The organism is Candidatus Poribacteria bacterium, from assembly GCA_021295715.1.
Taxonomy (GTDB): domain Bacteria; phylum Poribacteria; class WGA-4E; order WGA-4E; family WGA-3G; genus WGA-3G.
Map to the genome: position 1 here is coordinate 11,201 of JAGWBV010000007.1, position 52,251 is coordinate 63,451.

At 47.5% G+C, this 52,251-nt stretch carries 47 protein-coding genes and 2 pseudogenes; 27 read left to right on the top strand and 22 right to left on the bottom strand.

What is annotated here, in order from left to right; all coding sequences use genetic code 11:
* The 7 genes and pseudogenes from J4G07_03710 to J4G07_03740 all read left to right on the top strand — a co-directional run.
* Positions 1-249 (top strand): hypothetical protein (locus J4G07_03710; protein ID MCE2413090.1); only part of this gene is annotated, 249 nt, incomplete at its 5' end.
* A gap of 175 nt (positions 250-424) precedes the next feature.
* A pseudogene (locus J4G07_03715) lies at positions 425-1,004 on the top strand (hypothetical protein).
* 310 nt (positions 1,005-1,314) lie between these two features.
* Positions 1,315-1,884, top strand: coding sequence for a bifunctional pyr operon transcriptional regulator/uracil phosphoribosyltransferase PyrR (pyrR, locus tag J4G07_03720; protein ID MCE2413091.1), 570 nt, complete (start codon positions 1,315-1,317; stop codon positions 1,882-1,884).
* Positions 1,881-3,133 (top strand): annotated as a pseudogene (locus J4G07_03725) (dihydroorotase). The gene pyrR and the pseudogene J4G07_03725 overlap by 4 nt, the downstream one beginning before the upstream one ends.
* A gap of 142 nt (positions 3,134-3,275) precedes the next feature.
* Positions 3,276-4,361: a glutamine-hydrolyzing carbamoyl-phosphate synthase small subunit gene (carA, locus tag J4G07_03730; protein MCE2413092.1), complete on the top strand. Its 1,086-nt coding sequence runs from the start codon at positions 3,276-3,278 to the stop codon at positions 4,359-4,361.
* A 92-nt stretch (positions 4,362-4,453) separates the two neighbouring features.
* Positions 4,454-7,708 carry a carbamoyl-phosphate synthase large subunit gene (gene carB, locus J4G07_03735; protein ID MCE2413093.1) on the top strand — a complete coding sequence of 1,085 codons (3,255 nt, stop codon included), beginning with the start codon at positions 4,454-4,456 and terminating at the stop codon, positions 7,706-7,708.
* 121 nt (positions 7,709-7,829) lie between these two features.
* Positions 7,830-8,597, top strand: a complete 768-nt coding sequence (locus tag J4G07_03740) for a DNA helicase UvrBC (protein ID MCE2413094.1) — start codon at positions 7,830-7,832, stop codon at positions 8,595-8,597.
* A gap of 60 nt (positions 8,598-8,657) precedes the next feature.
* Here J4G07_03740 and J4G07_03745 read toward each other — a convergent pair whose 3' ends face one another.
* Positions 8,658-9,305, bottom strand: a complete 648-nt coding sequence (locus J4G07_03745; GenBank protein MCE2413095.1) for a hypothetical protein — start codon at positions 9,303-9,305, stop codon at positions 8,658-8,660.
* Positions 9,306-9,476: 171 nt separating this feature from the next.
* Here J4G07_03745 and J4G07_03750 point away from each other — a divergent pair, with 171 nt between their 5' ends.
* The gene (locus J4G07_03750; GenBank protein MCE2413096.1) at positions 9,477-10,901 is read left to right on the top strand and encodes a sigma-54-dependent Fis family transcriptional regulator; all 1,425 of its coding nucleotides are present in this window, start codon (positions 9,477-9,479) and stop codon (positions 10,899-10,901) included.
* 74 nt (positions 10,902-10,975) lie between these two features.
* Here J4G07_03750 and nagB read toward each other — a convergent pair whose 3' ends face one another.
* The 5 genes from nagB to J4G07_03775 all read right to left on the bottom strand — a co-directional run bounded on the left by nagB (position 10,976) and on the right by J4G07_03775 (position 15,932).
* Positions 10,976-11,767, bottom strand: coding sequence for a glucosamine-6-phosphate deaminase (nagB, locus tag J4G07_03755; GenBank protein ID MCE2413097.1), 792 nt, complete (start codon positions 11,765-11,767; stop codon positions 10,976-10,978).
* Positions 11,768-11,815: 48 nt separating this feature from the next.
* Complete coding sequence (locus J4G07_03760) at positions 11,816-12,604, bottom strand: sugar phosphate isomerase/epimerase (protein ID MCE2413098.1); 789 nt, start codon at positions 12,602-12,604, stop codon at positions 11,816-11,818.
* Positions 12,601-13,944, bottom strand: a complete 1,344-nt coding sequence (locus J4G07_03765) for a tetratricopeptide repeat protein (protein MCE2413099.1) — start codon at positions 13,942-13,944, stop codon at positions 12,601-12,603. The genes J4G07_03760 and J4G07_03765 overlap by 4 nt, the downstream gene beginning before the upstream one ends.
* A 96-nt stretch (positions 13,945-14,040) precedes the next feature.
* Positions 14,041-14,835: a LamG domain-containing protein gene (locus J4G07_03770; GenBank protein MCE2413100.1), complete on the bottom strand. Its 795-nt coding sequence runs from the start codon at positions 14,833-14,835 to the stop codon at positions 14,041-14,043.
* Between the two features lie 305 nt (positions 14,836-15,140).
* Positions 15,141-15,932 carry a LamG domain-containing protein gene (locus tag J4G07_03775; GenBank protein ID MCE2413101.1) on the bottom strand — a complete coding sequence of 264 codons (792 nt, stop codon included), beginning with the start codon at positions 15,930-15,932 and terminating at the stop codon, positions 15,141-15,143.
* Between the two features lie 363 nt (positions 15,933-16,295).
* Between J4G07_03775 and J4G07_03780 the strand changes: the two genes are divergently transcribed.
* The 4 genes from J4G07_03780 (at position 16,296) to J4G07_03795 (ending at position 19,926) form a co-directional block, all read left to right on the top strand.
* The gene (locus J4G07_03780) at positions 16,296-16,865 is read left to right on the top strand and encodes an NAD(P)H-dependent oxidoreductase (GenBank protein ID MCE2413102.1); all 570 of its coding nucleotides are present in this window, start codon (positions 16,296-16,298) and stop codon (positions 16,863-16,865) included.
* 49 nt (positions 16,866-16,914) lie between these two features.
* Positions 16,915-17,649: a ribonuclease HIII gene (locus tag J4G07_03785; protein ID MCE2413103.1), complete on the top strand. Its 735-nt coding sequence runs from the start codon at positions 16,915-16,917 to the stop codon at positions 17,647-17,649.
* An 89-nt stretch (positions 17,650-17,738) separates the two neighbouring features.
* On the top strand, positions 17,739-18,896 hold the full coding sequence (thiI, locus tag J4G07_03790) for a tRNA 4-thiouridine(8) synthase ThiI (protein MCE2413104.1): 1,158 nt from the start codon (positions 17,739-17,741) through the stop codon (positions 18,894-18,896).
* A gap of 4 nt (positions 18,897-18,900) precedes the next feature.
* The gene (locus tag J4G07_03795; GenBank protein ID MCE2413105.1) at positions 18,901-19,926 is read left to right on the top strand and encodes a glycosyltransferase family 9 protein; all 1,026 of its coding nucleotides are present in this window, start codon (positions 18,901-18,903) and stop codon (positions 19,924-19,926) included.
* Here J4G07_03795 and J4G07_03800 read toward each other — a convergent pair.
* The 3 genes from J4G07_03800 to J4G07_03810 all read right to left on the bottom strand — a co-directional run bounded on the left by J4G07_03800 (position 19,897) and on the right by J4G07_03810 (position 23,356).
* On the bottom strand, positions 19,897-20,949 hold the full coding sequence (locus J4G07_03800; GenBank protein ID MCE2413106.1) for a dipeptidase: 1,053 nt from the start codon (positions 20,947-20,949) through the stop codon (positions 19,897-19,899). The two genes, J4G07_03795 and J4G07_03800, sit on opposite strands and share 30 nt — an antisense overlap.
* A 30-nt stretch (positions 20,950-20,979) precedes the next feature.
* Positions 20,980-22,041: an iron-containing alcohol dehydrogenase gene (locus J4G07_03805; protein ID MCE2413107.1), complete on the bottom strand. Its 1,062-nt coding sequence runs from the start codon at positions 22,039-22,041 to the stop codon at positions 20,980-20,982.
* 154 nt (positions 22,042-22,195) lie between these two features.
* Positions 22,196-23,356: a PD40 domain-containing protein gene (locus tag J4G07_03810; GenBank protein ID MCE2413108.1), complete on the bottom strand. Its 1,161-nt coding sequence runs from the start codon at positions 23,354-23,356 to the stop codon at positions 22,196-22,198.
* Between the two features lie 390 nt (positions 23,357-23,746).
* Between J4G07_03810 and J4G07_03815 the strand changes: the two genes are divergently transcribed.
* The gene (locus J4G07_03815) at positions 23,747-24,481 is read left to right on the top strand and encodes a Stp1/IreP family PP2C-type Ser/Thr phosphatase (protein ID MCE2413109.1); all 735 of its coding nucleotides are present in this window, start codon (positions 23,747-23,749) and stop codon (positions 24,479-24,481) included.
* A gap of 67 nt (positions 24,482-24,548) precedes the next feature.
* Here J4G07_03815 and rsfS read toward each other — a convergent pair whose 3' ends face one another.
* The 7 genes from rsfS to J4G07_03850 form a co-directional block, all read right to left on the bottom strand.
* A complete protein-coding gene (rsfS, locus tag J4G07_03820; protein MCE2413110.1) occupies positions 24,549-25,004 on the bottom strand; it encodes a ribosome silencing factor in 456 nt (151 codons plus the stop codon).
* 59 nt (positions 25,005-25,063) lie between these two features.
* Positions 25,064-25,666: a bis(5'-nucleosyl)-tetraphosphatase (symmetrical) YqeK gene (yqeK, locus tag J4G07_03825; protein ID MCE2413111.1), complete on the bottom strand. Its 603-nt coding sequence runs from the start codon at positions 25,664-25,666 to the stop codon at positions 25,064-25,066.
* Positions 25,667-25,817: 151 nt separating this feature from the next.
* Entirely contained in the window at positions 25,818-26,042 is a 225-nt protein-coding gene (gene yacG, locus J4G07_03830) for a DNA gyrase inhibitor YacG (protein MCE2413112.1), read from the bottom strand.
* 117 nt (positions 26,043-26,159) lie between these two features.
* Positions 26,160-26,759 carry a nicotinate-nucleotide adenylyltransferase gene (nadD, locus tag J4G07_03835; protein ID MCE2413113.1) on the bottom strand — a complete coding sequence of 200 codons (600 nt, stop codon included), beginning with the start codon at positions 26,757-26,759 and terminating at the stop codon, positions 26,160-26,162.
* A gap of 108 nt (positions 26,760-26,867) precedes the next feature.
* Positions 26,868-27,635, bottom strand: a complete 768-nt coding sequence (locus J4G07_03840; protein MCE2413114.1) for an SIS domain-containing protein — start codon at positions 27,633-27,635, stop codon at positions 26,868-26,870.
* 465 nt (positions 27,636-28,100) lie between these two features.
* Positions 28,101-28,298, bottom strand: coding sequence for a hypothetical protein (locus J4G07_03845; protein MCE2413115.1), 198 nt, complete (start codon positions 28,296-28,298; stop codon positions 28,101-28,103).
* 140 nt (positions 28,299-28,438) lie between these two features.
* On the bottom strand, positions 28,439-29,452 hold the full coding sequence (locus J4G07_03850) for a mandelate racemase/muconate lactonizing enzyme family protein (GenBank protein MCE2413116.1): 1,014 nt from the start codon (positions 29,450-29,452) through the stop codon (positions 28,439-28,441).
* Positions 29,453-29,765: 313 nt separating this feature from the next.
* Here J4G07_03850 and J4G07_03855 point away from each other — a divergent pair, with 313 nt between their 5' ends.
* The 5 genes from J4G07_03855 to J4G07_03875 all read left to right on the top strand — a co-directional run bounded on the left by J4G07_03855 (position 29,766) and on the right by J4G07_03875 (position 35,458).
* Positions 29,766-30,716: an aldo/keto reductase gene (locus J4G07_03855; protein ID MCE2413117.1), complete on the top strand. Its 951-nt coding sequence runs from the start codon at positions 29,766-29,768 to the stop codon at positions 30,714-30,716.
* A 140-nt stretch (positions 30,717-30,856) separates the two neighbouring features.
* The gene (locus tag J4G07_03860) at positions 30,857-31,759 is read left to right on the top strand and encodes a hypothetical protein (protein MCE2413118.1); all 903 of its coding nucleotides are present in this window, start codon (positions 30,857-30,859) and stop codon (positions 31,757-31,759) included.
* A 65-nt stretch (positions 31,760-31,824) separates the two neighbouring features.
* Positions 31,825-33,960: an ABC transporter substrate-binding protein gene (locus J4G07_03865; GenBank protein MCE2413119.1), complete on the top strand. Its 2,136-nt coding sequence runs from the start codon at positions 31,825-31,827 to the stop codon at positions 33,958-33,960.
* A gap of 27 nt (positions 33,961-33,987) precedes the next feature.
* Positions 33,988-34,980: an ABC transporter permease gene (locus J4G07_03870; protein ID MCE2413120.1), complete on the top strand. Its 993-nt coding sequence runs from the start codon at positions 33,988-33,990 to the stop codon at positions 34,978-34,980.
* 82 nt (positions 34,981-35,062) lie between these two features.
* Positions 35,063-35,458 carry a hypothetical protein gene (locus J4G07_03875; GenBank protein ID MCE2413121.1) on the top strand — a complete coding sequence of 132 codons (396 nt, stop codon included), beginning with the start codon at positions 35,063-35,065 and terminating at the stop codon, positions 35,456-35,458.
* Positions 35,459-35,513: 55 nt separating this feature from the next.
* Here the strand turns inward: J4G07_03875 and J4G07_03880 are convergent, their stop codons facing one another.
* Complete coding sequence (locus J4G07_03880) at positions 35,514-35,819, bottom strand: cupin domain-containing protein (GenBank protein MCE2413122.1); 306 nt, start codon at positions 35,817-35,819, stop codon at positions 35,514-35,516.
* Between the two features lie 212 nt (positions 35,820-36,031).
* Here J4G07_03880 and J4G07_03885 point away from each other — a divergent pair, with 212 nt between their 5' ends.
* From J4G07_03885 to J4G07_03910, 6 genes are all read left to right on the top strand, one after another.
* Complete coding sequence (locus J4G07_03885) at positions 36,032-37,036, top strand: mannonate dehydratase (GenBank protein ID MCE2413123.1); 1,005 nt, start codon at positions 36,032-36,034, stop codon at positions 37,034-37,036.
* Between the two features lie 74 nt (positions 37,037-37,110).
* Positions 37,111-37,893: a LamG domain-containing protein gene (locus J4G07_03890; protein ID MCE2413124.1), complete on the top strand. Its 783-nt coding sequence runs from the start codon at positions 37,111-37,113 to the stop codon at positions 37,891-37,893.
* Positions 37,894-38,029: 136 nt separating this feature from the next.
* Entirely contained in the window at positions 38,030-38,812 is a 783-nt protein-coding gene (locus J4G07_03895; GenBank protein MCE2413125.1) for a LamG domain-containing protein, read from the top strand.
* 196 nt (positions 38,813-39,008) lie between these two features.
* A complete protein-coding gene (locus J4G07_03900; GenBank protein ID MCE2413126.1) occupies positions 39,009-40,289 on the top strand; it encodes a sulfatase-like hydrolase/transferase in 1,281 nt (426 codons plus the stop codon).
* 417 nt (positions 40,290-40,706) lie between these two features.
* Positions 40,707-41,552, top strand: coding sequence for an ankyrin repeat domain-containing protein (locus tag J4G07_03905; GenBank protein ID MCE2413127.1), 846 nt, complete (start codon positions 40,707-40,709; stop codon positions 41,550-41,552).
* A gap of 42 nt (positions 41,553-41,594) precedes the next feature.
* On the top strand, positions 41,595-43,961 hold the full coding sequence (locus J4G07_03910) for a glycoside hydrolase family 95 protein (protein ID MCE2413128.1): 2,367 nt from the start codon (positions 41,595-41,597) through the stop codon (positions 43,959-43,961).
* Here the strand turns inward: J4G07_03910 and J4G07_03915 are convergent.
* The 5 genes from J4G07_03915 to rfbB form a co-directional block, all read right to left on the bottom strand.
* Positions 43,958-44,881, bottom strand: coding sequence for a site-specific DNA-methyltransferase (locus J4G07_03915; GenBank protein MCE2413129.1), 924 nt, complete (start codon positions 44,879-44,881; stop codon positions 43,958-43,960). The two genes, J4G07_03910 and J4G07_03915, sit on opposite strands and share 4 nt — an antisense overlap.
* Positions 44,882-44,998: 117 nt before the next feature.
* Complete coding sequence (locus tag J4G07_03920) at positions 44,999-46,240, bottom strand: GNAT family N-acetyltransferase (GenBank protein ID MCE2413130.1); 1,242 nt, start codon at positions 46,238-46,240, stop codon at positions 44,999-45,001.
* A 172-nt stretch (positions 46,241-46,412) separates the two neighbouring features.
* Complete coding sequence (locus J4G07_03925) at positions 46,413-47,462, bottom strand: zinc-binding dehydrogenase (GenBank protein MCE2413131.1); 1,050 nt, start codon at positions 47,460-47,462, stop codon at positions 46,413-46,415.
* Between the two features lie 63 nt (positions 47,463-47,525).
* Positions 47,526-48,491 carry a phytanoyl-CoA dioxygenase family protein gene (locus J4G07_03930; GenBank protein ID MCE2413132.1) on the bottom strand — a complete coding sequence of 322 codons (966 nt, stop codon included), beginning with the start codon at positions 48,489-48,491 and terminating at the stop codon, positions 47,526-47,528.
* A gap of 5 nt (positions 48,492-48,496) precedes the next feature.
* Entirely contained in the window at positions 48,497-49,534 is a 1,038-nt protein-coding gene (gene rfbB / locus J4G07_03935; GenBank protein MCE2413133.1) for a dTDP-glucose 4,6-dehydratase, read from the bottom strand.
* Positions 49,535-49,809: 275 nt separating this feature from the next.
* Here rfbB and J4G07_03940 point away from each other — a divergent pair, with 275 nt between their 5' ends.
* From J4G07_03940 to J4G07_03950, 3 genes are all read left to right on the top strand, one after another.
* Positions 49,810-50,748: an aldo/keto reductase gene (locus tag J4G07_03940; GenBank protein MCE2413134.1), complete on the top strand. Its 939-nt coding sequence runs from the start codon at positions 49,810-49,812 to the stop codon at positions 50,746-50,748.
* 10 nt (positions 50,749-50,758) lie between these two features.
* Positions 50,759-51,091 (top strand): MTH1187 family thiamine-binding protein, encoded by a 333-nt coding sequence (locus tag J4G07_03945; GenBank protein MCE2413135.1) that lies wholly within the window; start codon positions 50,759-50,761, stop codon positions 51,089-51,091.
* Positions 51,092-51,180: 89 nt separating this feature from the next.
* The gene (locus tag J4G07_03950) at positions 51,181-51,873 is read left to right on the top strand and encodes a hypothetical protein (GenBank protein ID MCE2413136.1); all 693 of its coding nucleotides are present in this window, start codon (positions 51,181-51,183) and stop codon (positions 51,871-51,873) included.
* The last annotated feature ends 378 nt before the right edge of the window (positions 51,874-52,251 follow it).

Below are 52,251 nucleotides of genomic sequence, written 5' to 3' on the forward strand. Positions count from 1 at the left end.
AATCCGGGTGGACAAAACCTCTGGCGGTGGACGCTCGGTGAATTTCTGAACGACCAAAGCGGTTTCCTTCACATCCAATCCGATGTTTTTGGTGGTAACAGCGGCGGACCAGTACTTAACAAACAAGGTGTTTTGCTGGGGATTATCGCAAGAAGTGACAGGCACATGAATGCCTTGGCGATTCCAGTGAAAGACATAAACCGGTTACTGTCTGAATCGCGGTTAGAACATTCAAGGTCCCATAGATAGAATTATAGTAAAGTCCATAATTACTTGGACATTACAAGGCGAGGATACAATCCTCGCCAGCGGTGGTGTGGGGAACTTTGTTCATTGAGCACCTATTCACATATTTTGGGATGTTACTATAAACACACAAGAGCGAGATCTGTGATACTAACTTTTAGGAAAGAGGTACTAACAGATGGCATATAGCAATTTTACATTAGAAATGGTGCGAACAGCGTTTCAATTAGAGATAGTTGAGTCCGCAGGCATTTTTTCTGAAAACGACATTAGCACGAAATGTACCGTTAGCGATCACCATCAACACAGAAAAAGCAAAATCAGAACTGATTATCGCCGATATTCTCGTTGAACTCCGAGAACAGCTGGAACGTCGTATCAGTCTCTTTTCTGGCATTGATTTCAGCATTGATGACGAAAACGGATTGACTGGGGTTTGTGATTTTTTGGTGAGTTTGTCGCCTGTGCAATCTTTTTTAGAGGCACCCGTCATCATCCTCGTCGAGGCAAAGAAAGATGACCTAACTGTAGGTCTTGGACAGTGTGTTGCCGAGATGCTCGCAGCACAACGCTTTAATACTGAAAAAGGCAATAACATCCCTTATATCTATGGGGCTACCACTTCGGGGATAGATTGGCGATTCCTCAAATTGGAAGGGCAAAGACTCCACATTGATATGGTAATTTACCCGATCGCACAGTGCGACAAAATCCTCGGCATCCTCTCAAGCATGGTAGGAGGTTCTGACAATAGGTAAGCCCTAAACAATAAAAAAGTTTGCAATTGAAACACAAATGTGTTATACTATAATAGGAAGTAGGGTGTTAATGTCAAGAACCTTTTTAATCCAATCCAGAGAGGTTGAAAAAAGGATGAAAAAATACAATTTGAATCGGAATCATAATGTAGACTGTCCATCGGCAGCGGTTGGATGATGCCTTTCTCGTCACATCAGACGGGAGGGGCTTTTTTTATTGAGAGAACACAAGCGACAAACTTTACCTATCAACTCGACTCCGTTCCAAGAGATTCAAGCACGAGTTGATGGATAAACGGGGCAAAAATAAATGACTTCTTTAGATACCTTGGGGCGTGAAAAAGCACAAGTCATGAACACCGAAGAAATTCGGCGTGCCTTGCTCAGGATCGCCCACGAGATTTTAGAGCACAATCATAAACACATTGACGATCTCGTACTTGTCGGTGTCAAAAGTCGGGGGGACATTCTTGCGCACCGTATTGCTGAAAACCTTGAGCGAATCGAAAACATTGAAGTCGATGTGGGTGCGATTGATGTGACGCTATACCGTGATGATATCAATCTTCATGAGACGCAAATTCAAGTCAACAGCACTGAACTTCCGTTTGATATTACTGGGAAATGGGTCATTTTGGTGGATGAGGTGCTTTATACGGGACGTACCGTTCGTGCGGCAATGGATGCGCTGATGGATTTCGGTCGTCCAGCTGCGATCCAATTGGCGACCCTCATTGATAGAGGGCACCGCGAATTGCCAATTGCCTCCAATTATGTCGGCAAAAATGTTCCGACCTCCCGAAAAGAGTTCGTCAGAGTGCAACTCGCCGAAGAGAGCGGCGTTGATTCGGCAGTGATTTATGAGAAGGACGAGGAATGAGCGACGCATTTATCACCAACGGGCGTATCATCGACCCTGCTAACAACATTGATGAAGTTGGTAATCTTTCCATCGTTAACGGCAAAATTGAGGCGGTCGGTGGCGGAGAAAAACGAACAGAATCCCCGTCAGCCAATGTGTATGACGCAACAGGGCTGATTGTTACACCCGGATTGATCGATATGCACGTCCATCTCCGTGAACCCGGGCGACTGGGACGGCTGCGGCTGCAGCGGGTGGATTCACATCGGTTGCTTGTATGGCGAACACGTCTCCTGTTATAGACACGCCCGAAAAGATCGAACAGATCTATGACACCACACGCGAGACAGCAGAGACAAACGTGTACCCTTTTGGAAGTATTACCAAAAATCTCGCGGGTGATGAACTCACAGATATGCGTGGAATGCGTGCCGCTGGTGCAATTGGTTTCAGCGATGATGGCATTACTGTCATGAACGCCGCCCTTATGCGCGACGCACTCGCGTTGAGCGCGGAACTCGGTTTCCCAATTATGGTTCACTGCGAAGAGCACAACCTGAACGCGGGAGCTGTCATGAATTTAGTCATCGGAAGTCCAAACGCTGCGGAGGACATCATCGTCGCGCGTGACATCATGTTAGCAGAGATGACAGGTGGACACCTTCATGTTCTCCATGTCAGTACGGCAGGGGCAGTTGAGTTGGTGCGCCAAGGAAAACGTCGAGGTGTCCATGTGACTGCCGAGGCATGTCCACATCACTGGATCCTCACCGATAGGGAAATAGAAAAGCAAGGGACGAATGCGAAGATGCATCCACCCCTGCGTACACAGACCGATATTGACGCTGTTATTGAGGGTTTACGCGATGGCACAATTGACGCAATCGCGACGGATCACGCGCCGCATGCACCAGAAGAAAAGGCGCGAGGCATGCTTGAGGCACCGAATGGAATTATCGGTCTGGAGACCTGTGTGCCACTTGTGTTTACATCTCTCGTTGACCCGGGGCACCTCACAATGACTGAAGCAATTGCGAAAATGACTTCTATTCCAGCAAATATACTCGGTATCAATCGTGGAACACTTTCTATTGGTGCAGTCGGAGATGTGACAGCGATTAATCCAGACTTCGTCAATCAGGTTGACGTGACAAAATCTCGTTCAAAAAGTCGGAACACTCCTTTTGAAGGTTGGGAACTTAAGGGCTGGCATGCTATTACACTCAGAGAAGGCAGCAGAATAGGAGTACGCCCCAACTCAGAATAAAAAAGCGAGTCGCCTGCAACATACGCAGAAATCCGCAGAAACGCCCAAGCAAAAACCCCAAGCAAAAACATGCAGGCGGATATATGGAGAGGACAGCTTCTCACGCAACCCGCCTGAACGAACCGCAAGGAAAATTAAAAATATGAAAGCGATTCTCGCATTAGCGGACGGGACAGTCTTTGAAGGCGAGCAGTTTGGCGCGACAGGCGAAACCATCGGCGAAGTCGTCTTTAATACCAGTATGACGGGCTATCAGGAAGTTTTGACCGATCCTTCCTACAAAGGACAGATCGTAACGATGACATATCCATTGATAGGCAACTACGGTTGCAACGAAGCAGACGTAGAATCTATCGGTCCACAGGTAGAAGGGTTTGTCGTTCGTGAATACAGTGCATACTATAGTAATTGGCGCTCAAAATGGAGTTTGGATTCTTATCTCGCTGAACACGACGTTATTGGCATCCAAGGCATTGATACTCGCGCACTCACCCGCCGCCTCCGTGTTCACGGGGTAATGAACGGATGTCTCTCCACAGAGGATGTGAATCCTGAGAGTCTTATCGCGAAAGCCAAAGCGTGGCACGGTTTGGTAGGCTGGGACTTGGTGCAACGGGTGACGTGTCCGAGTTCGTATGCGTGGCGACAACCTGAAGAAAACAACTCCCATCCCAAATATCGCGTCATTGCCCTCGATTTCGGCATCAAATATAACATTTTGCGCCAACTGACCGAACACGGTTGTGAGGTTCAAGTCGTGCCAGCAAAAACATCCGCTGAAGAGATCCTCGCAGCGGAACCGGATGGTATATTTCTCTCAAATGGACCGGGGGATCCAATGCCAGTTGACTATGCGATCCAGACCATTCAAACACTCATAGGCAAAAAGCCGCTTTTCGGTATCTGCTTAGGACATCAGTTGCTGGGGCTCGCGCTGGGTGGAAAGACATTTAAATTGAAATTCGGACACCGGGGTGTGAACCAACCTGTCAAACATTTTGAGACGGACCGAGTCGAAATTACCTCACAAAATCATGGATTCTGCGTTGATATCGATTCACTACCGAACAGTGTTGACGTTACACATATCAATCTGAATGATGACACACTTGAGGGAATACAACACCGGGAATATCCCATTTTTTCTGTACAATATCATCCGGAAGCATCACCGGGTCCACACGATGCAAGTTATCTTTTCTCGCGTTTTACTGAAATGATGGAATAGCCATTAGCCATCAGCCGTCAGCCGTCAGCAAGAAGACTCTGGGTCATCAGAAACCTCTTTGCTGATAACTGAAAACCGACAGCGAATAAAAAATGCCAAAACGAACAGACATAGATAAAATCTTAATTATTGGATCCGGTGCGATTATCATCGGACAGGCTTGTGAGTTTGATTACTCCGGAACGCAGGCGTGTAAGGCACTCAAAGAAGAAGGGTACGAAATTACGCTTGTCAATAGCAATCCTGCGACTATCATGACAGATCCGGATTTTGCCGATCAGACCTATATTGAGCCGATTACAGCGGACACAGTGGAGCTTATAATTGCCAAGGAACGTCCGCAAGCATTGCTGCCAACACTCGGTGGGCAAACAGCTTTGAACGTGTCTGTTGAACTTGCCGAATCTGGTGTGTTAGACGAATATGAGGTTGAGCTGATTGGTGCGAAATTGCCTGCTATCCAAAAAGCGGAGGATCGCGCGCTCTTTAAAGAGGCGATGACAAAAATCGGATTGGCAGTTCCGAAGAGCGGTATCGCCCACTCGGTACAAGAAGCACTCGCGCTCGTTCAAGAGATCGGATTCCCAGCGATCATCCGTCCTGCGTTTACGCTTGGTGGCACAGGTGGCGGTATCGCTTACAACATCGAAGAATACGAGAAAATGGTTGCGTCGGGGCTTGCCCTGAGTCCAATCAATGAACTACTCATTGAAGAGTCTGTCATCGGATGGAAAGAATTCGAATTGGAAGTTATGCGCGATGGTGCGGACAATGTCGTCATAATATGCTCAATTGAAAATGTCGATGCCATGGGAGTCCACACCGGCGATAGCATCACTGTGGCACCTATCCAAACATTGACAGATAAAGAATATCAACTGATGCGGGATTCAGCGATCAAGATTATTCGAGAGATTGGTGTGGATACAGGCGGCTCCAATATCCAATTTGCTGTTGATCCAAAGACTGGCAAACAGGTCGTCATTGAGATGAACCCTCGCGTTTCCCGGAGTTCCGCCCTTGCGTCAAAAGCCACTGGATTTCCAATTGCGAAAATCGCAGCGAAACTCGCTGTCGGCTATAATTTAGATGAGATTCCCAACGACATTACAGCTGAGACGCCCGCATGCTTTGAGCCGACTATTGATTACGTGGTCGTCAAAATTCCGAGATGGGCTTTTGAAAAGTTTCAAGGGACCGATGAAACACTCACAACACAGATGAAATCTGTCGGCGAAGCGATGGCTATCGGAAGAACCTTTAAAGAGGCATTACAAAAAGGATTGCGTTCGTTGGAGACCGGATGGCACGGTTTAGATAACCATCCACTTGAGGCGTTACCACTTTCTGAACTACCGAGCAAGTTAAGCATTCCGAACGTCAAACGAATTTTTTATATTAAAGCGGCTCTCGCACGTGGGATGAGCATTGAGGAAATTCACGCTTACACACACATCGACCCATTTTTTCTCTACAATATGAAGGAAATCGTTGATTTTGAAAACGCTTTGTCTGAACCTGATGCCCGACACTATATAGACCAGCATTTACAAAATCCTGATACCGATGGTGAGGTTCCCAAAAAACTTTTACAACAAGCAAAACAGTTCGGATTTTCAGATCGACAGTTGGGGGACATTTACGGTGTTTCTGAAGAAACCATCCGAGAATGTCGGAAAGGTCTCGGCGTTCATGCAACTTTCAAAACTGTTGACACTTGTGCCGCGGAGTTTGAAGCAGAAACGCCTTACTATTATTCGACCTGTTCGAGTGAAGATGAGGTGCGTCCGTCTGATAAACCTAAAATCATGATACTCGGTGGCGGTCCGAATCGTATTGGTCAGGGGATCGAATTCGACTACTGTTGTGTCCATGCCGCCCTCGCACTCAAAGCCGATGGTTATGAAACCATCATGGTAAACAGTAATCCAGAGACTGTTAGTACCGATTATGATACCTCCGATCGGCTTTACTTTGAACCGTTAACCTGTGAAGACGTTCTCAATATTTATCACAAAGAGAAGCCATCTGGTGTGATTGTTCAATTCGGTGGGCAAACCCCGTTGAACCTTGCGATTGCGCTCAAAGCTGCAGGTGTACCGATTATCGGTACGAGTCCTGAAGATATAGCCCGTTCCGAGGACCGGCGCCTTTTCAAAGCGGTTTTAGACGACATCGGGTTAATGCAACCGCCTAACGGAACAGCGACATCGAGTGAGGAAGCTGCCCCTATAGCTGCGGCACTCGGCTATCCTGTTATCGTTCGTCCGTCGTATGTTTTAGGCGGACGCGCCATGCAGATCGTTTACGATGAAGAACTCCTGCACGAATACATGCACTCCGCTGTTCAAGCTTCACCTGAACATCCTGTACTCATAGATAAATACCTTGAAGAAGCGATTGAAGTGGATGTTGATGCAATATCTGATGGAAACCTTACCGTTATCGGTGGTATCATGGAGCACATTGAGGAGGCTGGCATCCATTCAGGGGACAGTGACTGCGTGCTGCCACCTTATACGCTCGTGGATGAACAGATTGAAAATCTCAAGACCTTCACCTACGCCTTGGCAAAAGCCCTAAATGTCCGTGGTTTGATGAACGTCCAATACGCGATAAAGAACGATGAGATTTATGTGCTTGAGGTGAATCCGCGGGCATCCAGAACCATTCCATTCGTGAGTAAAGCCATTGGTGTGCCGCTAGCAAAGCTCGCAGCACGTGCGATGGCTGGCAAGTCCCTCACTGAACTTGGGTTTACAAACGAAATTGAACCCGCGTATTTCAGTGTCAAGGCTCCGGTATTTCCTTTTAACCGCTTTCCGGGTTCAAACACGCGCTTGGGTCCTGAGATGAAATCGACTGGGGAGGTCATGGGAATTGATACCGATGTTTCCCGCGCCTTTGCGAAGGCACAAAAGGCGTGTGGTTATACTTTACCACTCGGTGGTAAGGTCTTCATCAGTGTGAAAAACAAAGATAAGCGTGCCATTATTTTCATCGCCAAAAAACTTACGGACATGGGTTTCGAGCTTATCGCTACGCACGGAACCGCAAAGGTCCTCCTTCGCAATGGAATGGAGTCAGAGCTGGTCTTCAGTATCGGTAAAGGGAGACCGACGATTCATGATTACATCAAAAATCATGCGGTAGATCTTATCATCAACACACCGACCGGGGACTTACATCGTCCTAATGAACTCCTAATTCGCGAAATGGCGATAGCACACGATATCCCGATCTTCTCAACCATACCCGGAGCGGCTGCGGCTGTTAACGCCATTGACGCGTTGCAGCGCGGAGATATTACAGTCACGCCACTTCAAGATTATTTTCAGTTGCTTTAATAGTTTTCAGCTCTCTATTCTCAGTTTTCAGTTAAAAGGTCTCCGTTGATACAAACTATCCCTTTTACTGACGACTGACGACTGATAACTGGCGACTTTTAAAAAAAGGATAGATATATAAATGGCGAATGAATCTATACAGAGAAACACCCGGTGGGTTCAAACTTTCGACCGAATACTTGAGTCGCTAAACCTTGATGCAGAGCGTCCTGTGAGTGTTCTGCAGATTGAAGATGGTAGGGAAGTCGTCGTTGTACAACCCAATGCTTTCACTATCTCGCGAATTTATGCGACTGGTCGTCCTGATGGTATGCGTCCACACGGTGTAGATTCCTATTACGATTACTTCTTCGCGAGGTTGCGAGAGTATGAAGAACAGCACGGAACCCGTGAGGGGTTTCAATTGGAGTCGGAGGAATGGGAAATCCTTTTTGAGGAATCTTTTCATCGTTATACCCGTTACCTTCTATTCGCAGGTATCAAACGGTGGGAAGATGTCCAACGCGATACCGCTACGAATCTGGCAGTAACAAATTTGGCACGCGAATGTGCTCCATCCGAAACTGCTTGGCGGAGTTACCAGTATAAGGGATATATGCTCATGATGCACAGCATCGCTAAGGCAGAATTGAGCCTGCAAGAGGACGATACAGCGACAGCATTGCAACAGATTGACGCTGGAATACAACAGATTGGGGAGTTCTGTGGCGAATGTTTACGCGAGGAACACGGTGAGGCAGAAAATATTACCCGTGAACGTTATCTCAGCAACCTTATAGAATTTCGATCCGATCTGGAGACACTGGATTCAGACGCTACCGAAGCAGAAAGCGATGAAGAAGATATCTTGGCAGAGTTGGAGAGATTGCTAAACGAGGATGAGGAATAGGGTAAGGTTCTATTAGGACACTATTGTTCAGGGGCTGTTGTTTTAAAACTTTATCGTCCACTACGTCTCGTCTTCATGTGGTGCTTGTATCAGGATACCTCCAAAGAACAGGAACGCGATGCCTCGGATGAGCACATGCAATTGTATCCCGAAGTCCAAAAGAACACCGACTGGAAAAGCGATCACTGAAACAAAGAACAGATAACCAGCAACCGGATTTCCCCACGAATGGAGCGCGGAGCCGTAGCAGATTGCAAGAAGTGCACAGAGGAATGCTCCGGTCATAAAGAGAGCTTCCCCCCACTCTGCCCACAATGCGTAGAATGAGGTGCTAATTGCAGCGGTCGTTGATTCGCTGGCAAGTTCGGATAGCAAGTTTAAAGGAGCAGTTTGTGAACAATGGGCTATCAATTCTATGGTAAGCCAAGGGATGGCGAAGCAGGCTCCGAGAATACTACGTGAACCAGCGTCTGAAGAAAGTAAACCATACCCAGCTAATAGCATTGGCACAAGTAAAATGGTCGAAACGACCCCTATTCCGTGATAAACCCCAATTTTTCCTATGAGTTCCAGTTGTTCTGCTGATGGGAGTGAAGAAAGAGTCGATAAACCAAAAATAAACCAAATACTTGAGGCAAGCATGAGAAAACCACTCAAGCCGCCAGTAAGCCCACCGAGTCTATACAGTGAGCTGAGCTTTTTGTCCATTCATTCCTCCGAAAAAGTGCAATAAAATTCTTCGTATCAAATGCTATAATTCTATCGTATATTATGATTTTAATAGTTTACTCGAATTCAAAATTTTAAACAAACTATTTTTTTGAGGAATAAAAATAACTTGAGTGGAAAATCGGGAATATTTTAAAAGGTGCTCCGACCATGAACACGGAAAAAACGGTGCTTATCGTAGATGCCGACAGGACGGAACGGGAACTTGTTTGTGAAACACTTGCAGGTCAAGGGTTGCGTCTCGTCGTTACAGGGAATATGTATCAAGCGTTTCATCATATTGAGCACCTAAGGGTAGACATTCTCATCGCACAATTGAGAGCGGAACGGATTGATGGATTGTCACTGCTCGATGCCGCAGCACAGCACCAACCTGATGTTGGTGTGATTTTTATCACAGCGTCTAACATTCTGGAAACCGACATTGGTATCAAAGCGATGCTGGCATATAAAGATTCCTTTTTTCTACCGAAACCGGTTAATCCTGTCCATCTGGCGGCACTTTTGCAGAGGACTCTTGAAAACCAACGTCTCGCTTTCGAAAATCGGCAATTACAATCACAAATAGATGAGAAAGAAGGGTTACGTCGTCTCACAGGGAAGTCGTCTCAGATCACAAAAATTCGCGACATGATTACGCAGATCGCGCCGACAAAAGCGACTGTGATGATATACGGTGCGCGGGGGACAGGCAAAGAATTGGTTGCCCGTGCGATTCATCATCGAAGTTTACGACGCGGTTCTCTGATTGCCTTCAATTGTGCAACGCTAAACGAAAACCTAGCAGAATCTGAACTCTTTGGTCACGAACGTGGCGCGTTTAGTGGCGCGTATGATCAACGCATCGGGAGATTTGAACTTGCACATGGGGGCACCCTATTCCTTGACGAGGTCTCGCAACTCAGCCCATCCAATCAAGCACGCCTTTTGCGTGTCCTCGAAGAACGTGAATTTGAACGGGTCGGTGGTGACAAGACGATTCAGGTCGATGTCCGTGTTGTGTGCGCCACGAACCACGATTTAGAAGCCGCTTCCAGTAGGCGAGAATTTCTCCCAGATCTCTATGATCGGCTTAACGTAGTGCCTATCTACCTCCCAACACTTCAGGAACGCGTTGAAGATGTTCCGCTGCTCGTTAAGGATTTCCTTGAAGAGTTCAGCAAACAGAATGGTAAGTCTCCAATAACGATCGCACCGGAGGCGGTTAGAACATTGATGAAATACGATTGGCCCGGGAATGTTCGCGAATTGAAAAACTGTATTGAAGGTATGGTTGTTATGTCCAATCAATCAACAATCCAGCAGATTCACCTGCCTGAACGTATTCTCAAAGCAACGGGAACAGAGTTTTCAAATTTACTTTCGGTGCCTGATGTCTGGCAAATTGGTGCGAATAACGGTGGGCAACTTTTAAATGTAGAGGTCGGTATGTCCCTTGATGAGATTAATCGGGAGGTACTGCGCGCTACCCTCGAATCCGTAGACAATAACAAGGCAAAAGCGGCAAAAATTCTCAAAGTAAGCCGACGGACAATCCAACGGAAAGCAAAAGAGTACGGTCTCTCCAACGAATAAGAATTGTCACAGTGCCCTATTTTCCGTCCGCTTATCTGGAGTCTTCAAGCGCATCAATTTAACGCAGCGGACATTCAGTATCCTTCGGACAAGAGTTCCTGCTTGTTTGCATAAACCTGTTTATAATAATCTATGCGTTTGAGTTGCGAAGCCGCTTCTTCGTCAATGATGACAACCGTTCGAGGATGCATTTGCAACACCGATGCTGGCACTTCCGCTGTGATAGATCCCTCTACGGCGTGAGCAATCGCTCCCGCTTTCGATTCGCCGTTTGCCAGCAGCAGACACTGTTTCGCTTCCATGATCGTGCCTACCCCCATTGTAATCGCCATTTTTGGCACTGCATCGACGGCTCCTCCGAAATGCGGTGCGTTAGCCTCAAGCGTACTCTGCGTCAAAGTCTTGATGCGAGTCCGAGACCCCAGAGATGAACTCGGTTCATTGAAACCGATGTGCCCATCTTTTCCAATTCCAAGCACTTGGATGTCGATGCCACCCGCGTTTACAATTGCTGCTTCGTACTGCTCACAAAATTCCTCGTGTGCTACAGCCGTGCTCTGTGGGATATGGCGATTCCCAGCAGGGATATTAACAGCATTAAAAAAATGGGTCTCCATGAAGGTGTGGTAACTATACGGATGGCTCGGTGGAATTCCGACGTACTCATCTAAGTTAAAAGTCGTCACGGCTGAAAAATCGAGTCCTTCCGTTTTGTGCATTCGTGCCAAGGCTTTATAAAGCCCAACGGGTGTGCTACCTGTAGCGAGTCCCAAAACGAGGTTCGGCTTTTTTAGGAGTGCGCTTCGGATAATTTCCGCCGAAACCGCTATAAGCTGCGTATAAGTCGGTTGAATAATAACTTCCATTTATTTCGTGAATACTTTCCAATTACGTGAGTATTTTTGGGTTTCGTGTTAAACATTTCCAGCGATGATCCTGTCCATATCACTGCTGATACTCTGCACCCTACCCTCTGGATTGTCTCCGTCAACGGGGAGTTCTGCAGTCATGTAATCGTCATATCCGACCTCTTCAAGTGCTGCCATAACGGCGTTCCAATCGATTGTGCAGTCTTCAATCAGATAGGTAAACCGGGTCTCATTTGCGTTGAAACCCTTGATATGCACTTTAGAAATACGGCTACCAAGCGAGCGAATCCAATGTTGTGGATATCCATACAGCACGATGTTACCAACGTCAAAATAGGCTGTTACTGTTTCATCCTCAAATTCGTCGAGATACTGAGAAAATTCCATCGGACTGAGTAGAAATTTATTCCAAACGTTCTCAATGGCGATTGTGATGCCTTTTTTTGATGCCTCTGGAATCAGTTTTCGGATTTCTGTTTGTGAACGTTCATACGCTGCTTCGTAGTGGGTCGCTTCATTGACAACAGCCGGAACGAGTAGTACTGTGTCCGCTCCGACAACCCTTGCGGTCGCTATGGAGTCAAGCATTCCTTCTCTCGATTCGGCACGAACCGTGTCATCTGCATCGGAAAGTGGACATGACCAGTGTTTGCTATTCATCACACCGAACACTTCCAATTGATGTTGCGTTGCGATCTCTTTTGTCTCGTACCGGTCGTCACCATTTACGAGGGTACCAATTTCAACACCGTCAAAACCGGCTTCTTTCGCGAGCTTAAACCGTGCTTCCGTCGAATTACCGGGTAATGAGCCGATGCATATCCCTTTTTTCATCTATTTTTCCTTTCGGTTCGGTCCGCGGCTTGCGCCGTCTGAATTTTTGATAGGAATTTGTTGTATACGTCTACCTCTGGTGCCAACGCAAGGGCTTGATGAATCGCTTCCAAAGCCTCCGCATATTGTGTGTTGCGGTAGTAGGTGTATGCGAGTGTATCGTAGTATCTCGCAGTCGGTTCCAAGGAGACAGCATGCTTTGCTAAGTCAATTGCTTGCTGCATCTCCTTACCGAGTCCGGCATAAAGGCGAGCCAAGTTGTTATATGCTTCTGCTGCTGTGCTATCCACAACGATTGCACGCTTGAACGCTGCAATCGCTGGTTCAAACTGCTGTTGGTTGATATAAATGACACCTAACTTCAACCATGTCTGCGGGTCGTCTGGTGCGATTTCCGTAGATTTCTGATACGCCAATGCCGCTTTTTCAAAGGCTCGCTGTTTGATGAAGACTTCGCCGAGATGCGCGTACCCTGGCAAATAAGACGGATGCACCTGTGTGGCAGTTTCGTAAATCTGGACGGCTGCTGTTAAATTATTATAAGCCTCGTGAAGTTCTCCTAATTTGATGTATAGCATCGGCAGATTCGGATTTAGATAGAGTGCCTCACGATATTCATGTACCGTGTCCTCGTAAGTTTTCAGGTGTCGAAACTGTGCCATAGCTGCCGCGGCTTGTTCACTGTTCCCAAGCCGTCGATAGGTGAGTGCTCGCCGATAATGTGCCTGTGATAAATACTGATTTCGGACGAGCGCGGCATCGTAATACTCCATCGCCTGTTGTAGGCGATTCTGCAGTTCTGATACCCTGCCCAAGCCGTAATAGGATTCAGTATGGTCGGGATTTAAGCGGATGCTCTCACGATAAGCATTTTCAGCCGCATTCAACCGGTGTTGTAGCACATACACATCACCGAGATGGATGTGTCCTTCTGCGTTTTCAGGAAGTAGAGCGAGTGCTTGTCTGAGATGGTTTTCGGCATGGGTCAATTCGCCTTGGGTCTTGTAGACGACACCTAAATGAAGGTGCGCGGTTCCATGCACACCCTGTGGTGCTTTTAGTGCCAAAGCACTCTGATATGCCGATACCGCCTCGCTTAAGCTGTTGAGTTCCTGATAAACAATACCGATGTAACATTCGGCGAGGCTCCCAACGTCCTCGGATGTCGCAAATTCTTTTCGGATGCTTTGAAATTCGGTGAGTGCCAGATCGTATCGTTCCGCGTCAAGGTAGCGCGCCCCGCGTTCAAACCTGTTGTTGAGTTCCAGCTCAGCATCGCACCATCCTTGTATGGCTGAAAATAAAATGAGCAAAAGAAAGCAGGTGATTAAGGATTTCATTGTGGGGAGTAGACGGCATTGATGCGTAAACACACGCGGAATGAGAGAGTAGGTGTGGGACGGCGCGGGAGCCGTCCCTACATTTCAGGGGTGAAATTAGTCACGATTTCTTTTCAGTTGTCCCCACGTCGTGGCGACCTTGTCTTCAGGTTCAACAGGAAGCAGCCCACCGTCCATAACATTCGTGATCTCTTTTTCGTCGAGAGCTCTGTCGTAGACATAGAGGTCATCGATGTAGAACTTCGCGGCGTTATAACCCGTTCTACCGATGTAAAGTTTCTCTGCCCCTTGGGCGTGATCCTTCGGAACAGTCTGTTTATCAACCTCTTTGCCATCGATGTAAAACAGGAAGTCGGTCCCTTCTTTTATCCCAGCAATGTGATACCATTTGTTTTCATCAAATGTATCACCTTCTCCATCAGGACCAACACAATGGCTTCCAGCGTTTCCAGGATTGAATCGGTAGTGGATGTGCAAAGGCACACGGTTACAGGTCCAGATACCCGGTGAACGGTCAGAGCCAGGAGCTTTTTTCGCGATGATTTGATCCCAGCCCCCGGAGTTCGGATCGGTAAAGTTGAGCCAGAAGAGATAGGAGTTGTCTGTATAATCTTCCAATTCTTTGAAGGAATCGACTGTCACGCTGTCTCCGGGCTTTGCGAATAACATTGCGCCGTTGCCGTGGACGACTTCATCCTTGACAATCTTCGCGCCATCAACGATTTCACCATCGTTTCCACCACCGGTTTCATCTTCAAGATTTCCACCTTTTGCTTCATCGAAACTGAAGTAAAGGATTAAACCCTTATCTTCAACCTTTGCGGCATCTGTAGAGAGCGCGCTGCCTACCATCAGTAGTGCAACAGCGAGTACATACATAACTAAACGCATGAGTTTACCTCCTCATGTCTTAAACGCAATTGATGTACCGTGCGGACCCGAAAAAAAGCCCGCGTTTTAACTCACAAAATATCGTAAAAGAATTGCTTAAATATGTCAAGGAAAATCTGCGTCTGAAACTTTCCGATGCCATCTATAAAATTCAAAGCATTTATTGTATTGTCGCTGGCGTTCGGATTTGTGTTATCTATCTGTAGAGATGGAGGGACAAGCTTCGCTGTAGAAAACAGGCAAGTATAGATATAAAAATGGATATGGGGCGACGTGAGAGTCGCCCCACACTTTATGATGTGAAATTAATCACGACGTGTTTTGAGTTGTCCCCACGTCGCAGCGAGTTTGTTTTGCGGTTCCACAGGGGTGAGAAGACCGCCGTCCATGACAATTGCTACCTCATCAGCACTGAGGGCTCTGTCGTAGATATAGAGGTCATCAAGGTAGAACTTCGCAGAATTATACCCCGTTTTACCGATATAGAGTTTCTCTTCCCCTTGGGCATGACTTTCCGGAACTGTCTGTTCGTCAACCACTTCACCATCAATGTAAAACTTGAATCCGGTACCTTCTTTTACACCAGCAATATGGTGCCAGTCGCCGGTATCAAATGCATCACCTTCGCCTTCAGGACCGACACAGTGGCTTCCGGCGTTGCCCGGATTGAACCGGTAGTGAATGTGCAACGGCACACGGTTACAGGTCCAGATACCCGGTGAACGGTCAGAACCCGGTGCTTTTTTCGCGATGATTTGATCCCAGCTGCCAGAGTTCGGGACAGTGAAATTGAGCCAGAAGAGATAGGAATTGTCTGTATAATCTTCTAATTGTTGAAATGATTCGACCGTCACACTGTCATTAGCTTCGTCGCATAACAACGATCCTCCGCCGTAGACAACTTCATCGGAAACAATGTCCGCGCCATCGATCATACCATCATTTCCGCTGCCTGTTTCATCTTTAACTGTACTGCCATCTGCTTCGTCGAAACTGAAGTAAAGAATTAAGCCGTCGTCTTGGATTACGGCGTGTGTGGTGAGCGCGCTGCCTACTATTAGAAAGACAATGGCAAGTAAATACAACATTAAACGCATGAGTTTACCTCCTCATGTCTGAAACAAATTAACATGCTATGCGAGCAGTTTGCGTTAAGACCGGCTTCCAGCCATCTATTCATGAAAAGGCTCGCGTTTTTATTTACATAAGTATTATATAAAGAAATGCTAAATAGGTCAAGGAGAATTGTCTCCACCCATTTTCTCTTGGAAATGGATGATATCGAAATTTACATTTGTTTTAATTAAGACAGCCATTGGACTATTCCTGATGTTCCTGTGTATAAAAATCCTTTGACATACCTTTATTTCTGTGGTATGCTAAGTTGAACTTCAATGGATTTAGGTGATACTGAATTCACGAGGATTGCCCTATTTTATTTTTTTCAAAGGGATGTTGAAATGAAGAGTACCGATAATCGATCCATCTACGTCGTTGCCATCTGTGGGAGTCTGCGACAGGGTAGCTCAACGCATGCTGCACTCCAAATCGCGCTCTCTGCTGCGAAAGAGGCTGGTGCTGAAGTCGAGTTGCTTGAGCTCGGTGAATACGACCTCGTTTTCCAAGGTTCTGTCGCGAGTGAAAGTGACTATCCGCCTGGTGTGCTCAAGTTGCGGGAAAAAGTGAAACGTGCACACGGCATACTTCTCGGATCGCCTGAATACCACGGTAGTTTCAGTGGTGTCCTTAAAAGTGCACTCGATTTGATGGGATTTGATGAGTTTGAGAATAAGGTGATCGGGCTTATCGGTGTATCCGGGGGACGAATGGGCGCGGCGAACGCGCTGTCTATGTTACGGACGGTAGGCACTGCCCTTCACGCATGGGTTGTCCCGAATGACGTATCAATCCCAAACTCATCTGAGGCGTTTGATGCGGATGGTAATTTACACGATGCTGAATTGACGGCGCGCGTCAAAGCTGTAGCCGAACAGGTTACCGAATTCGCTGCACTTCGGAATTCAGCATAAGAACAGGAACGATACAGAAACATAGGACGAATAAAACCCGGTAGACGAAATGAACACAATACACAATTGGGATGCCTGGCTTGGAACGGATGAAGCGGGAAAGGGTGATTATTTCGGTCCGCTCGTCGTCGCAGCAGTTTACGTGGATGCAGATTGTCGAGAAACCCTCCGTGATTTGGGAATTGCCGATGGGAAAACGCTATCAAATCGTCGTATTCGGGACCTCGCTGAATCGATGCACCATCGCTATGAAAAGCGTATCGTTGTCGTGAAAAGGATGCCCAACGCGTATAATCCCCTTTATAACGATTTTCATAAGCGAGGACAAAACTTAAATCACCTTCTGGCATCGCTCCATGCAGAAGCCATTCATACTTTAGCGACTCGGGTAGGCGCGAAACACGCGCTTGTTGACAGGTTTTCTAAGGACGACCTCATCACACAACAGCTACGCCAACGCATGAAGGGAAAACCACGTTTGCAACAAGGTCCGTCTGTTCCATTTCAAGGTGGAATTTCGCGTGGTATCCATTTAGGGATTGAGATAATACAGGTCCCAAAAGCAGAACGGGATATTGCCGTTGCTGCCGCCTCTATCATCGCTCGAGATGCTTTCCTGAAGGCTATGGAAACCTTGTCTGAAAAATATGAGATTTGTTTGCCGAGAGGCTCGTATCAAGTCGTAGAAGCAGGCAAAGAATTTGTCGCGATACATGGGAGTAGTGCATTGGGGAACGTTGCAAAACTTCACTTTAGTTTAACAGATGTTGTTCGGGCTTCCTAAGCGAGAGCACACACCACTCCCTTACAATACAACAAGCCTCCTCGTGAAACGAAGTGGCGCGCGGAGCAGAAACCTAATCGTTAAAAAATATGGAAGCATTATTTAGCATTCATTACGCCGAAGTTGGACTCAAAGGCAAAAATAGGGTATTTTTTGAGAAACGACTTGTGAATAATATCAAACTGTCCCTGCGCGGCACAGGATATGCAGAGGTAGAACGCCTTCACGATAGAATCCTTGTGCATCTTGGACAAAGTGTTGACCTCACAGAAGTTAAGAGACGTTTGCAGCGGGTTATGGGTATCGCTTATTTTGAACTCGCTTGTCGGACCGAAAGAGACATCACTGCTATTAAAGAGGCTGCCCTACGGCAGATCCAAAATGCCTCTTACGAATCCCTTAAAGTCGAGACACGACGAACAGATAAAACCTTTCCGTTAACCTCTCCACAGGTGAGTGCAGAGGTTGGTGGTTATCTCGTCACGGAAACGGGTACGAGAGCCGATATGCATAATCCCGATTTAGTTTGCTGGGTGAAAATAACACATAATGCGGCGTATATCTCCACCGAGAAAATTCCAGGGATTGGCGGGTTGCCTGTCGGTGTGAGTGGTAAAGTGCTCGTTATGTTGTCTGGCGGGATTGATTCCCCTGTTGCAGCATGGCAGATGATAAAACGTGGTGCGAAAGCCGTTTTCATCCACTTTTACAGTTATCCGTATACCGATAAAGCCTCTTTGGAGAAGGTAATTGAACTCATTGAGATTTTAGCGGTATCAAACTATCGCAGCACCGTTTATCTCGTTCCATTTGCTGAACTCCAGCAGGCTATCGTCGCTGCGACACCGGCACCCTTCCGAGTGGTGCTGTATCGGCGAATGATGACCCGAATTGCCCAGCACATTGCGACCACAGTGAATGCAGAGGCACTCGTTACTGGCGAAAGCCTCGCACAAGTCGCTTCACAAACCTTAACAAACCTCAGAACGATTGAAGCGATTGCCGAGATCCCAATTTTGCGACCACTCATTGGCGAGGACAAGGCTGAAATAATCGAAAAGGCACAGCGGATCGGCACTTTTGACGTATCCACACGCCCACATCAGGATTGTTGCTCCCTCTTTGTCCCGAAGCATCCTGCAACCCGTGCGTCGCTCATCGAATTAGCAGACGCAGAATCGGGTTTAGATATAGACGCGTTGGTTGAAGATGCGTTAAATAATCTTGAAAAACAGGTCGTCGGTTGAACAGATGATTTCTCAAAAAATTCTGCTCATTCGTCTCAGCTCCCTTGGGGACGTTGTGCTTACAACGCCAGCTATTCGAGCGGTCCGTGCCCATTTCTCGGATGCTTATATCGCTATGCTCGTAGGAAAACAGTCAGCGGATGTCCTTCGAGAAAATCCACACCTTGATGAGATAATTACGTTTGACCGACTCGCTAAGAACAAGGATACACGCGAGATGTTACGGACGGTCCGCGTCCTACGTGAACGTAAATTCACGCTGGCTATCGACCTACAGCGGAAGTTCCGTACGGAGCTGCTGATGTATTTCAGCGGTGCCGCTGATCGTGTGGGTAAAGGTGTGCTCTGTACTGTCCGGGTCCTTGAGCAAGGGAACAAACACGCCACAGCACACTATTTTGACCTGTTGCATGCAGTCGGAATTCCGGCAGTAGATCAAAAACTTGAACTGTTTCTTGCTGAATCTGAGCGCACAGATGCTTCGCAGCGATTTGATGCTGCAGGTGTTACACAGACGGGTTTAAAGGTGGGGGTTTTTCCGGGAGCAGGATGGAAGTTACGTGAATGGATGCCTGATCGCTTCGCAACTATTGGGGACAGGCTGGTTCGGCATTTCAACACCGAGATCCTGATATTCGGAGGACAAAAGGAGGCGGAACTCGTACATACCGTTGCGAATTTGATGGATGCGCGCGCCGTTCCGTTCGCTGGAAATCTTCAGGTTCGGGAGTTAGCCGCCTGTATTGAAAAGTGCGATCTCTTTCTCACAAACGATACCGGTCCGATGCACATTGCCGCAGCAGTTGGAACGCCCACTGTATCCTTGTTCGGTCCCGGCAATCATATTCGATTTCAACCGCTCGGCGGTTTGCACCAGACCCTTCGTCACGATGTGCCATGCAGCCCTTGTAAGCAATTTACAGATAAATGTAAAGATAATATCTGTATGAAAAAAATCACTGTAGATGAGGTGTGGCAGTCTATCTCCGAGACGCTTACTTCATCCGCACGCCGCCTCAAAAACACGTAGGTGATTCTCCCCGAGCACTTTTCGGATATCTTCGTCAGTATAGCCACGATCACTTAAACCTTCAGCGATCTTGATGAACTCACTGGCATCCTTGAGTAGATCGCCCCCGCCGTCGAAATCTGATCCGATACCAACATGATCAATCCCAGCGATGTCGATGGCGTAGGCGAAGTGGTTGAGCAGCTGCGCCAATGGAGGCATCTTTGTCCATCCATCGGTAGTGATAAACCCCGGAACAAAGGTGATACCGACAACTCCACCGTTAGCCGCTAAGGCTTTTAGTTGCTCGTTACTCAGATTCCGTGAGTGGCGACACAAGGTTTTGCAATTGCTATGTGACGCAATGACAGGGCGTTCCGATATTTCCAGCACGTCCCAAAATCCACGTTCACTAATATGCGAAACATCCACGAGCATTCCAAGACGATTCATCTCTTTGACTAATGCCATACCGAATCGTGTCAAGCCGCCCCCCATATCCTCTTCATCGTTTCCTGTCGATGCCCATGTATTCAGGTTATGGGTCAGTCCAATTGAGCGAACACCAAGCGTATACAGTGATTGGAGAATATTAAGGCTCCGTTCGACGGCTTCACTATTTTCAATCACAAGAACTGCGGCGAGTTTGCCAGCTGCTTTTGCTTCTCGGATATCACTTGCCTTCTGGACGATACAGATATCGTTGGCGTTTGCTGCCACTTCTGTCTCGAACCAACCGAATGCATCTAATGCATAGGCGAGATGATTTTTCCATGCGCGTGTCACGTCAACAGCGAAAAAAGCGGCATCAATACCTCCGTGCCGCATTTTCGGTATATTGAGTTGGATGCCTATGGCTTCCTCTTCAGGTGGAACAGGACCGCGTAGGTAAGCAATAGTGCCAATCGGATCTGTAGTGTTCTGGACACTTTCGTCAGCGAGACTGACATTGCCTCGGCGGATATGTGCCACGATGGCATCGTTGTGTGAATCTATCACGAGTGCCTGCTCATGTAGTTCGGAAATTTGCGTGTTTAATGTCATTTTTTTCTCTTTCTTCTCCATGTCCTGAGGCTAATCTAATATCGTTTGTATCGTCCGTTCAGCAATGTCGGGTGTAATCCGTAAAGTCGTTGCGACAGTATATGGAAGCTGATGGTGCGCGACATAGTCGGATAGGTTGATAAGCGTCTCGGCAATTGCATCACGGGCAACAGCGGACGGACGGTAATTAATCTGCAAACACTCCAACGCGTGACGGTACTGCGTCCAAGGTTGCGATTGCAACACAGCCATCAAGAGAATACCGAGTCCTACCAATTCGCCATGTAAAAGCGATTCACCATTTGTAGTCTCGTTATCGGTACTCCTCCCTTCAGCGGGTGTTAAATGGTTCTCAATGGCATAGACGAAATAATGTTCGCTTCCCTCTTCAACACGGCTGTGTCCGCATTGATAGCAGAGTTGGACTTCCATACAAAGCAGATCAAGTAGGAGTTTCAAGCCGGTTGGCGTCCCATTCCCGATTTCCCGTGCGTTATCCAGAAGCGTTTGCAGGAGCGTGCTTGCTATGCCAACCGCTTGTGGTGTGAGTTGTTGGTTTGATGGGTTCGCCTCCATCTTCTCCGCTTCCTGCCAATCCCAGAGTGCTGTCGCGATTGAGAGAACATCTGCAGCACCGCTTGCCCGCATTGAGGCAGGAGCATTGCACAACACCTCCATATCTATAATAACAGTGTCCGGTGCTTTTGAAGGAACATAATGGACACACCCATTTTCTCTAACGCCTGTCGCATCGGTAAGAAAAGCATCCGTCGATAGAATGGTGGGGAGCGCAATGAGTGGCAACCCTTTGGCAGCAGCAACATATTTGGCAGTATCAATTGCTAATCCTCCACCGATGCCATAAACCACTTCCGCCTTACACGCTTCCGCAAGCGCAGCCATATCTGTCCGCGTGTTGCTATCAGCGTAGATAGGGTGTCGCGTATTTATGTCAATGCCATTAACGACCTTCCATGCCGGAGCTGTCGTCAGAACGACAGCCTCGCGATGTTCTTTAATATTCGCAAAAGGACATCTCACGATACTTGGCAATCGTCCAATCTTTTCATGAGAACAATCATCTCGCAACATTTTTTAATTATACCTTGCGGTTAAATGACGTCGGTTTGAACTTTAACATTCTTTTCTCGAATCTGAAGAAATCCGCAGAAATACCCTATCAAAAACATCCCTTCATTTCAATTTATGAGACTGAAGGACTTACTTCATTGTCCCGCAGGTTCCTCTACAGGCTTGCGTGTGTTATCTCCACGAGATATACCTGTCTGGAGCCTTCATGAACTGAATCGAAAGTAATCGTTTTTCCGTCGGGTGCCCAGCGTGGATGTAGATCACATCGGATATCCCCAACAAACTGCTCTTCGTGATGGAATTCGCCGAGAATAATCTTTCGATTTTCAGCGATATTGTAAACCATAAGTTCTGCCAAACGTTCTGGACTGCGAGGGTACGTATCACAAAGTAACCACTCGCGGTCTGGTGAGAATGAAGCGTGCCCATCGTTCGGCAGGACCCCACGTCCAATTGGCGTGAAGTCGCGAACCCCATCTGCGAATTCAACAAATCCCATCTCACCGGATATATCTGAAGAGACAAGAATTCGTGTAGGAGTCCGCCAGTCGAAATGGGACACTCGATAGTCAAATGGGATCTGCATTTCCAGATCGGAGCCATCAGGATTGACTGTCCAGAGCGAGGTGCAGTGCCCTGTTTCCCGACGGACTCGACAGAAAAATAGAAGTCGTGTCCCGTCTGTATTAAACAGAACGTGATTGAACCAAGTGCGCTTGCCTACCATCCGTTCGTCCCCGGTCGCTCGGATGACATCAGCGATAGAGAGGACAAGCTGAGAACTCCCATCTTGGAGATTGAGTTGATATAAGCCGTCGTCCTCGGGTTGTGCTGTGACCTCACTGGATTTCGTGTGTGTAGCGTAGCCGACGACAGCACGGCAGTGTGCCATCCGTCCGTAGTTAAGCCCAATGGCGAGTGGTGCGGTCGGGGACACAGCTGCAATCGCGCCCTGAATTGTCCGAATGGCACCTGTTCTCGGATTTAAAGCACGCGATACAAGGTTGCCATCTTCCCAATCGTTAAACGTGAATTCTGCACGGGCAGTGTCGTGTTCCCTGTTCTTGCTGCCGTTTATCCAGTGGAGCATACTTCCTTGTTGGAGGTTAAAAGCGGAGGTCTTCGCGTGCGGGATAAATTCGTGCGTTTCGCGATGAATCAGTCCAACTGTTGCTATATCCGCGGGTAGCGGACGGTGCGTATGAAAATCTGTTTCCAACGCGAGGTGGTACCTTGTCGCGCTATCCCACGGATTAATGCCGTAGTATCCGAAAAAATGGTGCTTTGGACTGGAGGATAACTTTTCAATGTACATGTTTATTTCATTAATAGCAAATGCTCTAATTCCGACGAAATGATTACAGCAGCTTAGGTTCTATTGCTACTTGAAAAAACCAGAAATTTCGTAATTTGTAGAGTGTCGCAGTTTACGTGAATTTATTAATTTGACGTATTAGTGTAATTTTGGCATAATGAAGACTTAGGACACTCATATTAATATACTCTATCATTGAAATGCCTAACCCAATATGCTTTTTTACATTTCGCTGCGAATTCTGAAACCGTATTTTACTTTCATCGTTTTTCTATGCAGTCGACATTTCAAAGAAAATATGTGGTTCTCCTGAATGCCTTGGCACCTTCCTAAACAAGCACTCATAAGCCTTTTATATTCTTAACCACAGACGACCCAGGCGATAGAAAGATGCAGTTTGCAGCAAAAACAGATACAGGTAAACTTCGTGAAAGAAACGAAGACCGATACTATTTTGATACGCAACTCCAATTATTTGCCATCGCTGATGGTATGAGTGGTCATGAAAGCGGCGATGTCGCGAGTCTTATCGCTCTTGAGATTATCCAGGAGTGGGCGAAAACCCAAGCATCTCCACAGAGCGATTTAGGACCCATGAAAAGACTCGCTGTTTTGACCGAACTCGCGGAGGAAGCGAATCAGCGTATCTATACTGCAGCGGAGAACAGTGGCAAGGCACGTGGTATGGGCACAACCCTCATCGCAGGCTTTGTTACCTTCAGCTACCTCACTTATGTTCATGTTGGGGATAGCCGGCTTTATGTTTTACGCGATGGAAAGATCACACAAATAACAACAGACGATACATTCGTTCAAAAGATGGTCGAAAAGGGAGAAATAACGCCCGAAGAGAGCCGCGTTCATGAAAAACGAAATATTGTCACACAGGCTGTTGGTCTGATGCCTACTGTCACTGTCAGTGCTGATGCGTATCCACTTGGTCCAGGGGACATCGTCCTCGCGTGTACCGATGGCTTGCATGACATGATTGTCAACGATAATGAGATTGCTGAGATTATTATGACTGCCCGCAATATTGAAGAAGCGTCAGAAAATCTCGTCAACAAAGCACTCGATTACGGTGGCACCGATAACGTCACAGTTCTCCTCTTTGCCATCGATTAACCTATCTTAGCAATATCCCCACTTCCTCTACTTTAAATTTTTAACGACGCGCCTCGCCGAAACGCACTTATTCCTCTGACGTGGTCTTCTCCTGTTCACCAAAAACCAGTGCGCCATCAGGATCCATCTCTTCTTCCCATGTTTCTTGGCGGATGGGTATCGTTAATTCTGGCAATTCAATCCGGTTCGCCTCAGTCCACAAGCGTTCAAGGTTATAGTAGGAACGCCTATCGGAAAGAAAGACATGTATGACAAAGTCGACGTAGTCTAACAGAATCCAATCTGCTTTGCGCTCACCCTCCTGATGCCAAGGACGCTGTGCCCAGTTCGTTTCGAGTTCCTCAATAACGGCTTGTGATATACCTTCCATTTGAATATCAGAAGTGCCACTAAAAATTGCAAAAAAATCCGTGAAGCCATCAAGTTCCCGAAGATCGAGAATGACACCGTCCTGTGCGCGTCGACTCATCGCTGCAGATGCAGCAGCCTTTACCATATCCAACGTATTCTTTTCGGTTCCCATTGTGGTTTCCTTCCTGGTCTCTATTCCTATATGGCGGTGTACGGAAACCGCCTCTGTTTTTAAATCTCGCCACCTTCTAACGTACTGTTGTAGGTATGAAGCGTATTCGGATGAATCAACACCCCTTTCCCCAAGAGATACACAATCTCCGTACGTGCTACATGATGCACCGCTCGACGCAAATTTGTGTGTGCCAGTTCCCGTACGACATCGACTTCTTTATGGGTCCGTGTTGGTTCTGCGAAGTCGGCAACATATAATATCTGTGCAATAATACCCATTGATGGGTTCCCTGTCGTATGGTTCCGAATGGCTTCAAGAACTTCAAGTTCCGTTACAGCAAACTTCTCTATTGCGATTTTTACACCGATAAACGGATGCAAAAGAGACGGATTTTGCTTTTCGATCGGATCCAGACGAATCTCATAGCGTTCTATTTCGCTGTGTAATGCTTGAGTACTCATCCATTTTGCACTATCATGCAAAAGTGCAGCGAGGTTGGCATGCCAGACGTTGGCTCCATGAACATGTGCTAAATCAACACTCATCTCTTGTACAGAGAGGACGTGTTGATAGCGTTTCTCGCTCAACTTATCTAAGAGGTACTTCTGAATTTCAATCGACTTCGGGTGTGCCCGAAGTTCTGCTAATGTGCAATTCATCTAATATCAACGAGGTTTCTAAATCTTTTTTAATTATTCCTGGCGGTTAAACGATGTGAGATTGAGCGTTGACGCGCCTTCCTTATATCCGCTCTTCACTTCATTACGAGCTACGCGCTTTGCTCTACTTCCTTCTTCCTGTGCCAATCCGTCAGTCGGTGTCATCGTCAGGAGGCACGCCCAATTCGGCGAGTTCGGCAAGAATTTCATGTTCAGTGTCCGACAGCGTTGTATTTGGTAGTGCGGTGCGAATAGTGTATTCCTCGTTCAGCCACTTTGATAAGTCCGCTGCTTTACACCGCGCACTACAGAAAGGGAAGTTTTTCGGTAAAGGCGTTCCCTCTTTCCATACGAAATCGTAAACTGTCCCACACATACTACATGTATGTTGCATTTTTTAATTATTCCTTGCGGTTAAACAACGTGTGTTTAAACTTTAACATCTGTTTCCAAAAATCCGCCCTCCGCTACGCTTACAGGCTGCCGTTTCGGCTCATAGATACAACCGATGCTGTTTGATATAGGCGTGAACCCCTTCTGGCACGAGATACTGGATTGAATGACCTTCCCGAACCCGATCTCGGATGACTGTGGCGGATATATCAACGCCTGTTATCGGAAACGTGGTAACCCGTTTGCGGATCTCTAACGGAACTCGATTCAAGTTGTAATTCGGACGTGTTGTCGCGATCATAACGCATCGTTCCAACACTTCATCGAAGTCTCGCCAGACTTTATACTCAATAAGAGAGTCTGCTCCAATAATCCATGCCAGTTCAGCCGTTTCGCCATACAATTCTTTCAAGGCTTTCAGTGTCTCAATAGTATATGACGGACCTGCGCGCTCTAATTCAATGCGTGACCCCTCAAAATGCGGATTCCCTGCGATCGCTAAAAGGACCATTTGATACCGATGTTCCGGTTCGATAATATCAGCGTCTGCAACCTTATGAGGAGGCCTGGCAGAAGGGATAAACAGAATTTTATCGTAACCCAATCCTGTCCGAACCTGTTCAGCACTGATCAGATGCGCGTAGTGAATGGGGTTGAATGTCCCACCCATCACTGCGATCCTTTTGGTAGTTTTCGACATCGGAATGTTTTAATTTTACCTTTGATTTACTGACCCCTCTACGTCCGTCCTACTTCTTTAAAGTATATAGATTTGTGGGAGAAAAGTCAACGGAAAAATCGTGGCGCGCTAACGACCTTGAACGCGGGCTTTATAATCGTCATAAGCCCTTTCAATCTGCTTTACCGATTCTTCCGCACCGAGGAAATGCGCACCGGTCAACACGACAGGTGGTTTCCCGCGCGCTGTCAGGAGTTCCGCAACCCGGCACTTAATAGCATTGACAATCGAAAGCGTGCCTATGCTGGACGTAGGTCCCACAGGATATGCCAAATCCGGAATGTCTACGACGGCATCTCCGGGCGGATTACAGTTGTCAATCGTTAGATCCGCGACTTCAAACAAACGTTTGCCGGAGGCGTGTTTTGAGGAAGATGCACTGCTATGTGCGATTGAACTCACTGCGATGACAGGTAGGTTCCGTGCCTTCGCTCCAATTGCCATTTCAATCGGTAGGATGTTTGTGCCGGAATTGGAAAACACCATCATACAGTCGTGCGGACCGAAGGTGAAGTTGCGTAGGATCACCTCTGCATATCCTGAGACGTTTTCCAGAAAGAGTGCTTGACGTTGACCGTTGCAACCGACGACTTGGTTGTGGAACGTAACTGCCAATTCAACGATCGGAAAGAACCCCGGAAAACTGCCATAACGTGGAAAAATCTCCTCGACCGGCATACGGGAATGTCCAGATCCGAATAGGTAAACGAGTCCGTCTTCTGCTATAGTTTCTGCACACATCTCAGAGGCTTGTGCAATCGCCTCGGTTTGTGTCGTCTCAATTTGTTTTAGAACGTCTTGTGCAACGTGTAGATAACGTAGATGGGAAGTACTCATAATATTGGTGTTTGCGGTAACCTTGATCGCTTGAGTTACGGATTTCTAATAGAAAGTTATGACGAAATGTCCTGTCCATTCTATCAGAATTCACGTACTGTTGCAATCTTTTATAGCAAAATATCAGAGGCATTTGATTTCCCATTTTTCTGATTTTTGCCATACTTGCCAGCAGATACAGCATGAGATTTATGTCCCGATTTCCTGCTGGTGAATAGACAGTAAAAAGGCGAGGTGTTTTGCTTGAGTATTTCTCCAAGCAACCTCGCCAACGGGTTAAGAATCGTCGGGCACGGCACGAAATCGCGCACCTTGTATAAAATAGACGTTAAAACAACAGTGACGTTAGAAGAGAATCTCACGCATTTCAGCTCAGATGAGTGAAAGGAGATGGTGACACCGATACGCGGACTGTCCCTCTGAAACTCTGTTTTCCATGGGCACACGTATCTGGTATTGGTCGTGTCACACTGCAGTTATCCGCTCTGAAACCGCATTTTGCGTCGCTACCATAGCACTCCGCAGTGCCTGGAAATAATTCCGCTCAGCTCTCCTTATCCGCTTCTTATCGCCTTCAATACGCGCCGATACGAGTGTTTCCCAATTTAACGCCAGGATACGGTTGTATTTCTGTAGTACTTTCCAATACGCTTTCGAAGCCATTGTGTTTCTCCTTACGTTATTGGTGGTTTGTTCATTGAGAAGATGGAATGCATTTTTCTTCCTCCACACTTCTCTCCTATGAAAATAAAAACGTTATACTGTAGTTTTCGGTTTCAAACCACCATGTTCTCAGCGCAAAATTAACGAATTCGATACCGCTCAACGGCATCCATATCGAGGCTGATGCCTAATCCGGGTGCATCTGATAGATGGATTGCACCGTTTGAGAGATCCATACTGCCACCAGAGAGGTCGTCAATGCGGATATGTGGAAGCTCATCAATCGGCATTGTGCAATTTGGCAGTGTACATGCGATGTGTGCCGCGAACGTTGAAGCGACGCATGAACCGAACGCAAAGATCTGCACCCAGATTGGTAGGTCAGCGGCTTCCGCAACGGCGGCACTTTTACGGAGTCCTGCGACGTTCCCACCCATGTTAACCGCATCCACTGCACCTGCAAGGATATTCTCTAAGATCCCTGGTGGTGCCCCCAGATGTCGAGCGACTGGCACCTCCACTTCCTCCCGCATCCGACGATACCAAGACAAATCTTCAAAACGAATTGGGTCCTCGTAGACTTCAATATTATACGGAAGCAACTCTTCTGCGAGTCGAAGACCGGTCTCCAAATCTCCGAACTCCGTGTTGGGATCGACACGAATCTGAAAATCAGGTCCACACGCGTCTTTAATGAGACGTGCGGTTTCGACAATATTCGCTTTCCGCGCCTTGAGTTTATGCACCCGAAAACCCATGTTCGCGGCGCGTTCCGCCTCTGCCGCTGTCGCTTCCGCTGGCATTGGTGGCGACCAGTAGGCGAGTTCAACACTATCCCTATATTTCTCACCGATTAGTTTATGCGCAGGCACCCCCAATGCCTGTCCTGCCAAATCATAAAAAGCACATTGAAAAACGAATGACTCGGAGGCGAGGTCAATCTCCCAAAGATTTTTGCCGACGTATCTTTCGGCAATCTGGTCAGCTTGATCTGTAATATCGCTGTTTAGGGAATTGCTCTCACCCAATCCTGTCAGTCCTTCATCTGTATGCACCCAAACCAAGGTGGTCGGGTAATCCATTCCCGAATGTTCCTGTATCGCTGGGATAAATGGGATGGAGATGGTTCGGTATTCAAAGCCTGTGATTTTCATCGGTTTCCCTCCAATCTCTGGTTTCTCGTAACTGAAATTTTATGCGATTTATCGGATTAGTGTCAAACATATTATCAAACTTCGCTGTCCTTTCCTCAACGTTTTCGTCGTCCTACCAAACCAATAGGTGAGATTTCGTAAGGTTTGGTTAAATATTTAGGTATTTCCATCATGCCTCCGCACCCACTATAAGTTTCCCCGTATTAACACATTTTCTTCTGGATTTTGGATTGGAAATCTGCTATAATTTCCCTATACTCTGTAACGACAAAGGGCGCGACCTGTATGCCCAAATAAAAAGGAACCGTTTGTAATGAAGTACATAAAAATTCCCGGAGTCAGTAAAGACATCTCACACCTGATTCTGGGGACCATGATATTTTCGCCTGTAAAATTCGACTATAGCACCGAAATGATCGACGCTTTCTTTGAAGCCGGTGGAAATTCCCTTGACACAGCCCACGGTTATGGTGGCGGCGATAGTGAAATGCTTATCGGTCTCTGGATGCGGCAACGCGGTAACCGAGACGAAGTCTTCCTCATTGACAAAGGTGGGCATCCACAAGGCAGAGTACCGCGTCCACGTCTCTCCCCCGAAGAACTCAAAAGCGATCTTGATGAAAGTCTCATCCGACTTCACACCGATTATATCGACCTCTACATGCTCCATCGTGACGACCCTGTGATTCCCGTTGAAACCATCATTGATTACCTGAACGACGAGATCGGCGCAGGACGCATCCGCGCGGCTGCTGCTTCTAATTGGGAACCTCAGCGCATTATTGATGCCAACACCTATGCCGCCGAAAATGGATTGGCAGGCTTCGTCTCTTGCAGCAATAACATTAGTCTCGCTGTGCCGATGGAACCGATGTGGGGTGGTTGTGTCTGTGTCGACGCTGCGGCTCGCGAATGGCATAAAGAGAGTCAGTTCCCTCTGATGCCTTGGTCTTCACAAGCACGAGGTTTCTTTAGCGGTGCGTTTACACCGGAGAACCGCGAAAACGGAGATATGGTGCGCGTCTATTACAACGACGGCAATTTTGAAAGACTCGCACGCGCAAAGAAATTAGGTGACAAATACGGCTATTCGGCGATTCAGGTCTCCCTCGCATACTGCTTGAATATTCCATTTCCGGTTTTTCCAATTATTGGACCCGTAGCCTTAAGTGAGATGGATTCCTCACTCGGTGCGATGGCACTTGAACTTTCCGATGCTGAAATGGAATGGCTTAACCTGGAAACGGATGGAAATCCTCTATGATCGCAAGATTTGTTTTCCTACTACTCTGCTTCCAATTCATCTTTTCACCTCTCGGTTTTGTCCAAGAAAGCTGAGGCGCGTGAAGCAATCCTGCAATTCCACGCGGCTGGATTGGTGAAGTCAGTCTGACTTCAGAAGAGATGAAGCGATTTCAGGGTAATGTCAGTATGATGCGATGGTTCGATGCACAGGGTGGACACGTAGAAACAGAAGGCGTCTCACCAGATGGAAACGTCATAGGCGTGCCGCTCCACCGACACCACGTTAAACTAAACATATTTCGCGTTGATATTGGCTTGAAGTATCAGATCGGTTCCCAATGGATGCTTGAAGCGAATGTCCCCTACGAGACCAAAGCCCAAGAGGCAACTGTCGAACAGATTGATCCCGTCACACCCGAACAATGGGACGCGATTATACGTAATGGAAACAACCATCACCGAAACGAAACCTATACCGGACTCGCCGATGCCGATGTTCTATTGACGCATCATGTTCATGGGATCTTTAAGGAGGACGACTTTTTTACAGGACGGGTCGGAACCACAATTCCATTTGGTAAGACTGAAGAAGATCCATGGAAGTTAGGAGCTGCAGGACTCGAGCATCTCCATATACAGTTCGGCACCGGCACCTTCAACCCGATTGTAGACTTGCATTACAGCCTTCCGCTCTACGAAGGGTTGGGTGCGAACGCCAGCATCCGCGGGAAATTGCCGTTCTATGAAAACAGCAAAACCTACCGCGCCTCTCGGGAACTTACCTACACAGGTGGTCTGAATTATCGTTTCAGTGACTGGCTCTCGCTACAAGCAGGCTACCTCGGCTTTTATCAGTCCTATGCGTATTGGGCAAGAGAACTGGATATCAATACCGGCCTCCTTTTCAGCATGGCCTCCGTTGGTGCCTCAATTGCAACGCCCTATAACATCCCTGTGTCTGTCGCATTGATGTTGCCCTTGAGTCAAAAGACACTTTATGAAGATAGCGATGCTTTTGAATTCGGTCCCTTGGTATCGTTAACAGTTTTATATTCATTTTAATTGCTGGAAATGCTCCACACGGTCCGAATCTTGATTGAATGTCGAAACATCGTAGGTGAAGAACAATGCGAATAAAATTGTTAAAATTTTTAGGTCTCCGATATAGTTTAATTTTAGCAGTAGCAGCTTTTTTGTTTGGTTGTGACGTGCCGAATAATCCGTATCCGAAATCCGAACACGATCAAGAAATTTACTATAACACATTCAGGGCAGAACCGAAACACTTCGATCCAGCAATTTCCTACAGTTCGGATGAATACAGATTTATCCAGCAGATTTATGAGCCACCGTTACAATACCACTACCTGAAAAGACCTTACGAACTCATCCCGTTGACCGCAGAAACAGTGCCGCAACCCCACTACTTCGATGCCGATGGAAAAGAGTTATCGACAAAAGCTCCTGCGGAATCGGTGGCGCGTGCCGTTTATGAAGTCCGCATCCGTCCAGGAATTATGTATCAGCAGCATCCGTGTTTTGCGAAAACAGCAGACGGCGAATGGCGTTACCGCAACTTAACGAAATCAGAGGTCAAAGGCTTTGATGAGGTCAAAGATTTCTTAATGACAGGCACGCGTGAACTCATCGCGGCGGATTATGTCTATCAGATCAAACGGATGGCGGATCCGAGCGTTTCCTGTCCTATTCTCAGTACCCTAAAGGATTATATCCTCGGTATAGACGCGTATTCAAATGCTATTGCTAAAGGGCAGAAAGATGCTCCTTTTCCCGGTGTCGAAATCGTAGATCGGTACACCTATCGGATCATCCTCAAGACGAAGTATCCGCAGTTTGTCTACTGGTTAGCGATGCCTTTCTTTTCGCCAATGCCTAAAGAGGCTATTGATTTTTACAGTCAACCTGCTGTCAAGGATCGGAACATCACCATTGACAGGTTTCCTGTCGGAACGGGTGCCTATCGGATAGAAACGCTCCTCGCGCACAAAGAGATAGTTCTCGTGAAAAATGAGAATTTTCGGGTGGTGCGTTACCCATCAAGCGGAGAACCCGGTGATAGGGAAGCCGGACTTTTGGACGATGCATGGGAAATTGTTCCGTTTATTCCAAGAATCGTCTACAAGTTGGAAAAGGAATACATCCCGCGCTGGAATAAATTTTTACAGGGATACTACGATATTTCCAGCATTTCTTCGGATACGTTTGACAGTGCCGTCGCGTTTAACGACACAGGCGATCCGAGGGTAAGTGAGGAGATGAAAGCAAAAAATATCATGCTACGCACCAGTGTTGAACCAACGACGAGCTACCTTGCTTTTAATATGTTGGACGACACCGTTGGTGGAAACTCAGTGGAAAAACGGAAACTCCGCCAAGCGATTTCGATCGTTTTAGATTTTGAGGAGTATATTGAAATTTTCTACAATGGACGCGGTGTTAGTTCGCATAGTCCTATTCCACCTGGTATCTTTGGTTACGAAGGGGGCGAGAGGGGCATGAACTCTTATGTCTATAATTGGGATGACGAGAAACAACGTCCGGTTCGCAAATCCACTGCAGAAGCCAGACAACGTCTTGCGGAAGCTGGCTATCCAGATGGACAGGACAGTAATGGAAACCCGCTTGTTGTCACTTTTGACAACGCATGGACTTCGGCAGGTGCTACGCCGCGCTTAATGTGGATACAGAATAAGTTAGATCGACTCGGCATCACGATGGAGAACCGCACGACCGATTACAATAGATTTCGTGACAAAGTGAAGAACGGGAACTTCCAAATTATCTCATGGGGATGGCATGCCGATTACCCTGATGCGGAGAATTTCTTGTTTCTCCTCTATGGACCGAATGCCAGAGCCGGTCACGGTGGTGAAAATACTGCTAACTACGATAACGCGGAATATAACAAATTCTTTGAGCAGATGAAAAATATGGAAAACTCGTCAGAACGGTTGGCACTAATTCGAGAAATGAACCATCTGCTTCAACGAGATGCACCGTGGGTCTTCACCTTCCATCCTGTTAGTTTTAGTTTGTCGCATCAATGGGTGAAGAACAGCAAGCCGAACTCTTTGGGGGGTGGAACGCTAAAATATGTTCGCATTGATGCTGATGAGCGATCGGAAAATCGGCAGGCATGGAATCAACCCATCGTCTGGCCCCTATGGGCATGTATTGCTCTTCTCATTTTAGGCACTATTCCGGCTGTAATCACAATTTGGAAACGGGAACGGGGTTCTTAATTTATGGACACAAGGCATAATTAAAAAATGATCAGTTATATTATTCGACGGACCCTTTACGCAATCCCAATCTTGATCGGTGTGAACATCACTGTATTTCTACTTTTCTTTGTCATCAGTTCTCCCGACCTAATGGCACAACGAATTCTCGGTGAGAAGAACATTACACAGGAAGATATTGACAATTGGAAGAAACAAAACGGCTACCATCTGCCCCTCTGGTTCAATACCAAGGCATCTGGAACCGAGTCTTTGACACAAACCATCTTCTTCCAGAAATCGGTTAAACTCTTTTTCTTCGATTTTGGAACATCGGATGCCAACAATATTGACATCACTGCACAGATTTCTCAACGAATGTGGGCGAGTCTTGCGATTGCACTCCCGACCTTTCTGATTGGTGTTCTGGTAAACATCACCGTTTCAATGATTGTCGCTTATTATCGGGCAACCTACGTCGATTTCTGGGGTACAATCGTTGCGGTTATTCTCATGTCTGTCTCAACACTGTTCTATATTATTGGCGGGCAATGGGTGTTCGGAAAAATATTACGTCTCTTTCCAATCTCTGGATATGATACGGGTGCAGACATGTTAAAGTTCGTTATTCTGCCAGTGGTTATCGGCATTATTGGTGGTGTCGGCACCGGTATCCGTTTTTACCGAACGATCTTTCTTGAAGAAGTGAATCGGGACTATGTCCGGACAGCACGCGCAAAAGGATTGAGTGAAGCAGTTGTTCTCTTTAAACACACTCTGAAGAACGCAATGATTCCGATACTGACGAATGTGGTCTTGGTAATTCCGTTGCTTTTTATGGGAAGTTTGGTGATGGAAGCGTTTTTCGCAATTCCGGGGCTTGGAGGTTTTACGATAGAAGCTATCCACGCACAGGATTTCGCGATTGTGCGAAGTATGGTTTATATGGGTTCTGTGCTATACATTGTTGGTCTCTTACTCACCGACATCAGTTACACGCTGGTTGACCCGCGGATTCGACTTGGATCTTCTGCCGCGTAAATTACCCAATAAATAGGTTGATTCCACAGTTGGAGCAAACATGGTCTCGCGAAATAGAAACTATCAAATTATGCAAGGGGTAATGAGCCTCATATTGGGGTGTTTCAGTATCGGTTTGTTGATAACACTCCGGGGTTCAGGGTATTCAACCGCAATACTTTCCATCTTTCTGCTTGTAGGAATCGCTCTCATCTTCTCTGGTGATTATCTCCTAAACCCATTCAAACTGCCTGTCACACCTCGAAAGCAGGAATTAGCGAGCGACATTGGTCTCGTCGCTTATGGAGCATTGTATTTCGGCATTGCGCTGTCCAAACTCTTACAACCCCGGTGGTTCACTGTCAATTTGCCGATCTTCTTACAACCGATTTGGGTGCGGCGCGGCTTAGCAGCTGTTGGAATTGTCTTAATCTCTGTCGGGGTGTATGGGATTTATAAATTACTCTCGGAGGGACTGCCTGTAGAGTCTTCGGAATAGAGTCCATGTGAATTGTGCAAAGCGCGGTTAGAAACCGCGCGTGATTGCGACACATTCATTTGGCAATAATCACGGCATAACGGAGGGGTGTCTCACCGACATTGCGTATGCCGTGTAAAACTTGACAATCGACATGGACAGCTTCGTTGTCGCTGACACGGTGCGTCTGATCCCCAAACAAAACTTCGCCTTCACCAGAAAATACATAGAAAATTTCTTGACCTTCGTGTGTATGTGGTGGATGCGCTCGCTTCCCAGGTCCGACTTCGGAGATATGAAGGTGGAGTTGTTCCCGGTCCGATCCGGTTTCAAATATAAATCGATCAATACCTTTGATGTCGTTTCTAATCTCTTTTTCCATGAACAGTTCTCCTTTTCAGCTGAGTTTGTCACACAGAATTGGGTCCAAAAGATTGGTATTAACTTAACACGCCGCTTAGAAATTGTCAATTACCAATCTTAGCCTGTCTCATTTTGAATTGACTTCGTTTTTTAGGTATGTTAGAATGTGCAGATACCGTTTTAATCCGACAATTGATACGGCCCATTCAATTGTCAAAGGAGAACAAAACGATGAATAAACCTGAGAAACAACCCCACAAAAAGGCGACGATGCACGTCGGTGTTCAAGGTATCGGAACATCTCCTAAAGAGTTGGCATTCCTTGTGCGCCACGGGGTAACGCACATGGATGCGTCCGTTGAAAACACCGAAACCGACACATTGGTTCGACACAAAGCAGAAGCGGCGGAAGCGGGTGTTAGTCTTGAGATGATTCATATCGGGCTTCCAAGGAGTATTACGCTTGCCGAAGATCCCCAGCGCGATCGGGATATTGATGCCGTTTGCAAAATGATCGAGAACGCCGCAGCAGCTGGATTGCGAGGATTAAATTACAATTTTTGCATCCTAAACCATCAGCGCACAGAGAGCACACTTGGACGTGGTGGCTCAAGTTACAGCACTTTCGATTTTTCCAAGTACGATAACGAAACGCTGTCAGAAGCGGGTGAGGTGCATCGCGAAGAAGCATTTGATCGGATCACGTATTTCCTCGAGCGTGTGATTCCAGTCGCTGAAGCAAACCGAGTCCAGATGGCGTGCCATCCGAACGATCCGCCTGCCCCTGTGCTGAGGGGTGTTGAACGATGGAATTATCCGATTTTTGATGGCTTGAAACGTTTCGCTGAAATTGTGGATAGTCCGTATCACGGTTTTAATTTCTGCTGTGGCACAGTTTCAGAGGGTTTAGAGGATCCAGGGACTGAGTTCTACGAAATTCTACGGTATTTTGGCGAGCAAAAGAAACTTTTCAACATTCACTTTCGTAACATTCGTGGCGGATTGTACAACTTCCAAGAGGTGTGGCCCGACGAGGGGCATCTGGACATGCACAGAGTTGCGCAGATCCTCCGAGATGTGGAATACCCGCACATGCTGATGCCCGACCACGCACCAGGACATCCAGATGACCCATCACCGCCCAGTGTTTCTGGTAGGGTTCGACAGGCATGGGCATTCCAGTTCGGGTATATCATCGCCCTGATTCAGGCGGTAAATTCGGAATCGTTAGATTAATTAGTTTCAGTTAGAGTGCCACTGTCTTTTTCAAAACGTCCCTTAATGGCAAATCCAACCCTCAGGAGGTAAAAATGAAATTCATTATAATTGGCTTAGCGATTATTATCATTAGTCTGAGCTTCACAGTCCAAACCTATGCGGAGATCGATCTTGGAACCGCAAGAGGCATTTGGCTACTTGACGAAGGTGAAGGCACTATTATTAACGATATGTCTGGAAACGAAAATCACGGTGAACTTCAGGGCGGAGAATGGGTCGACGGACCAGAGGGTCCTGCTCTAAGTTTGAACGGGCAAGACGATCGTGTTATCATCGCAGACTCCGACAGTATGTATCTGGAAAAGGCATGGACGATCACCGCCTGGACTTTTGTAAATAGCACCGAAAACGGTTTTGGACATATTCTCGGCAAAAGACCCGCATCTGGAACAGTGGCAAATTACGCTTTCAGGACCAGCGGCAATGGCACCGGCTGGGAAGCATACTATTCGCGAGGCGGATGGAAAGGTGCTTGGAATCAAGGAACCGTAAAGAAAGATGAATGGCTGTATATGACCGCCACTTATGACGGGGAAGATACCATCACAATCTATGAAAATGGATCTGAAATCGGCTCTGTCAGCGGACATGGTGGACCGGCACCTCGGAATGACACTGATGTCAACATCGGCGGTTGGACCAACAACACCTCAGAGACGCTTGACGGTATGCTCTATGAGGTCGCAATTTTTAGTGTCGTGCTGGCAGAAGACGACATAAACGCTCTGATGGATGATGGGCTCCCATCGCTACTCACTGCAGTTGAACCTTCTGGTAAACTCGCAACGACATGGGCAAACCTGAAATCTCAATAACACAGGACTTACGCAAAATTGATGGCATACTCATAAAATGTTGGCGAGGTTAGGAAACCTCGTTAGCAAATACACGGATATGCGTTAGTTCTATAATAGTTGGATCAATGGTACACTCAACTTTTAGGAGGTAAACATGAAATCCATTATAGTTTGCTTAGCGATCATTACCATAAGTTTGACTCTCACAGTCCAAACTGATGCGGAGATCGATTTTGAAACGGCAAGAGGGATTTGGTTACTCGACGAAGGTAAAGGCGATCAAATCGAGGATATCTCAGGAAACGAGAATCACGGTGAACTTCAAGGCGGAAAATGGACCAAAGGACCCGATGGTCCCGCCCTAAGTTTAAACGGTCAAAATGACCGTGTTATCATCGCAGACTCCGACAGTATGTATCTCGAAGAGGAATGGTCAATCACTTCATGGGTGTATGTCAACAAATCCGAGAACGGCTATGGACATATTCTCGGTAAAAGACCCGCGGCGGGGACAGTGGCAAATTATGCCTTCAGGACCAGCTCCAGCGGTACCGGTTGGGAAGCTTACTTCGCGAACGGCGGCTGGAAAGGTGCCTGGAATCAAGGACAGGTGAAAAAGGATGAATGGTTGTATATGACTGCAACCTATGACGCAAAGGATACCATCAAGATCTACGAAAATGCTGAAGAGATTGCTTCTGTTGGCGGAATGGGTAAACCGAGCCCTCGGAATGACACTGACGTCAACATCGGCGGTTGGACCAACAACACTTCAGAGACGCTTGACGGTATGCTCTATGAGGTCGCAATTTTTGCTTCCGTTCTGGAACAAGAAGATATAGAAGCACTAATGGAAGAAGGACTCGTAACACTACTGCCTGTTGAGCCTTCTGGTAAACTTGCAACCACATGGGGAAACATCAAATCTGGACAATAGACCAGACAAACCGAGTGCAGTCGGTGCGTTCCCTGAACGACTGGCTGCACTCATTTTCATCTTGCTTTATTTTTCTCATCGGGTTATGATACTCATATCAGGACATTAATAAATAAGCTTAACTTGATGCGATTTTTAGTCCTATAATCTGGGTTGCTTTGCTAAGGCAGCAACTTAGGTTAATATGGAGATTACTATGGCGAAGTCCCCGAACGTCCTTCTTATTCTCGCCGACGACCACGGCTATGGTGATATTTCAGCTCACAACGGTCCTTCAATTCAGACACCCAATATTGACAGAATTGCCGAAAACGGCGTGCGATTCACCAAATTTTATGCCAATTCCTCCGTTTGTTCTCCCAGTAGAGCCTCTCTTATGACTGGACGCTACCCCGACCAAGCCGGAGTGCCGGGTGTAATCCGCACGCATCCAGAAAACAGTTGGGGCTACTTTCGACAGGACGCAGCCACACTCCCATCAGTTTTGAAGCAGAAGGATTACAATACCGCACTTATCGGGAAGTGGCACCTTGGGCTTGAACCGGAGAATCATCCATGTAAACGAGGTTTCGACCATTTCCACGGCTTTCTCGGCGATATGATGGATGATTACTACACGCATCTCCGACATGATATCAATTACATGCGACACGGTTCCGATACGATCCATCCGCAGGGACATGCCACAGATCTCTTCACAGAATGGAGCGTGGATTTCATTCGCGCGCAGGCACAGTCATCACGGTTTCCTTTTTTTCTCTATCTTGCATATAATGCACCACATACACCGATCCAACCGCCTGACGATTGGGTAGAACGGGTGAGAGAACGCGAGCCGGATATTTCTGCGCAGCGCGCTAAATACATCGCCCTTGTTGAGCACATGGATGCTGGTATTGGGCGAGTACTCGATACGCTTGTCGAAACGGATCAGTTGTCCAATACGCTGGTTATCTACACCTCTGACAACGGTGGGTCAATGGACGTTGGCGCGCATAATGGTCCCTTGCGCGGGCAAAAGGGCGAGATGTACGAAGGCGGCATCCGAGTCCCAGCGTGTGCAATGTGGCCAGGGCATGTTCCAGAGGGACATGTTACCGATCAGGTCGCGTTGCTGATGGATCTTTTCCCGACAGTATGTGAGGCAGCAGGGGCACCGATCACTCATGAGATCGAAGGACGTTCAATTTGGCAAACATTCCAAGGAGAGCAGCAAGACTTCTCTGATCGCATCCTCTACTGGTTACGCAGAGAGGGAGGACAGCGGTTTCTCGGGCAGTGTCAGCATGCTGTCCGGCGTGGGGACACCAAATTGTTGCACAACAGTCCGTTTGAGGCATTGGAACTCTACGATTTGTCAAGTGATCCATTGGAGACGACTAATGGTTCACAGACACAGATAGACCTCTTTAGAGAAATGAGTCAATTATTTCAGGCGGAAACGCAAAAGGCTGGGTCTGTTCCGTGGCAGCAGTAAGCGCGGTCTGGAATGTGCTGCGCTATTGAGTTGTTTTTGTTCTGCCAGTTTGCAATTGTCTTGAGCGCACATAAGTTTTAAGCCGTTTAAGCCATTGGGTGAGTAATATATTTACATCATGACTTACGCAATTATGATCATGGCACGCGCTATGAGAGCGGGACCGGATAAAAAACGCAGCCCGTTTCTTGGAAACCCAACCTAACAGGTTATGCTACAAAACAGCACGCTGCGTAAGTCCTATACATTTGAGAAATTAAATATCCGAATAGAAAAGGAGGTCCCTGTTTTGTTTCACGGACGAAACTTACGTGATACATCAGAGTCCGAGAACACTCGAGACGCGACTACCATTCGCGGACGAGAGATCGCAATGATGCCACGGAAGTCACCCCAGAAATAGATACAGGAAAGACAGTGATTTCATCAACATCCAAACACGTTGAGCGTTCAATCCACCAAGTGGAAAAACCTGGTTATAGTTCCCTGCATGATGCGGCACGGGACAATGCTTATAGTGCAGTATCAGTGTTGTTGGAAAATGGCGTAGATGCTAACGCAAAAGACACATATGGTTATCCTCCCCTGCACTGGGCAGCATGGCATAATGCTTACAATGCAGCAGTAATATTGCTGGAAAATGGGGCAGATGTCAACGCAAGGAACGATAAGGGCTTTACTCCATTGCATTGGGCAGCGTGGAATAATGGACATGAAACTGCAACGATACTGCTGGAAAATGGCGCAGATGTCAACGCAAAGAATGAAGATGGCACCACGCCTCTACATTGGGCAGCATGGCGTAACGTTTATGAAGTAGAAGGGGTATCGCTGGAAGACCAAATGGGGGTTAATCCGAGAAACAAATCTGGCTATACGCTTCTGCACTGGGCAGCGTGGCGTAATGCTTATAAAACAGCAGTCGCATTGCTGGAGAATGGCGCGAATGTTAATGTCAAAGACAAAAATGGCTGTACACCTCTACATATAGCGGCGGAAGACGACACTTCTGAAGTGGCAACGGTATTGGTAAAAAACGGCGCGAATATCAACGCGAGGGATAACAATGGCGATACACCTTTGCACGTTGCAGCGCAGCACAATGCGTATGAAACGGCATTGGTACTGTTAGAAAGTGGCGCCGATGCTAACGCTGAAGATGAGCAAGGTCATACACCTCTACACATTGCGGCAGAGAAGAAAGCACATGAGGCAGTAAAGGTGTTATGCCGTCACCGAGAACGCAGGGGATGGTCATGGTGATCGTCGTTCAATACGTGAACTTTACAGAATTACGGATAGTCAATGACAAACGCAGATACAAATAATCTTGTTTTATGGTACCAGAAACCAGCCGAGGCATGGACAGACGCACTCCCCATTGGAAACGGACGGCTTGGTGCTATGGTGTTCGGGGGTGTGGCGCGTGACCGCATTCAACTCAACGAAGAAAGTCTTTGGGACGGCGGTCCCCGGGACACAAACAATCCAAAGGCTTTGGAAGCACTCCCAAAGGTGCAGCAGCTGCTCTTTGACGACAAAAACGAAGAAGCTACTCAACTCGCTGGTGAGACGATGCTTGGCATCCCAGAACGTATCAAGTCCTATCAATCCTTGGGCGATCTGTTCCTTGAGTTTTCCCATGATGGTAATCCTACCGAGTACCACCGAGAGTTAAATTTGGATACAGGCATTGCAAAAACAACGTATCGCTGCGGAGATGTCATTTTTAGCAGAGAAGTTTTTGCGACAGCGGTAGACAATCTGATTGTCCTCAGAATTGAATCTGACACGGCAGGGCAACTCGCTTTCAACATCGCGATCACCCGGGAACAAGATGCTATTGTTGAAGCGATTGCCGCGAATATCCTTAGATTGGACGGGCAATGCGGCAAGACTGGCATGCGGTTTTCAGTGTATCTACAGGCGCAAATTGAGGGCGGGAAGATCCAGTCGGAGAACGACCAACTCGTTGTGCGTGAGGCAAATGCCGCGACACTTCTCCTCGCTGCTGCGACAAGTTACATTAATCAGAACAACATAAGCGGAAGCCCGCACGCGCTCTGCGAGGGGCATCTCACCGATATTGACGCAAAATCTTATACGACAGTTCGAGCAGATCACATCGCCGATCATCAGGACCTGTTCCAACGAGTGCATCTGGATCTCGGCAGTCCCGACGCTGCTGCGGAAGCACGCCATCACGATGACCGTGATCGCGTGACTTCCGAGAATCTCGCGACCGACGAACGCTTGGAGGCTGTAAAAGCAGGTGCCTCGGACCCGGGACTTGTTGCCCTCTACTTCCAGTATGGCCGCTATTTGATGATGGGAAGTTCGAGACCCGGATGCTTGCCTGCAAATTTACAAGGCATCTGGAACGAGCACATGAATGCCCCTTGGAATAGCGATTTTCATACCAATATCAATCTCCAGATGAACTATTGGGTACCTGAAATCTGCAACCTTGCGGAGTGCCATATTCCCTTATTCGATTATATGGATACGCTTGTTGAACCGGGAAGTCGCATCGCGAAGTCCCATTATGGTGCCAATGGTTGGGTAGTCCATCATCTTTCTGACGTATGGGGTTTCACAACGCCTGCTGATGGCATCTGGGGTATCTGGCCCGTAGGTGCGGCGTGGCTGTGTGAACATGTGTGGGAACACTATCTTTTCGGTGGCGATAAAGATTTTCTCATAGGACAGGGCTACCCACTCATGAAAGGTGCCGCCCGCTTCATACTGGATTTTCTCGTTGAGGCACCCGAAGATACACCCCTCGCCGGTAAACTCGTCACGAATCCATCACACTCACCCGAAAACAGTTTCCTAAAGCCTGATGGCACACGCTCCTTGTTTACCTACGCGGCAACGATGGACCTGGAAATTATTCATGAACTCTTTACCAACTGTATCGCCTGCATCGATGTTATCGGGGAGGATGCCGAATTCCGTGCTGAGTTGGTCTCGGCTTTGGAACGACTCGCACCGCTCCAGATTAGCGAGAAAACAGGTCGGTTGCAAGAATGGGTCTTTGATTACGACGAACCGGAACCAGGACACCGACACATGTCGCACATGTATGCACTCCACCCAAGTTGCCAAATTACATTGCGCGGGACACCCGAGTTAGCAGCCGCAGCAAAGAAATCGTTGGAATATCGTCTGGCGCACGGGGGTGGACATACAGGTTGGAGTCGTGCATGGCTCGTCAACTTCTGGGCGCGGCTTGAGGATGCCGAGACGGCATACACGCATCTTCAGGCACTTCTGGCGAAATGTACGCTTACGAACCTATTCGATACACATCCACCGTTCCAGATCGATGGAAATTTCGGCGGAACTTCTGGCATCGCAGAGATGCTGCTTCAGAGCCATGCGGGTGAGATTCACTTGTTGCCAGCACTCCCAAAGGCATGGAACACAGGCAGTACCAGCGGATTGCGTGCCCGCGGTGGATTTGAGGTATCAATGGCATGGGAGAGTGGACAACTCACCGAAGCACGTCTCCATTCCATATTGGGAGCAGATTGCACTGTCCGAACAACCGTAACTGTTTCGGTGACGTGCGATGGCGTACCAGTTAAAACGGAACAATCGGAGTCGGTTGTCAGGTTTGGAACAGAGGTAGGGAAAACGTACACGCTCACGAACCGGAAGGAAAATTAGAAAAACATACGTTCCTGATCGGTATATTGCCTGATCCGATCCTCTGCCAGTTCGATGTATTTCTCCTCAATGTCGTATCCAATATAATGTCTCCCCGATTTCAGAGCACTCAAGCACGCTGTACCGCTTCCACAGAACGGATCCAGGACGACATCACCTACGAAGGTATAAAGTTGAATCAACCGATGTGGCAACTCCTCAGGAAAGGGAGCGGGATGTCCGATACGTTTCGCCGAGACGGACGGAAACGTCCAAACGCTTTTTGTCCATTCCAAGAAATCCTCTTTGCGAATCGAATTCTCTCCCCCGTTGCGTTTCCGAGAAAAGGAGTCCTTTGAGAAGACAAGGATATACTCATGAACGTCTCTCAGCACAGGATTTGCCGCCGATTGCCAACTTCCCCACGCCGTTGAGGAACCAGCACTGGAAGCTTTGTCCCAAATTATCTCACCCCGCATGTAGTAACCTATTGATAGCATATCTTCTATGATGTAGCTATGCAATGGGATATAGGGTTTCCGTCCCAAGTTGGCAATATTGATGCACACTCTGCCACCGGTAACCAATTTTTTATAGGTTTCAGCGAAAACAGCGTAAAGGAGTTTTCTGTATTCCGCGAGTGATAAATCCTCGTCATACTCCTTTTTGGCATTATACGGCGGAGACGTAACCATTAGATGAACACTATCATCAGGAATTGCGGACATGTCTGTGCTGGACGCACAATGAAGTTGATTGAGACTTTCGGCAGGGATGGGGTTTTCTACCCATGTATCGGGTTTTGGGGGTTCCTGATCGGCGTAGAGTTTACTCCCATAAAATTCACTGGCATCGTGATTGATTCTTCCAGGCGTTCCGAATGCGCTGGTCTGGGTCCCCTGTTCCCGAGATTCCGAATTGTGTTTACGATTATGCGCCATACCCCTTTACCTGTGCTTGCTTATTTCTCAATCGCTTTCGACTGTCAGCATATTGGCTATCGATTTCCTTCAACTTTCGGAACCTTCATTTTTGATCCGCGACTGCTGATGACTATTTCAATATCGATCCGGAGACCAGAAGATGACATCGCGTTTAGGAAACAGCGTTTTTAAAAATGTCGAGACTTCTGAGGATACCGAAGCCTCAGAACTTACCTGCTCCCATCCTATCTCACCGAAGAGAAGTTGCCAGAAATCTGCCTCGGTCAAGTCTACTCCGAGGTCAACAGCATCGGCATCTTCAGGAACGATTTGCAGCGTGCCATCGGCATTGTGTCGTAAGGCGACTTGCTGATTGTTAAGAGCAGGCAATTTGAGGGTGAGGGGTGGAAACGTTTCCTCAGCATCGTCAATTCGCGATTCCCATCCGACGACAAGGCGACGCAAAAGTACCGGTAGGTTCACGGCATAGAGCATCATCTTCGTATCCGTTTTCGGCGTTAATGCGCCATTGCATCCTGCGGTGAGCCGTTCTACAAATGGGTGATGAGGTGAGAATGTGCCTTCTATCTTCTCAACCGCTTGTGCCGCACAAACTGTCAGGAAATGCGATACAAGTGCCTCCAAGACTCCTGCATTGTTAGGGACGTATCCTATCTCACGCACTTCTGCGGTCTTTGTAGCAGCGGTTTGTAATCCCGAATCATATATTTCATAGTTGAGATACCCGCCGATATGTCCGTTCCGGCGTGCAACGACAGTTGGAAAAACGCCACGGATGTGGCAGGGAGCCATATCCCAATACGCGCGTGTCCGTGTGATGGTTCCGCTCTGCTGGGCACTGCTGAGGTCGTATAGTCTCGCCACAGCATCTAAATCTGCCACTCGGTTGAAAGTGCTTATCTCCCATTCGGAGGAAGAGCCTGCATTCGTTATCAAGTTGCATGGCATGACGAAACCGTGCAAAGGGAGGGAAGTCCATCCCAAACGGCGATAAAAACCCTCTGGAATGATAGTAAACAAGGCACCGATGTCGCATCCTGTCATCCGCATATAGTCAATTGTATCCCGCATGAGGGCAGAGGCATACCCAACGCCCTGATACTTCGGATGTGTGCAAACACCACCAATGCCGCCCATCGTTACAAGGGATGCCCCGATCCGCAGCCGTCGCTCCCAAACGCGCAGCGTCGAAACAACTGTGTCGTTCACGACGACAACGCGGGTCTGCGGAAGTCTGTAACTACTGTCCCCGCGCATATACTGTCTATAGCGTTCATGTCCATCGGGATTAAACACCAAGCAACAGAGGTCAACAACCTGTTCTAACTCTGACTCGCAAACTGCTCTAATTTCCATTTTTTAATTATACCTTACGGAGGAACAACACGGGTTAGAACTATCAAGGATGTCCCTTATATCCGCCTGCGCCGGTGTTGCAGGCTACAGACTCGGGTTTAACGAAAACCTCTTTACCGATAACCAACTACCAATTCAATTATACCTTGCGGCGTAATGAAAATGATGCCAATCACTGCATCGAGAAAACAACCCCTAACGCTTCATTCGGCGTTTGAATCAATTTTTCACACCCTTCAGATGCCTGATCGATCGGGATAATGTCTGTAATCAGCGGTTTCACCTGGATTTTGCCTTCCGACATCAACCGCAGTGATAATTCTAAATTGCGTTGCGTGGGCCAAGGGACAAACACGGGTGGGTAATCCGCACCGTGTTCATAATCCTCGTCGTGATAACCGGGTCCAGTGCGAGCGGCACTAATAACATCGACGTTGCCGAGACCTGCCGCAAAACCGTGCGTAATGTTTGCACCCCCGACGATGACAATCCGTCCAACTTTGTGGGTATCCGGTGCGGTTTTCAGCATTGCACGGATCTGTTGAAACGCACTTGTTCCATCGCCACCAAAAGCGATAATTCCGCAATCCATACCGTAACCGTTGGTAAATTCCTGTGCCATTGGAATCGGATCTGTGTCCGACACATTTATCGCACGGTGTATCCCTGCGGTTTCTGCAATGCCTATCCGTAGCGACAACCTATCCAATCCAATAACATAGGCACCCGCGGTTCTGGCTATCTGACACGCGAATTGTCCAACAATTCCCAATCCAGCAACGACAACGTTCTCGCCAATACGGATGCGTCCGCGTTGCACCGCGTGGAGTGCAGTTGCTGCGAGATGAATAGATGCGGCTTCTTCGTGGCTGACGTCATTCGGAATTTTCGCGCACAGGTTATGTGGAACACAGGCGTGCGTGGCGTGAAGCGCATATCCGCCACCCATACCAGCCACCCTATCGCCGATCTCGAATTCGTCGCAATCACCCTCTTTACCGACGACAACACCAGCGTTCGTATACCCGAACGGACGCTGCCGTGCTTCAGAACCCGGATTCTCGCGTCGCCGTTTGACACCGCCGAGTTCCGTGCCGGGACTCACCATTGACGCATGAACTTCAATTAGGAGTTGTCCCGATTTTGGTGCAGGCGTTTCCTGTTCTTCCGTCCAGATACGTCCCGCCTCATTCATCATCAAAACTTTTCTCGTTTTACTCATAAACAGTCCTTTTTGTTTCTTTATATTTCTGGGTGCGTTTTGCAAGCGCACCAAATCGAACATCTACTGGTAAGGTTCCAAATCAATCCCGGGATATGCATCCTCAAGACGTGCAAGAGCTTCCGGTGTGTAGTATGCATCACCAGGAGCGGGCCACCCCAAAACGCGTCGCACGGCAGGGGTCGTCCTTATGACAAACTTCATGTAGTTTGGGCTACTCCACCCCGGCACAGGACGTGTCGTTTTGCACCAATCGGCATTGTCGGCGCGATGGAAGTGATACCCCATCCACCCACGCTGTCTGTTCTTGTTCCGAAACGGCTGTGCTGCGTGAACCAAATAACTGGAACGGAATGCAACACTTCCCGCTTTCGCCGTAAGAGGAACAGGATCTGCGAGTTCACCTTTAAATTCACGTAGGTCAGGTATACCCATTCCGCCTGCTCTACCGGGATACTTCACCCATATCTTATCCAATTGGTTCTGTGAACCTGGACAGACGAGCATCGGCGCACCATCCGCTTTGATGTCGTGCAGGAAGATTGCGGACAGAATATATCCGTAGCGTTGCCAATCCGGATGTGGTGGCAAGGCGGAATTCGTTGCATTGTCAATATGATACCCCTGCCACGGATGTTCACTGTGCCGGCTATCGGTGAGACCTTCTCGGAGAAATATTTGTCCATAACCGAGTCGAATTTCTTCCGTGCCTAACAATTGCTGTGCGATTGTGAGATACGTCTCGTTTTCGATGAGCTTATCCAGCGCTTCCAAGCCTGTCGGAAAATGCACTGCTTTACCGAACGGACCAGCAAGCAGTTGCAGATCGCTGTTCTTCTCATAGGCACTCTTCAACACGTCCGGCTGCGGATCCCATTTCTCCCGATATTCGGCGTAAGTCAAGCCATCGTAAGCATTGTGCTCCATCTCTTCTAACGCGGGTGCAATTGTATCCGATGAAAACACGTTGGGCACCACGATTATTCCATCACGTTTCCATGCTGTTAGTTGTTCCGTTGTGAGTTGCATAGTCTTCATCTCCCTGAGAACGTTTCCCATTTATCCTCTTGAATCATTTCACTATCTGCTTTCTGCTGAATTGTCTGCCACCATTCCTGATTTTCGATGTACCACTGGATCGTCTCTCGCATCCCATCTTCAAAGGCAATGATCGGTTTCCAACCGACATCACGGGCGATCTTGGTTGAATCCAAGAGATAACGACAATCATGCCCGGGTCGATCGGGTACATAAGTTTTCAAATGCTGCGGTTTGTTAAGAACATCCAATATGAAATCGCTAATGTCTTCAATACTCTTCTCCACACCACTGCCGACGTTGTAAGTTTCACCGATTTTGCCGTCCTCAAGGACTGCCGCGATTGCGCGACAATGATCCTCAACGTGCAACCATTCGCGTCGGTTATGACTGCTTCGGTAGAGCGTTAGCGGTAAGTCTTGGAGCGCATTGGTTGTAAAGAGCGGAATGAGTTTTTCTGGGTGCTGATAGGGACCGTAGTTGTTTGCACAATTGGAAATCGTTATCGGCATACCGAAGCTATGGAAGTAGGCGTTCACGAGATGATCGGCTGCTGCTTTAGAAGCATTGTAGGGTGTTTGTGGACGATAGGGGGCATTTTCACTGAACCTATCAGGTGAGTCTAAAGGCAATTCACCATATACCTCACATGTAGAGATGTGATGAAATCGCTGCACGTCGTGTTTCCGAGATGCATCCAGTAACACCTGCGTCCCTATCACGTTCGTTTCAAAGAAACGCCGCGGATGCAGAATTGCCCGACTGTTGTGTGACTCTGCCGCGAAATTGACGATTACATCCGGAGACTCTTTGCGCAGCACACTTTCCACAAGATCGGCATCCAGAATATCACCGTGCACAAACTGATACCGTTTTGGACTGTGGGTTTCCGCTATATCCATCAGATTGGAGAGATTTCCAGCATACGTGAGCCGATCAAAGTTGACGATACTATCGTCCGAATTGCGTTGCAGATAGTATCGGATGAAGTTGGTACCGATAAACCCAGCACCACCCGTGACCAATAATTTCATTTTTTTAATTGTTCCTTGCGGAGAAATGGCGCGACTTGAAATTCAAAGGTTTGCGCGTTCAAGCTAACAACCCCTCCTTTTCAATGAATACCTCTATCTTATCAAAAATCAGTGTGGTCTGTCAATCTAAATTCGTTTTTATGGACGGAAATTCCGAGTTCCAGAGCACTATAATAATTGTTGACAATTAGTCGTGAATGTCATAAGATGGACGACAAATTCAAATTGTAATACTTTGATAGTGCAGGGTCCCGTGCCTTGCGAAAGGGAAAATAATGCGCCAACGCAAATTAGGGAATACAGGGTTAACCGTTTCTGAAATCGGCATGGGAACATGGGAACTCGGAGGTCGCGAATGGGGAGACATCAGTGAAACCGATGCTGTGGACCTCCTCCGATACGCCTTTGAAAGTGGTGTTACCTATTACGATACGGCAGACCAATACGGAGGAGGTCGCGCCGAACGACTCCTCGGTGAAGCCTTTTCAACACTCGGCAATAGAGTTATCATTGCGACGAAACTCGGATATGAACTGGATTCCGATGGCTGGATTAGCCATGGATGGGAGCATCCATCGTTCAACGTTTCGCCAGATTACATTCGTCTATCAGTCGAAGGGAGCCTCACGCGATTGAAGCGTGATGTTATAGACATCTATCAATTCCATTCGCCGCCACCTGCTGATGCGTGGGATGACGCATTCGGGACAATGGAAGCACTCAAAACCGAGGGCAAGATTCGCTTTTATGGGATGGGTCTCGGTAGTGAAGCAGACGCGCTAAAGGCAATAAAAGAAACCGGTATTTCTTCGCTGATGCTCACCTACAATATCCTTACCCAAGAAATGGCAACCCCTGTAATGGCGACCGCTGCTGAGAATGGGATCGCTGTTGTTGTCCGACAGCCGCTGTCGTCCGGTTTACTCTCTGGACACCTCGGACCGGATACCGTCTTTGCGGAGAACGATTATCGGAAAACTTGGTCCCGTGAGAAATTTCTTGCCGATCTGGAGCGGGTCGAACAGGTTAAGTCGATCGTTGGGAATAAAGTGCACAGTCTTCCACAAGCCGCCCTCAAATTCATTTTGGCACATCCGGCGGTCTCCTGTGTTGTTCCGGGAATGATGACCCCAGCACAAGTTGACGATGGAGTTGCGACATCGGGTGCAGCGCCTTTACCTGCGGACATTTTGGACCAACTACGCAACGATTGAAGGAGGCACTATGAAGGTTATCGCGGATCTCTGTGTTGTTCCAATAGGCGTCGGCGTATCGGTCTCGAAATATGTCACTGCGTGTGAAAAAGTGCTGAAGGCGGCGGGTTTAGAGACAAAACTGCATGCGTATGGCACTAACATTGAAGGCGAATGGGATGTTGTCTTTGCAGCGATTCGGCAGTGCCACGAAGTCGTCCATGAGATGGGTGCCCCGCGAATTACAACGACGCTCAAGTTTGGCACTCGGGTCGACAGAACACAGACAATGGACGATAAGGTTAGCAGCGTCGAAAAGCAGTTACAGGCAAAGGGACCGATGGGGAATTTAAAATTTAATTGAAAAAAATTAGTTGGACTTCTCTGGTAACTTATGGTAAACTGTTTTCGTTAAATGAATAGAAACGATAATCAAAACATGGAGGATAAAAAATGAAAAGCAAATTCATGCTTTTGGCAGTGTGTGCTATCGGAGTTCTTCTTACGGCGCAATTCGCTGCCGCCCTTGATAAAATTGAAGGTCCTTGGTATTGGATGATCACCGAAAGCCCCGCTGGTGGTGGTGGTGCCGCCGTAACAGATGAAGACGGTATCGACGAAGCAACAAAGGGTAAATTGACCGAGGAAGATGTCGCAGAACAGGGCATAACAAAAGAGATTCTGAAGGTCAAATTTGCCGAAAATTACGAATGGACCGAGGGAGAAATCGCCCCAGTCGGGGGAAACAACATCAACGACATGCTCATAAAGATTAAGTTGGGACCCGGCGGCGATGTCAATGACCATTGTTCCTACGCCGTAATCAACGCTGTATCAAAGACTACGAAGAAGGGTGCTGAAGCCCGTGTCGGTAGTGATGATTCCGTCAAGGTCTGGATGAACGGTGAAGAGGTACACAAAAACCCTGTCAACCGCGGGGCTGGTGATTTCCAGGACACATTCGAGGTGGATATTAAAAAAGGCGATAATGTTTTCATGGTTAAAGTCTGTGAACGCGGTGGTGGGTGGAGCATGTTCGCCGGTATCGACGCGCCTTTGGAATACAATCTGGAGTTTAAGGGACTTCCTGTTGAACCTGCTGGCAAATTAGCGACGCAGTGGGCAGAAGTCAAAAGCTCTTACTAAGTCGGTATTTTAGCCGGTACTACCGTTCCCGGAACTCACAATTCAGAACCGTTTTTATCGGCTAAAATCGCACAAGTTTTTTGTGCTTGATTTAATTGTGGTATATTTGTTAAACTAATTTAAAGAGGTTGTCCTATCTTTGTAAACATCGGCATAATATTGTAGCCACGATCTTCTGATCACGGCACAACCCGATCCGTAAGAACAGGCAACACTGATTTCGTTTTGTTTAAATTAAAAGTAAAAAATTAATCGGAGGATTTTCATGAATAGAAAATTGTTCACAGTCGGGCTCGCATGCATCATAGCACTTTTTGTTATGGCACAAACTGCCGATGCCCAAGATAAAATTACCGGTCCGTGGCTTTGGATGATTGC

Bases quoted from the DNA above. Each gene is read 5' to 3' on its own strand.
- J4G07_03860 (MCE2413118.1), top strand. From the start codon at position 30,857: ATGAAGCGATTTCAGGGTAATGTCAGTATGATGCGATGGTTCGATGCA.
- J4G07_03750 (MCE2413096.1), top strand. From the start codon at position 9,477: ATGAACACGGAAAAAACGGTGCTTATCGTAGATGCCGACAGGACGGAA.
- rsfS (MCE2413110.1), bottom strand. From the start codon at position 25,004: ATGGGAACCGAAAAGAATACGTTGGATATGGTAAAGGCTGCTGCATCT.
- J4G07_03895 (MCE2413125.1), top strand. From the start codon at position 38,030: ATGAAATCCATTATAGTTTGCTTAGCGATCATTACCATAAGTTTGACT.
- J4G07_03870 (MCE2413120.1), top strand. From the start codon at position 33,988: ATGATCAGTTATATTATTCGACGGACCCTTTACGCAATCCCAATCTTG.
- J4G07_03810 (MCE2413108.1), bottom strand. From the start codon at position 23,356: ATGTACATTGAAAAGTTATCCTCCAGTCCAAAGCACCATTTTTTCGGA.
- rfbB (MCE2413133.1), bottom strand. From the start codon at position 49,534: ATGAAATTATTGGTCACGGGTGGTGCTGGGTTTATCGGTACCAACTTC.
- J4G07_03845 (MCE2413115.1), bottom strand. From the start codon at position 28,298: ATGGCTTCGAAAGCGTATTGGAAAGTACTACAGAAATACAACCGTATC.
- J4G07_03945 (MCE2413135.1), top strand. From the start codon at position 50,759: ATGAAGGTTATCGCGGATCTCTGTGTTGTTCCAATAGGCGTCGGCGTA.
- J4G07_03760 (MCE2413098.1), bottom strand. From the start codon at position 12,604: ATGAAAAAAGGGATATGCATCGGCTCATTACCCGGTAATTCGACGGAA.
- J4G07_03930 (MCE2413132.1), bottom strand. From the start codon at position 48,491: ATGCAACTCACAACGGAACAACTAACAGCATGGAAACGTGATGGAATA.
- J4G07_03855 (MCE2413117.1), top strand. From the start codon at position 29,766: ATGAAGTACATAAAAATTCCCGGAGTCAGTAAAGACATCTCACACCTG.
- J4G07_03785 (MCE2413103.1), top strand. From the start codon at position 16,915: ATGAACACAATACACAATTGGGATGCCTGGCTTGGAACGGATGAAGCG.
- J4G07_03885 (MCE2413123.1), top strand. From the start codon at position 36,032: ATGAATAAACCTGAGAAACAACCCCACAAAAAGGCGACGATGCACGTC.
- J4G07_03880 (MCE2413122.1), bottom strand. From the start codon at position 35,819: ATGGAAAAAGAGATTAGAAACGACATCAAAGGTATTGATCGATTTATA.
- J4G07_03865 (MCE2413119.1), top strand. From the start codon at position 31,825: ATGCGAATAAAATTGTTAAAATTTTTAGGTCTCCGATATAGTTTAATT.
- J4G07_03770 (MCE2413100.1), bottom strand. From the start codon at position 14,835: ATGCGTTTAGTTATGTATGTACTCGCTGTTGCACTACTGATGGTAGGC.
- J4G07_03950 (MCE2413136.1), top strand. From the start codon at position 51,181: ATGAAAAGCAAATTCATGCTTTTGGCAGTGTGTGCTATCGGAGTTCTT.
- J4G07_03840 (MCE2413114.1), bottom strand. From the start codon at position 27,635: ATGAGTACTTCCCATCTACGTTATCTACACGTTGCACAAGACGTTCTA.
- J4G07_03890 (MCE2413124.1), top strand. From the start codon at position 37,111: ATGAAATTCATTATAATTGGCTTAGCGATTATTATCATTAGTCTGAGC.
- J4G07_03940 (MCE2413134.1), top strand. From the start codon at position 49,810: ATGCGCCAACGCAAATTAGGGAATACAGGGTTAACCGTTTCTGAAATC.
- J4G07_03815 (MCE2413109.1), top strand. From the start codon at position 23,747: ATGCAGTTTGCAGCAAAAACAGATACAGGTAAACTTCGTGAAAGAAAC.
- nadD (MCE2413113.1), bottom strand. From the start codon at position 26,759: ATGTCGAAAACTACCAAAAGGATCGCAGTGATGGGTGGGACATTCAAC.
- J4G07_03740 (MCE2413094.1), top strand. From the start codon at position 7,830: ATGGCGAATGAATCTATACAGAGAAACACCCGGTGGGTTCAAACTTTC.
- carB (MCE2413093.1), top strand. From the start codon at position 4,454: ATGCCAAAACGAACAGACATAGATAAAATCTTAATTATTGGATCCGGT.
- J4G07_03775 (MCE2413101.1), bottom strand. From the start codon at position 15,932: ATGCGTTTAATGTTGTATTTACTTGCCATTGTCTTTCTAATAGTAGGC.
- nagB (MCE2413097.1), bottom strand. From the start codon at position 11,767: ATGGAAGTTATTATTCAACCGACTTATACGCAGCTTATAGCGGTTTCG.
- J4G07_03925 (MCE2413131.1), bottom strand. From the start codon at position 47,462: ATGAGTAAAACGAGAAAAGTTTTGATGATGAATGAGGCGGGACGTATC.
- J4G07_03780 (MCE2413102.1), top strand. From the start codon at position 16,296: ATGAAGAGTACCGATAATCGATCCATCTACGTCGTTGCCATCTGTGGG.
- J4G07_03800 (MCE2413106.1), bottom strand. From the start codon at position 20,949: ATGACATTAAACACGCAAATTTCCGAACTACATGAGCAGGCACTCGTG.
- carA (MCE2413092.1), top strand. From the start codon at position 3,276: ATGAAAGCGATTCTCGCATTAGCGGACGGGACAGTCTTTGAAGGCGAG.
- J4G07_03805 (MCE2413107.1), bottom strand. From the start codon at position 22,041: ATGTTGCGAGATGATTGTTCTCATGAAAAGATTGGACGATTGCCAAGT.
- J4G07_03900 (MCE2413126.1), top strand. From the start codon at position 39,009: ATGGCGAAGTCCCCGAACGTCCTTCTTATTCTCGCCGACGACCACGGC.
- J4G07_03920 (MCE2413130.1), bottom strand. From the start codon at position 46,240: ATGGAAATTAGAGCAGTTTGCGAGTCAGAGTTAGAACAGGTTGTTGAC.
- J4G07_03765 (MCE2413099.1), bottom strand. From the start codon at position 13,944: ATGAAATCCTTAATCACCTGCTTTCTTTTGCTCATTTTATTTTCAGCC.
- thiI (MCE2413104.1), top strand. From the start codon at position 17,739: ATGGAAGCATTATTTAGCATTCATTACGCCGAAGTTGGACTCAAAGGC.
- J4G07_03795 (MCE2413105.1), top strand. From the start codon at position 18,901: ATGATTTCTCAAAAAATTCTGCTCATTCGTCTCAGCTCCCTTGGGGAC.
- J4G07_03915 (MCE2413129.1), bottom strand. From the start codon at position 44,881: ATGGCGCATAATCGTAAACACAATTCGGAATCTCGGGAACAGGGGACC.
- yqeK (MCE2413111.1), bottom strand. From the start codon at position 25,666: ATGAATTGCACATTAGCAGAACTTCGGGCACACCCGAAGTCGATTGAA.
- yacG (MCE2413112.1), bottom strand. From the start codon at position 26,042: ATGTGTGGGACAGTTTACGATTTCGTATGGAAAGAGGGAACGCCTTTA.
- J4G07_03745 (MCE2413095.1), bottom strand. From the start codon at position 9,305: ATGGACAAAAAGCTCAGCTCACTGTATAGACTCGGTGGGCTTACTGGC.
- J4G07_03910 (MCE2413128.1), top strand. From the start codon at position 41,595: ATGACAAACGCAGATACAAATAATCTTGTTTTATGGTACCAGAAACCA.
- pyrR (MCE2413091.1), top strand. From the start codon at position 1,315: ATGACTTCTTTAGATACCTTGGGGCGTGAAAAAGCACAAGTCATGAAC.
- J4G07_03875 (MCE2413121.1), top strand. From the start codon at position 35,063: ATGAGCCTCATATTGGGGTGTTTCAGTATCGGTTTGTTGATAACACTC.
- J4G07_03850 (MCE2413116.1), bottom strand. From the start codon at position 29,452: ATGAAAATCACAGGCTTTGAATACCGAACCATCTCCATCCCATTTATC.